The organism is Streptomyces carminius, from assembly GCF_002794255.1.
Lineage (GTDB): Bacteria > Actinomycetota > Actinomycetes > Streptomycetales > Streptomycetaceae > Streptomyces > Streptomyces carminius.
The window spans coordinates 1-56,879 of the sequence record NZ_PGGW01000005.1 but is presented as its reverse complement, the minus strand read 5'-3'; the positions used below and the strand labels follow the sequence as shown (position 1 = coordinate 56,879).

Sequence of the window (56,879 nt, the reverse complement as noted above, 5' to 3'; positions counted from 1 at the left end):
TTCGGGGGCAGGCTCCGGGCGGGCATCCCCGCCGGAGAGGAGACGTGGGCCGAAACCGCCGGGCAGCTCGCCGACTGCCTGCGCGGAAGCGCCGCCGCACGCGGCGGTACTCCCGACGGGGTTCTCCTCTTCCTGTGCCAGGACCCGGCCGACGGGGGCGACGGACGGAGCGTGATGGAGCGGCTCAGGCCGCTCGCCCAGCGGCTGAGGACCGCCTGCGGGGCGCTGGACATGCCCGTGTACGAGGCGTTGTGCGTATCCGGCGGCCGGTACTGGTCCTACTGCTGTCCCGACTCCCGGTGCTGCCCGGCCGAGGGCACCCCGATGGACTCCCGTGGGACCCCGGTCATCGCTGCGGCCGCCGCCTACGCCGGGGTGCGGGTGGCGGGCTCCCTGAAGGGGCTGACGGCCAGACTGGCGCCGCTCGGCCCGCCCGTCGCGGAGCCGCAGGAGCAGGCCCTCGACCTCGCGGGCACCGCTCTGGTGCCCCGGCTGCTCGGTGACGCGGACCGGCGGACCGTGCGCACCGAGACCATCGTGCTCGCCCGGCGACTGCTGGACCGCTACCGGTCGGCGGCGGACCGGGGGACGGGGGAAGCCCGTGCCGACGCCCGGGACGACGGCCTCCTCTCCCACGAGGAGGCCGCCGCCCTGATCCTCGGACTCCAGGACAAGGTCACCCGGGACTGGGCGGCGGAGTGGATGGAGGGTGAGGACGCGGCTCCCGCGCTCAGGCTGTGGCGGGCGCTGGCCCGGCGGTGTGTCGGCGCCTACGCGGAGCACGCCGCGGCCCCGCTCACCCTGGCGGGGTGGGTCGCCTGGTCCGGTGGCGACGAGCCGGGAGCGCGTGTGGCACTGGGCCGGGCGCTGGAGGCCGATCCGGAGTACCTCTTCGCGCGGTTGCTGCACAGTGCCTGCGGCAGCGGGATCGACCCCGAGCCGTTGCGCGAGTGCCTGCGGCGGCAGCGGGCCGAACGCGGCTTCGGCGCTCCGGTGGCCCGCGGTGGAGGAAGGAGCCGCGCATGACCCTGTTTATCGTCAGGCAGACGACTATGATCACGCCATGCCCTACGACCCGTCGGCCTTCCCGCCCTTCGCCGTCACCGTCGATCTGGTCGTGCTCACCGTGCGCAGACACGCGTTGTGCGCGCTGGTGGTCCGCCGGGGCGAGCCGCCGCACCAGGGCAGATGGGCGCTGCCCGGGGGATTCGTGCGGGTCGACGAGGGGCTTGAGGCCGCCGCCGCCCGGGAGCTCGACGAGGAGACCGGGCTGCACGTCCAGGGCCCGGACAGTCCGCACGCGGGTGCCCACCTCGAACAACTCGCGACCTACGGGGCCCCGGACCGGGACCCGCGGATGCGAGTGGTCAGTGTCGCCCACCTGGTGCTCGCTCCCGACCTGCCCACCCCCACGGCCGGCGGTGACGCGCACAGCGTCCGCTGGGCACCGGTGGACACCCTGCTGGCCCCGGGCGGTGAACGCTCCGATCCGCTCGCCTTCGACCACACCCGGATCCTCGCGGACGGGGTGGAGCGGGCCCGGTCGAAGATCGAGTACTCCTCGCTCGCCACCGCCTTCTGCCCGCCGGAGTTCACGGTGGGCGAGCTGCGGCGGGTCTACGAGGCGGTGTGGGGCGTCGTGCTCGACCCGCGGAACTTCCACCGCAAGGTCACCGGTACCCCGGGCTTCCTGGTGCCGACCGGCGGTACGACGACACGTCAGGGTGGGCGGCCCGCACAACTGTTCCGCGCGGGCGGGGCGACGCTGCTCAACCCTCCCATGCTGCGCCCGGAGATCTGAGCGGGAGCACCGGAGAGGCGGGAACACCGGAGAGGCGGGAACACCGGAGAGGGAGGAAGGCGCGGGCGGACGACCGGGCGCGGGAGTCCCCCGTGCCCGCCGTGGCGCCGCCGTCGCACCGTCGCAGGGCTGTCGGGGCACCGCCGCATGTGGGACACGGCACATATTCGAGCGATAGATCCTTTCCTTCCGATAAGGCGTCAATTATGCAGAGGTCGCTGATCACCCTTTCGTGTGCTTTTCAGCAAAGCCCTCAAGGCCGTCCGGAGCACCGCCGACAAAGGATGCGTGACTACCCTTGCGCACACCACGATGACCTCGGCCCGCTCCGCCGAATCCGGCCCGGCCGGTCCGGGCGAGCCGGACCGCCGCGCCCACGCCGAGTCGACCGGCGCGCCCCGCGCCACCAGTGTTCCCGCCTGGGACAGCGGGGAGGCGGACATGGCCAGGGCGGCCGGCCGCCGCGCCGCCGGGAACCGGGGGCGCGGTCTGCACGGGCAGCTCGTGCAGCAACTGGGTCAGATGATCGTCTCCGGCGACATCGGGGCCGACCGCCCACTCGTCCCCGAGGAGATCGGCCAGCGCTTCGAGGTCTCCCGCACCGTCGTCCGCGAGTCCCTCCGGGTCCTTGAGGCCAAGGGGCTGGTCAGCGCCCGCCCCAATGTCGGTACGCGGGTTCGTCCGGTCAGCGACTGGAACCTCCTGGACCCCGACATCATCGAGTGGCGTGCCTTCGGCCCACAGCGCGAGAACCAGCGCCGTGAACTGTGCGAGCTGCGCTGGGCCATCGAGCCGCTCGCCGCCCGGCTCGCGGCCGACCGCGGCGATGACGAGACCCTGCAGCGCCTTGCCGACATGGTCGGGATCATGGGACACACTCTCGCCCAGGGAGACGCCCTGACCTTCTCGCGGGCGGACGCCGAGTTCCACGCCCTGCTTCTGCAGGCGGCGGGCAACCGGATGCTGGAACACCTCTCCGGCATCGTCGGGGCCGCTCTCCGGGTCTCCGGGGCTCAGGCGGCGGGCTGTGAGCGTCCCACCGAGGCATCGGTGGCCCATCACCGGAGGATCGCCGAAGCCGTCGCGTCCGGCGAGGCCGCCGTCGCCGAGGGTGCGGTGCGCCAGTTGCTCGCGGTCTCCTCCGACCTGTCCGTCCCCGCCGCCCCGGGGACTTCGGGAGCCCCCGCCTCCGCCGGGCCGTCCGACACCCCGGCGGCTCCGCAGCCGGGCGGCTCCTCCGATCATGTGGTGCCCGCCCCGCGCGAGCACTGACCCCGCCGCCGGCCGCACCGCGGAGCGTCGCCGGGGCCCGCTCCGGGCGGGCCCCGGCGACGCCTGCCCTCGCCTCGTGATCGGTGCCCCTCCCCGTCGGCGCCCGGGGCGCATGTTCGGAGGCATGTCGGGAAATGTGGGGATCCGGCCGGATATGCCCTGTGACTCGGGACACTCGAATCAGGCGTAACGCTTCGGGTGGCAGCGCGATGACTCTAGAGGTGGCAGCCACCGGGGGAGTAAAGACGCCGTGTCCGGCGTTGTAGTTTCTCCATCGCTCCACCCGAGCCACCGGTCATCCCCACCGGGGTTTGCAGGTTCCGGATCCTTCGTGAGCGGGGCCGAAGCCGTTTCCATCGTTCCGAGAGGTTGTTCGTGTCGGCCAGCACTTCCCGTACGCTCCCCGCGGAGATCGCCGAGTCCGCATCCGTGATGGCGCTCATTGAGCGGGGAAAGGCCGAGGGGCAGATCGCCGGCGACGATGTGCGTCGGGCCTTCGAGGCTGACCAGATTCCGCCGACCCAGTGGAAGAACGTCCTGCGCAGCCTCAACCAGATCCTCGACGAGGAGGGGGTGACGCTGATGGTGAGCGCCGCCGAGGCGCCCAAGCGCACCCGTAAGAGCGTCGCGGCGAAGTCCCCCGTCAAGCGCACTACCGCCACCAAGACGGTCGCCGCGAAGAAGACCACTGTCAGTAGGGTCGCCGCCACCGCGGAGAGCCCGGCGGGGGATGCGGAGGAGCCCGTGGAAGAGGCTTCGGCGAAACCCGCCAGGAAGACCGCGGCCAAGAAGACGGCGGCGAAGAAGACCACCGCCAAGAAGACCGCGGCCAAGAAGACGGCGGCGAAGAAGACCACCGCCAAGAAGACCGCCGCGGACGAGCCGGCCGAGGGCGGCGAGGAGATCCTCGAGGAGCCCCCGACCAAGGGCGGCAAGGCGGTCGACGACCCCGTGGTCGAACCCAAGGGCGAGAACGAGGGCTTCGTCCTGTCCGACGAGGACGAGGACGACGCCCCGGCCCAGCAGGTCGCCGCCGCGGGTGCCACCGCCGACCCGGTCAAGGACTACCTCAAGCAGATCGGCAAGGTCCCCCTGCTCAACGCCGAGCAGGAGGTCGAACTGGCCAAGCGCATCGAGGCCGGGCTCTTCGCCGAGGACAAACTCGCCAACAGCGACAAGCTCGCTCCCAAACTCAAGCGCGAGCTGGAGATCATCGCCGAGGACGGCCGCCGCGCCAAGAACCACCTGCTGGAGGCCAACCTCCGTCTGGTGGTCTCCCTGGCCAAGCGCTACACCGGTCGCGGCATGCTCTTCCTGGACCTGATCCAGGAGGGCAACCTGGGCCTGATCCGTGCCGTCGAGAAGTTCGACTACACCAAGGGCTACAAGTTCTCGACCTACGCGACCTGGTGGATCCGCCAGGCCATCACCCGGGCCATGGCCGATCAGGCCCGCACCATCCGTATCCCGGTGCACATGGTCGAGGTGATCAACAAGCTCGCGCGTGTCCAGCGCCAGATGCTCCAGGACCTGGGCCGCGAGCCCACCCCGGAGGAGCTGGCCAAGGAACTCGACATGACTCCGGAGAAGGTCGTCGAGGTGCAGAAGTACGGCCGCGAGCCGATCTCCCTGCACACTCCGCTCGGCGAGGACGGCGACAGCGAGTTCGGTGACCTCATCGAGGACTCCGAGGCGGTCGTCCCGGCCGACGCGGTCAGCTTCACCCTGCTGCAGGAGCAGCTCCACTCCGTGCTCGACACGCTCAGTGAGCGTGAGGCGGGTGTGGTCTCCATGCGCTTCGGTCTCACCGACGGCCAGCCCAAGACCCTGGACGAGATCGGCAAGGTCTACGGCGTGACCAGGGAGCGGATCCGCCAGATCGAGTCCAAGACGATGTCGAAGCTGCGCCACCCGTCCCGCTCGCAGGTGCTGCGGGACTACCTGGACTGAGCCGGGGCCGGACCGGGCCGTGTGGCGGCGGGCGGGGTGGTACGGGGAAGTTCCCCGTACCACCCCGCCCGCCGTCGTGTGTGCGCCGCGGGGCTGTGTTTCCCGCAGGGGCCCCGGACAGGGCAGGGGACATCTCCGGATGCGGAAACCGCCCGTGTGATCCACGCTGGACGGGGCGGGCGGCCGGGCGGTCCTTCCCCGAAGACGGGAGCGGGCGGCCACTCCGTCTGGAGTGGCCGCCCGTCACGTCCGGCCCTGGACCGGCTGAGGCTCGTCGGATGGATGAAGACGCGGTTGCCGCCGGATCGGCGGATGAGCCGTCAGCGCCCGCTTTCGTCCGCGGTCGCAGGAGTGGCGTTGAGCCGCTCCGTCTCATCCTGTATCTCCGCGGCGATCTTCTTCAGTTCCGGCTCGAACTTGCGGCCGTGGTGGGCGCAGAACAGCAGCTCTCCACCGCTGAGGAGCACTACGCGCAGGTATGCCTGGGCGCCGCAGCGGTCACAGCGGTCAGCGGCCGTCAGCGGGCTCGCGGGGGTCAGAACAGTAGTCACGTCGCCTCTTCTCTAGCTCGACGAGCTGTCGTACCAGGGTCAACATCCAACCAGGCCGAAAACGTTCCCGCTCGTGGCTTTTCCTCGAAAAATCTCTCTGTGAGGTGGCTGACTGTTGCCGGGATGGCGGCGAATGAGCCGTTTACAGAGATTTGTTGATCTTTGCCGTCATGTTGTCTGTTCGGTTGTCTCCTCCGGCGCCGGTCTCCCGGTCTGTTCCTGAGGACGTGCCCGGAGCCTAGAGGGTTCATGCCCGGAAGGGAACGTGATGTACACGTCACCAGGGCCATCCATCGAACACCTGGTCGATACTGGGTTAGCATAACGTCTCTCCCGGGGGTCTCCTGGGCGTCTCCTGGGTGGTGTCACCTCGGCTCTCCTGGGCCTCGGTACCCTCTGACCGGCAAGACAGAGCCATCCCCAGCGAAATTCAGCGAGGAGCGAACCGCGTGACCGCCGAGACTCCCCTGGCCTCCGGCAGGGGAACACCCATGCCGTCCACCGCCCTGCTGACGGGAGCGGACCGTGACGGTTCCAACTACACCGCGCGGCACCTGCTCGTCCTCGAGGGGCTGGAGGCGGTGCGCAAGCGGCCCGGCATGTACATCGGATCCACCGACAGCCGCGGCCTGATGCACTGCCTCTGGGAGATCATCGACAACTCCGTCGACGAGGCACTCGGGGGCCACTGCGACCACATCGAGGTGATCCTCCACGAGGACGGCTCGGTCGAGGTGCGGGACAACGGCCGCGGCATCCCCGTCGACATCGAGCCCAAGACGGGGCTGTCGGGCGTCGAGGTCGTGATGACCAAGCTGCACGCCGGCGGCAAGTTCGGGGGCGGCTCGTACGCCGCCTCGGGCGGTCTGCACGGTGTCGGAGCCTCCGTCGTCAACGCCCTGTCCGCCCGCCTCGACGTCGAGGTCGACCGTGACGGGCGCACCCACGCCATCAGCTTCCGGCGCGGTGTTCCGGGCATCTTCACCGAGTCCGGCCCCGACGCCCCCTTCGATCCGGCGAGCGGCCTGCGCAAGGGGAAGAAGCTTCCCAGGGCCCGGACCGGCACCCGGGTGCGGTACTGGGCCGACCGGCAGATCTTCCTCAAGGACGCCCGGCTCTCCCTGGAGAACCTGTACGCCCGCGCCCGCCAGACAGCCTTCCTGGTGCCCGGCCTGACTATCGTCGTCCGCGACGAGCGCGGCACCGACGGTGCGCCGCCCGTGGAGGAGGTCTTCCACTACGACGGGGGCATCAGCGAGTTCTGCGAGTTCCTCGCCCAGGACCGGCCGATCTGCGACGTGCTGCGGCTGACCGGCCAGGGCACCTTCAAGGAGACCGTCCCGGTCCTGGACGACCGCGGCCACATGATCCCCACCGAGGTCAGCCGTGAGCTGGGCGTCGACATCGCGCTGCGGTGGGGGACGGGTTACGACACCACGGTCAGGTCGTTCGTCAACATCATCGCCACGCCCAAGGGCGGCACCCATGTCTCCGGCTTCGAACGGGCGGTCACCCGCACCGTGAACGAGGTGCTGCGCGCCGCCAAGCTGCTGCGCGTCGCCGAGGACGACGTCGTCAAGGACGACGCCCTGGAAGGCATGACGGCGGTGGTGACCGTACGGCTGGCCGAGCCCCAGTTCGAGGGGCAGACCAAGGAGGTGCTGGGCACCTCGGCGGCCTCCCGGATCGTCGCCCAGGTGGTCTCCAGGGAACTCAAGGCGTTCCTGACCTCCACCAGGCGCGATGCCAAGCAGCAGGCCCGCGCGGTGCTGGAGAAGACCGTCGCCGCGGCCCGCACCCGTATCGCCGCCCGCCAGCACAAGGAGGCGCAGCGCCGCAAGACCGCGCTGGAGTCCTCCGCGCTCCCGGCCAAGCTCGCCGACTGCCGCAGCGACGACGTGGAGCGCAGCGAGCTGTTCATCGTCGAGGGCGACTCGGCCCTGGGCACCGCCAAACTCGCCCGCAACTCGGAGTTCCAGGCGCTGCTGCCGATCCGCGGCAAGATCCTCAACGTCCAGAAGTCCTCCGTCTCGGACATGCTGAAGAACACCGAGTGCAGCGCGATCATCCAGGTCATAGGGGCCGGGTCCGGCCGGACCTTCGACATCGACCAGGCGCGCTACGGCAAGGTGATCTTCCTGGCCGACGCCGACGTCGACGGCGCGCACATCCGCTGCCTGCTGCTGACGCTCTTCCAGCGCTACATGCGGCCGATGGTCGAACAGGGCCGGGTCTTCTCGGCGGTGCCGCCGCTGCACCGGATCGAGCTGGTCAACCCCAGGCGGGGGCAGGAGAAGTACATCTACACGTACTCCGACAGCGAACTGCGCCAGACCCTGCTGGACCTGCAGGGCAGGGGAGTCCGCTTCAAGGACTCCATCCAGCGCTACAAGGGACTGGGCGAGATGGACGCCGACCAGCTCGCGGAGACGACGATGGACCCGCGCCACCGGACCCTGCGGCGTATCAACATCAGTGACCTGGAGACCGCCGAGCGGACCTTCGACCTGCTGATGGGCAACGAGGTCGCACCGCGCAAGGAGTTCATCTCCACCTCGGCGGCGACGATGGACCGCTCCCGGATCGACATCTGAGCCGACGGCGCACACCTCCGCGGCACGCGCCCGGCACGCGTCCCGCCTTGTGGACTCCGCCCCGCCCCCGGGGGGCGGAGTCCACAAGGCTCCCGGGCCGGACCCCTGAAAGGGTGAAGAGTTCCGGATCGGCCCCCGCGGGCCCCCGCCGCCCGGCCCATCCTGGGGCATGCGGATCGACGACCCCTGGTACGACGCCCTCGCCTCCGGCTGGGGTGAGCGGCACGAGCCCGCGCCCCCCGCCGTCCCGTCCACCGGGGAGCGGCCCGGTACCGGGCCGGACACGCACACCGCCACCTGGCTCGCCGTCCACCGCGGCGCCCCCTTCCGGGAGCTGCGCCGCCGCCACCGCCGCTCCGTCCTGGCCACGGCCGCGGCCTTCCTCCCCCTGCACCTGGCCTACGCGCTCACCGCCGCCACCGCACCCGGCCTGCTGGCCCGTCCGCTGGGCGGCGGGCCGCTCACGGTGGGGGCGCTCGCCTGGTTCGTCCAGTTCGCCGCCGTCCTGGTGCCGACCGGGGCGTACGCCCGGCACGCGAGGCTGTACCGGGACGGGACGGCGCTGGAGCTGCGCTGGCAGACCGAGGAACTGCTCCGTGCGGCGGAACGGGCCCCGGAACCGGCCCGCGCGGCGGCCGGTGGGCGCGAGGGCCGCGGGAGGCCGCTCCGGTGACCGCCGGCCCTCTGACCCCGGTGCTGCCGTACTCACTCGCCGTCCCCGCCGTCCCCGCCGTCCCCGCCGTCCCCGCCGTCCTCGCGGTTCTCGCGGCTCTCGCCGTCCCCGTCGTCCTGGTCCTGTCGGCCCGGCGCCGGGCGGGCCGCTCCCGCCGGCGCCCGCCGGAGGAGTCCCGGCGGAGCGGCCGGCCGCTCCCGGCGGGGCGGAACGGCCTCGCCCTCGCCGGTGCCCAGCTGCCCGCCGCCGTCCTCCTCGGCGCGGCCGGACCGGTCGCCCTCCGCGGCCATGACGGGATGCTCTACTGCGCGGCCCTCCTCGCCGCCTGGCCGGTCGTCCTGCTGGTCGCCGAGCTCGTCCGCAACCGCGGTCGCCGCACCCTCGCCGACGTGCTCGCCGTCCGTACGCGGCGGCGGTCGGTCCGGATCGCCGCGGGGATCTCCTCCGTCACCGTCTCGGTCCTCTACCTGGCCGCCCTGCTGGCCGCCGCGGGCGCTCTGGTGGCACTCCTGCCGGGCGGCGACGGCGGAGCCGCCGTCCGCGGCTGCGCCGCCGCCGCGACCGGCGTGCTCGCGGTGCTCTGCGTCCTGCTGGGCGGCATGCGCGCGGTCACCCGGCTCCAAATGGCCGCGGCCGTCCTGCTGACGGCGGGGGCCGTCGCGCTCGCCTCGCCGGTGCTGCTGCGGCACGGAGCCGACCCGGCCGCCCTGCTGGCCGCCGCGGCCGGGCCCGGCGGCCCCGGTCCGGCCACCGGCCCTCCGGCGCCCGGCGCGGGACAGGGCCGGTGGCCGGACCGGCTGGACCTGTTCGGCCTCACCCTGGCGCTCGTCCTGGGCACCGCCGGGCTGCCGCACGTCCTGGCCCGCCTCCGTACCGTTCCCACGGCCCGCGCGGCGCGGCACTCCGTGGTGTGGGCGGCCGGACTGACCGGCGTTCTGGTACTGACGGCGGTCGTGCTCGGGCTGGGGGCCGCGACCCCGCCCCCGGGCCCGGTTCCGGTCCCGGGGGCGGGTGCCGTGCCGTCCGGGCCGGTGGCGGTGGCGGTCGCGGTGGCCGTCCTCGTCACCGCCTCGGCGGCGGCAGCGGGGGCGGTGCTGGCCGCCTCGGTGTCGGTCGTCCACGACCTGTGCGGTTTCGCCGGCCGGCGCCGGGACCGGGGCCGGACGCCCCGGAGCGAGTCCGTGGCAGTCCGGAGAACGGCGGTGGCCGTGGCGGCGGCGGCCGTCGCGCTGGTGTTCCCCGCCGGCGCCCCGGACGCCCTCCTCCTGGCCGGAGCGGCCTTCGCGGCCGCCGCCTCCGCCCATCTGCCGGTGCTGCTGTACAGCCTCTTCTGGCGCCGCTTCACTCCCCGCGGCGCCCTGTGGGCGGTCTACGGCGGTCTGGCGTCGGTCGCCGTCCTGACGCTGTTCTCCCCGGCCGTCTCCGGCGGCCCGCAGGCCCTGCTCCCGGAACGGGACTTCGTCCTCTTCCCGCTCAGCAACCCGGCGCCGGTCTCGGTCCCGCTCGGTTTCCTGGCGGGCTGGCTGGGCAGCTGGCTCTCCCCGGGACAGGTGGACGGTCCCGGGTACGCCCGGGCGGAGATCCGGGCGCTGACGGGCGCGGGAGTCCGGTGAGCCGGTGAACTCGGTGAGCCCGGCGCCGGGAGCGGCCCGGGCACGGCTCACCGCGGGACGACCGCGGTGACCGCCATCCTGGGCAGCGGCTCGGACACGCCTCCGCAACTGGCGGGCAGCGGGGGTACGGCGGTGTCCGCGACGACGGTGGCGCACCAGCTCAGGCCCCCGGGCCCGTGCACCGTGACGCGCCACTCGGGAGCGGTGCCCTCGGCGCCGGTGACCGTCAGCGCGTCGGCGCCCCTCTCGCCCGTCAGCGCCCGCACCGCCAGCTCGGCGGCCTGCCCCGGGCGGTCCCAGGCCGAGCGGCCGCGACAGCCGTCGGTGACGACCCGGCCGCGGCGCAGCTCGTCCAGGAGGCCCTTGACGGCATGACCCGCCAGCCGGCCGTACGCGTAGCCGTGGGGCAGCACCAGCAGGGTGGGGGAGAAGCGGTGGCCGCCGAGGTGGGTGGTCTCCCACACCTCCCCGGTGCCGCCGGCGGCCAGTTCGGTGGCCAGGGGGCGGCCCAGCAGGGCGCAGCAGCGGTCGCGCCTGCCGTTGGTGCACACCAGGGCCAGGGGGTCGCCGCCGTACGGCTCCCACCGGCCGCCGTGTTCCCCCGCACCGAGGGCGGTCATGGCGCTCGCGTCGAGTTCCCGCAGCGGCTCCGGGCCGTCCAGCACGGCGGTGCGCACCCAGGAGCGGCCGGGAAGGGTGTGGGCGAGGTAGACCCGCCGGCGGGCGGGGCGGTGACGGTCCGGATGACGGCCCGGGCGCCGGATCAGGGCGACGCGCACCCCGGTGCCGGCGGCGGCCCGCTCCAGGGCGCGGCCGAGTGCCGGGTCGAGGTGGCTCTGGGTGACGGCCTTGGGCCCCCACGGACCGGGCTGCTCGACGAACAGCCAGGTGCGCGCCGTCGCGGCGGTGGCCGCGAGCGGTTCGGACAGTGCCCGTGAGGAGGCCGAGCAGGTACTCACACGGCCGAGCCTAGCCCTCCGGTCCCGGGCCCGCCCGGGCCTCGGGCGGGCCCGGGACGTCGGCTACGATCGGCAGCCGTCCCGGTACGGATGCCACCCGCACACCCGGCACGATGGAGGCGTGAGCTTGGTCAGGAAGCGGATCCCGGTCGTGGTGCTGGCCGGTTTCCTGGGATCGGGGAAGACCACGCTGCTCAACCACCTCCTCGCGCACAGCGGAGACAGCCGGATCGGTGTGATCGTCAACGACTTCGGCAGCATCGAGATCGACGCCATGGCGGTGGCCGGGCAGGTCGACTCGATGGTCTCCCTGGGCAACGGCTGTCTGTGCTGTGCCGTCGACACCGCTGACCTGGACGAGATGCTGGAGCGGCTGGCCCGCCCCGCGGCGCGCATCGACGTGATCGTGGTGGAGGCCAGCGGGCTGGCCGAGCCGGAGACGCTGATCCGGATGATCCTGTCGAGCGCGAACGAGGACATCGTCTACGGCGGGCTGGTCGAGGTCGTCGACGCCGCCGAGTTCGGGACCGTCCGGGCCCGGCACCCCGAGATCGGACGGCATGTGGCCATGGCCGACCTGGTGGTGCTCAACAAGGCCGACCGCGTCGGCGAGGCCGGGCTGTCCCGGCTGGAGACGGAGCTGCGGCGGCTGGGCCGGGGCGCCCCGGTGGTCCGCACCTCGCACGGCCGGATCGACCCGGAGCTGCTCTTCGACCGGAGCCCGGAACCGGCAGAGACGGCGGCCGTACGGCAGTTGTCCTTCGAGGACCTGCGGGCCGAGCTCCGCGCGGCGGAGGACGGCGGGCACGCCGGGCACCCGCACACCGCCTACCAGAGCGTGGAGTTCACCGCCGGGGAGCCGGTGGACCCGCGCCGGTTCATGGAGTTCCTCGACGGCAGGCCGGACGGTCTGTACCGGATCAAGGGCTTCGTGTACTTCGGGGTGCCGGGCCACCGGCAGAAGTTCGAGGTGCACACCGTCGGCCGCTTCCTGCGCTTCAGCCCCCGGCCGTGGGAGGACGGCGAGCCGCGTACGACCCGGCTGGTGCTGATCGGCTCCGGCATCGACGCCGGAACCGTGCGCGGGGAGCTGGCGGCCTGCGCGGCGGCCGGCTCCGCCGGGGAGGCGGGCCCGGACAGCATGTGGGGCGTCCTGCGCTACGTACGGCCCTGAGCCGGGCCGCCCGGGGCGGGCCGGCTCAGGGGTTCACGTCCCCGGCACGGGCCGGGGACGGGTCCGCGTCCGTGTCCGTCACACCGGCCCGGCGACCACCGTGACCGGCTTGGCCAGCGGGGTGCCCGAGCCGTCGCGGCGCGGGTCGGGCTCCGGCAGCTCGGCCGGCGCGCCCTTGGCGTCCGCCGCACGGGCCGGGGCGGCACCGGCCCAGGCGAACACCAGATGGTCCTCGCCCTTGAGGAAGCGCTGGCAGCGCACCCCGCCCGTCGCCCGGCCCTTGCGCGGATACTGGTCGAACGGCGTGAGCTTGGCGGTCGGCGTATCGACCAGCGCGCCGCGCGAACTCGCCACCGTGAACACCACCGCGTCGGCGGCCGGGTCGACGGCGGTGAAGGAGATCACCTTCGCGCCCTGGCCCAGTTTGACGCCCGTCACCCCGCCCGCCGGGCGGCCCTGCGGCCGCACCTGTCCGGCCGGGAAGCGCAGCAGCTGCGCCTCGTCGGTGACGAAGACCAGATCCTCGTCACCGGTGCGCAACTCCACCGCGCCGACGACACGGTCGCCCTCCCGCAGACCGATGACCTCCAGCTCGTCCTTGTTGGCGGGGTAGTCCGGCACCACCCGTTTGACCACGCCCTGCTCGGTGCCGAGCGCCAGACCGGGGGAGGACTCGTCCAGAGTGGTCAGGCACAGCAGTTCCTCGCCCTCCCGCAGGGACAGGAACTCCGTGAACCGCGCGCCGCCCGCCAGGTTCGGCGGGGAGTTCTCCGGCAGCTGGGGCAGGTCGATCACCGACAGCCGCAGCAGCCGCCCGGCCGAGGTCACCGCCCCCACCTCGCCCCGGGCCGTGGCGGGGACGGCCGAGATGATCACGTCGTGCCTGCGGCGCCGACCGCCGGTGTCGAGGGCCGCGTCGCCGTTGGCGGTACGGGCCAGCAGGCCGGTGGAGGACAGCAGCACCCGGCACGGGTCGTCGGCGACCTGGAGCGGGACGGCCGCCGGAGCCTCCGCGGAGGCCAGCAGCCGGGTGCGGCGCGGGGTGCCGTACTTCTTGGCGACCGTGGCCAGTTCCGAGGAGACCAGCTTCCGCAGGGCGGCGTCGGACTCCAGGATGTGGGTGAGCTCCTCGATCTCGGTCTTCAGCCGGTCGCGCTCGGCCTCCAGCTCCAGCCGGTCGAACCTGGTCAGCCGGCGCAGCGGGGTGTCGAGGATGTACTGGGTCTGGATCTCGGACAGGTCGAACCGGGCGATCAGCGCCTCCTTGGCCTGCGCGGCGTTCTCGCTGGACCGGATGAGCCTGATGACCTCGTCGATGTCGAGCAGCGCGACCAGCAGGCCCTCGACCAGGTGCAGCCGGTCCCGCCGCTTGCGGCGCCGGAACTCGCTGCGCCGCCGCACCACCTCGAAGCGGTGGTCGACGTAGACCTCCAGCAGCTCCTTCAGGCCCAGCGTCAGCGGCTGGCCGTCGACCAGGGCGACGTTGTTGATGCCGAAGGACTCCTCCATCGGGGTGAGCTTGTAGAGCTGCTCCAGCACCGCCTCGGGGTTGAAGCCGTTCTTGATCTCGACGACCAGCCGCAGTCCGTGCTCGCGGTCGGTGAGGTCCTTGACATCGGCGATGCCCTGGATCTTCTTGCCGTTGACCAGGTCCTTGATCTTGGCGATGACCTTCTCCGGGCCCACGGTGAAGGGCAGTTCGGTGACGACCAGGCCCTTGCGCCGCGCGGTCACGTTCTCCACGGAGACCGTGGCGCGGATCTTGAAGGTGCCGCGGCCCCTGGCGTACGCGTCCCGGATGCCGCCCAGCCCGACGATCTGGCCGCCCGTGGGCAGATCCGGGCCCGGCACGAAGCGCATCAGCGTCTCCAGGTCCGCGCCGGGGTGCCTGATCAGATGCCGGGCGGCGGCGACCACCTCGCCCAGGTTGTGCGGCGGCATGTTGGTGGCCATGCCGACCGCGATTCCCGAGGCGCCGTTGACCAGCAGGTTCGGGTAGGCGGACGGCAGTACGACGGGCTCGTTCTCGCTGCCGTCGTAGTTGGGGGCGAAGTCGACGGTGTCCTCGTCGATCGACTCGGCCATCAGCCCGGCGGCCGGGGCGGACCGGCACTCGGTGTACCGCATCGCCGCGGGCGGGTCGTCGTTGCCCAGCGAGCCGAAGTTGCCGTGTCCGTCCACCAGCGGCAGCCGCATCGAGAACGGCTGCGCCATGCGGACCAGCGCGTCGTAGATGGCGCTGTCGCCGTGCGGGTGCAGTTTGCCCATCACCTCGCCGACGACCCGCGCGCACTTGACGTAGCCGCGCTCGGGGCGCAGGCCCATCTCGTGCATCTGGTAGAGGATCCGCCGGTGCACCGGCTTCAGGCCGTCCCGCGCGTCGGGCAGGGCGCGCGAGTAGATGACCGAGTAGGCGTACTCCAGGAAGGAGCCCTGCATCTCGTCGACGACGTCGATGTCGAGGATGCGCTCCTCGAAGTCTCCCCCGGGCGGCGGGGTCTTCGTACTGCGGCGGGCCATCGCGGCTGCGACTCCTTCTCGGTACTTCTCGGTGCCTGTCGGTGCTTGCTGGTGCTCGTGCTTGCTCGTGCTCGTGGGTACTTGCCGGTGTTCGCGGGTCTCCGCGGGCGCTCTCCCTCGGGCGCCGCGGACCTGTCGGCGCCCCGGCGGGCGGGGAGCGGACGCTGACCATTGTGGACCTCGGCTGTGACAGCCGGATCCCCGCCCCGAACCGTACGGGAACTTCGCGCTTTGTCGGGCCGCTTGCATACAGTGACCACACACGCGTTGTGAGAACGCTGTCCGCGATCGAAGGGACTCCCTGCCCATGGGTCACACGGCCACGCCCCCGCCCACCGCCGGCGGTCTGACGGCGACCGAGCACCGGCTGACCAACGGCCTGCGTGTGGTGCTCTCCGAGGACCACCAGACGCCGGTCGCCGCGGTGTGCCTCTGGTACGACGTCGGTTCCCGCCACGAGGTGCCCGGGCGCACCGGTCTGGCGCACCTCTTCGAGCACCTGATGTTCCAGGGTTCGGCCCAGGTGACGGGGAACGGCCACTTCGAGCTGGTGCAGGGCGCGGGCGGTTCGCTCAACGGCACCACCAGCTTCGAGCGCACCAACTACTTCGAGACGATGCCCGCCCACCAGCTGGAGCTGGCCCTGTGGCTGGAGGCCGACCGCATGGGCTCGCTGCTGGCCGCCCTGGACGAGGAGTCCATGGAGAACCAGCGCGACGTGGTGAAGAACGAGCGCCGCCAGCGGTACGACAACGTGCCCTACGGCACCGCCTTCGAGAAGCTGACCGCGATGGTCTACCCCGAGGGCCACCCGTACCACCACACCCCGATCGGCTCCATGGCCGATCTGGACGCCGCCTCCCTGGCGGACGCCCGGGACTTCTTCCGCACCTACTACGCGCCGAACAACGCCGTCCTGGCGGTCGTCGGCGACATCGACCCGGAGCGCACCCTCGCCTGGATCGAGAAGTACTTCGGCTCCATCCCCTCCCACGACGCCAAGCGGCCGCCGCGCGACGGCACCCTGCCGGACGTCGTCGGCGCCGAGCTCCGGCAGGTCGTGCGCGAGGAGGTGCCCGCCCCGGCGCTGATGGCCGCCTACCGGCTGCCGCACGACGGCACCCGTGAGGCGGACGCCGCCGACCTGGCGCTGACCGTGCTCGGCGGAGGCGAGTCCTCCCGTCTCCACAACCGGCTGGTCCGCCGGGACCGCACCGCCGTCACCGCGGGCTTCGGCATGCTGCGGCTGTCGGGCGCCCCCTCGATGGGCTGGCTGGACGTCAAGTTCTCCGGCGGCGCGGAGGCCGCCGACATCGAACGGGCCGTGGACGAGGAGCTGGCCCGGTTCGCCGCCGAGGGCCCCACCCCGGAGGAGATGGAGCGGGCCCAGGCGCTGCTGGAGCGCGAGTGGCTGGACCGGCTGGCCACGGTCGGCGGCCGCGCCGACGAGCTGTGCCGGTACGCCGTGCTGTTCGGCGACCCCCAGCTCGCCCTGACCGCGGTGGAGCGGGTGCTGCGGGTCACCGCCGAGGAGGTGCGCCAGGTGGCCGCCGCCCGGCTGCGTCCCGACAACCGCGCGGTGCTGGTCTACGAACCCACCGGGGCGACCGCGCCCGACACCGCGGCGGAGGTCGCCGACGGCGCCACCGTCTCCGGTACCGCCGCCGACGCGTCCGCCGCCGGTACCGCCTCCGCCGACCCCGCCACCGACGAGGAGACCGCTCAGTGAGCGACGCCACCGCCCAGCCCGCCCGGTCCGCCGACGCCTCCCCGGAGCAGTCCGGGAACGGCGTGTCGATGGACTTCCACCCGCAGCCCGGCGGCGGTCGGCCCAGGCCCTGGGCCTTCCCCGCCCCCGAGCGCGGTGAGCTGCCCAACGGCCTGACCGTGCTGCGCTGCCACCGTCCCGGCCAGAAGGTCGTCGCGGTCGAGGTCAGCCTGCCGGCCCCGCTGGACGCCGAGCCCCGGGACCGGGAGGGGATCGCCGCGATCATGGCCCGGGCGCTGAGCGAGGGCACCGACAAGCACAGCGCCGAGGAGTTCGCCGCCGAGCTGGAGCGCTGCGGGGCCACTTGGGACGCGCACGCCGACCACCCCGGGGTGCGGGTCTCGCTGGAGGTCCCGGCCTCCCGGCTGACCAGGGCACTCGGCCTGCTCGCCGACGCGCTGCGCGCCCCCGCCTTCCCCGCCGGCGAGGTCGAGCGGCTGGTGCGCAACCGGCTGGACGAGATCCCGCACGAGCTGGCCAACCCCGCCCGCCGGGCGGCCATCGCCCTGTCGAAGGAGCTGTTCCCGGAGGGGTCCCGGCTCTCCCGGCCCCGCCAGGGCTCCCAGGAGACCATCGAGGGCATCGACGCCGCGGCGGTGCGCGCCTTCTACGAGGCGCACGTACGGCCCTCGACCGCCACCGCCGTGGTGGTCGGCGACTTCACCGGGGTGGATCTGGACGCCGCCCTCGCCGACACCGTCGGCGCCTGGACCGGCACCGCCGCCGAGCCCCGGCCGATGCCGCCGGTCACCGCGGACGACACCGGCCGGGTGGTGATCGTGGACCGTCCCGGCGCGGTGCAGACCCAGCTGCTCATCGGCCGGACCGGCCCCGACCGGCACGACAGCGTCTGGCCCGCCCAGGTGCTCGGCACGTACTGCCTGGGCGGCACCCTGACCTCCCGCCTGGACCGGGTGCTGCGTGAGGAGAAGGGCTACACCTACGGGGTGCGGGCCTTCGCCCAGGTGCTGTGCTCGGCCCCCGGCGGTACGGGCGCCTCCCTGCTGGCCGTCAGCGGCTCGGTGGCCACCGATGTGACCGGGCCCGCGCTGGCCGACCTCTGGCAGGTGCTGCGCACCCTGGCGGAGGAGGGGCTCACCGACGAGGAGCGGGACACCGCCGTGCAGAACCTGGTGGGGGTGGCCCCGCTGCGGTACGAGACGGCGGCGGCCGTCGCCGGGACCCTCGCCGACCAGGTGGAACAGCACCTTCCCGACGACTACCAGGCGCGGCTGTACGCCCGGCTCGCCGAGACGGGCACCGTGGAGGCCACGGCGGCGGTGGTCGCCGCCTTCCCCGCGGACCGTCTGGTGACCGTGCTGGTGGGAGACGCCGCGCAGATCGCCGGGCCGGTGCGCGAGCTGGGGATCGGGGAGGTGACCGTCGTCACGGACCAGTGACCGGCGGCACCGCGCCCGGCGGCACCGTGACGGCCGGGACATCTGCCGAGGGCCCCTTGTGTGGTTGCCACACAAGGGGCCCTCGATGTGTCTGGTTTGACCTCTTATGGCGTAGGCGGGGTGTGTCATGCGTGACAAAGCGACCGATTTGCTTGTTCGCTCAAACTTGTCCGTTTAGCGTCGTTTCCGCTGCCCGTCAGAAGCGTCCGCGACCGCGGCCGACGGCCAGCACTCGCCGAGTCCCCCGCCAGGGGGAGCCGGGGACCCACCCTCCGCGCCGACCGTGTGGAGGTGTCCCACCGGGGTGAATCGGGCCACGCGCCCGTAGGAGACCTTCCTGCTCCGAACCCGTCAGCTAACCCGGTAGGCGACAAGGAAGGAAAGGAGCACGCCGTCCATGGCGTTCACCCGTGCCACCGGGCAGTTCACCGACAGGCTCACCGAGCGGATCACCACTCTGACCGGCAGGCTCGCCGGCGGATCCCCGCTCTCCACCCGTGCCGTGCGCACCGGCGCCGGCCTCGCCGGGGCCGCCGCCCTCGCCACCACCGGCGTGGTCGGCACCCTCGCCACCCCGGCCGCCGCCGCGTCCGACGGGACGCCCAGGACCTACGCCCTCGGCTTCGTGCAGGCGGTGGCCGTCGGCGACACGATCGCCGACGACGTCAGGGCCCAGGCCGAGGCCCAGCGGCGCGCGGCCGACGCCTCCCGCGAGCGGGCCGGGACCGCCGAGAACACCGGGGCCGCCCGGACCGCGGCCGCCGAGGAGCGCGCCGCCGAGAAGGCCGCGAAGGAGCGCGCCGCGAAGGAGCGGGCGGCCCACAGCCGCGCCGACCGCACCGTCCAGCGGCGCGTGGCGAGCGGCTACACGGCCCCGTACGAGGGCGCGCGCACCACCACCCCGTACAAGGCGTCCGGCTCCGCCTGGTCCTCCGGCAGCCACAGCGGCATCGACTTCCCCGTCCCCACCGGCACTCCCATCCGCTCCGTCGGCCCGGGCACCGTGGTGACGGCCGGCTGGGGCGGCGCGTACGGCAACCAGGTCGTCGTCCGCCACAAGGACGGCCGCTACACCCAGTACGCGCACCTGTCCTCGCTGGGCGTCGCGCCTGGGCAGTCGGTCGGCGCCGGGGACCGGATCGGCCTGTCCGGCAGCACCGGCAACTCCACCGGTCCGCACCTGCACTTCGAGGCGCGCACCGGCGCCGACTACGGCTCGGACATCGACCCGATCGCCTACCTGCGTTCCAAGGGCATCGGCGTCTGATCCGCTCCGGCCGCTCCGCCGCTTCTTTCACGCCTGTTTTCCACCGGGCATCGGAAATTCCGTTCCGGTGGAATACAGTTCGACTCTGCGGAACATCGCCAACGCGGAGAAGACGGCGGAGGTCGGCCCATGCGCATTTCGGCGCACATGGTGTGCACTGCGGTCCGCGACGACATCGTCTCCGGTGCTTTTCCGCCCGGGGCGCGGCTCACCGAGGAACTGCTCGCCAGACGCTACGGCGTCTCGCGGGTCCCGGTGCGCGAGGCACTGCGCACTCTGGAGTCCGAGGGCTTCGTGACCACCCGGCGGCACGCGGGCGCCTGCGTCGCCGAGCCCACCGAGCAGGAGGCCGCCGATCTGCTGGACCTCCGTGCCCTGCTGGAGCCGCTGGGCACCGCCCGGGCCGCCCAGCGGCGCACCGAGGCGCAGTTGAGGGTGCTGCGCGGGCTGGTCCGGCTGGGGCAGCAGCGGGCCGAGCGCGGGCAGTTGTCCGACCTGCGGGCGCTGGGGGACTGGTACCACGAGACGCTGGCCCAGGCCTGCGGCAGCCCCACCCTGGCCACCCTGCTCACCCAGCTCCGCCGCAAGATCGCCTGGGTGTACGCCGCGGAGCCCCCGCTGCGGGCGACCGCCGTCTGGCGGGAGCACGGCGCCGTCGTCGACGCGGTGGCCCGCGGCGACGCGGAACGGGCGCGGGCGCTGGCGGCCGCGCATGTGGAGCGCTCGGTCGCCCTCCGCCGCGAGCAGCGGCCGGTCGCCGCGCGCCGGTCCCGCCAGAAAGGTGCCGTGAGAAAGACGAAACACACCGTAAACACGGCCGGCGATAATCCGTAACAGGTTTCGTATACACCGGGAAAACAGGCCGGGGAATTTTCTGCCCGATTCTCCCGGGTGTACCGAAAAGGCGGTGGAGCGGGTAACTCCACCGCCTTCGCGTGTCGATGCCCCCGGACCGGAATCAGACGGTTTCGGGAAGTTCCCCGAGCCCTTCGGAAACCAGTTTCGCCAGCCGGTCCAGGGCCGCCTCGGTGTCCCCGCCTCCTTCTCCGTTCCCGTCCCCGGAACCGGAGGCCAGCACGATCTCGTCACCGCCCCGTGCGCCCAGCCCCAGCACGGCGAGCATCGACGCGGCGCTGACCGGCTCACCGCCGGGCCTGGCCACGGTGACGGGGACGCCGGCGGAGGCGGCGGCGCGTACGAAGATCGCGGCGGGGCGGGCATGCAGGCCCTCGGCCCAGCCGACGGTGACACGGCGCTCGGCCATGGTGATCGCCCTTCGGTGGGGAGCAGCTGTCCGGATCAGCTTCGCACAGCCGGCCGCCCCCGCAACGCGGCCGCGGACCCGGTGCCGCACACCCGTACCGCGGACCCGGTACCGCACACCCGTACCGCCGCCGCGGACCGGAACGCCCGGGGCGCGAGTGATTAGGCTGGGCCCATGCGGACGCCGACCGAGGAGCCTGCCTACCCCGCCCACTGGGAGGCCGACGTGGTGCTGCGCGACGGCGGCACGGCCCGGATCCGGCCCATCACCCCCGAGGACGCCGACCGTCTGGTCGGGTTCTACGAGCAGGTCTCCGACCAGTCGAAGTACTACCGCTTCTTCGCCCCCTACCCGCATCTGTCCGACCGCGACGTACGCCGCTTCACCCACCACGACCACGTCGACCGGGTCGGGCTGGCCGCCGTCGTCGGCGGCGAGTTCATCGCCACCGTCCGCTACGACCGCATCGACCACCTGGGCCGTCCCGCCGCACTGCCCGCCGACGAGGCCGAGGTCGCCTTCCTGGTCCGCGACGACCACCAGGGCCGCGGCGTGGGCTCCGCCCTCCTGGAGCACATCGCCGCCTGCGCCCGGGAGCGCGGGGTGCGCCGCTTCGTCGCCGAGGTGCTGCCCGCCAACATCCGGATGGTCAAGGTCTTCACGGACGCGGGCTACGCCCAGAAGCGCACCTTCGAGGACGGCACGGTCCACCTCACCTTCGGCATCACACCGACCGAGCAGTCCCTGGCGGTCATGCGGGCCCGTGAGCAGCGTGCCGAGGCCCGCTCCGTGCAGCGGCTGCTGTCCCCCGACTCGGTCGCCGTCATCGGTGTCAGCCGTATCTCCCGCGGCGCCGGGCGCACCGTCCTGGCGAGCCTGCGGGCGGCGGGCTTCACCGGACGCGTCTACGCCGTCAACCGCGCCTTCCTGCCCCAGACCGCCGAGATCGGCTCGGTGCCCGCGCACCGCTTCGTGCACGAGATCCCCGAGCCCGTCGACCTGGCCGTCGTCGCCGTGCCCGCCGAGGAGGTGCCCGGGGTCGTCGCCGAGTGCGGTGCGCGGGGGGTGCGGGGACTGGTCGTCCTCTCCGCCGACTTCGGCCGCGAGGAGCAGCGCGAGCTGGTCCGGCAGGCCCGCTCGTACGGCATGCGCATCATCGGGCCCAACGCCTTCGGGGTGATCAACACCGCCCCCGGTACCTGGCTCAACACCACCCTGTCGCCGTGGACCCCCGAGCCCGGGCGCATCGGGCTGTTCACCCAGTCCGGGGCCATCGGCATCGCCGTGCTGGACGCCCTGCACCGCCGCGGCCGGGGGCTGGTGGGCGTCTCCACCTTCGTCTCCGCCGGGAACCGCGCCGACGTCTCCGGCAACGACGTGCTCCAGTACTGGGACGACGACCCGGACACCGACGTCGTCCTGATGTACCTGGAGTCCTTCGGCAACCCCCGGAAGTTCAACAGGCTGGCCCGGCGCACCGCCGCCCGCAAGCCGATCGTCGTGGTCAAGGGCGCCCGGCACAGCGCCAGCGTCCCGCCGCCCGGCCACGCCGTGCCCGCCGGGCGCACCCCCGACGCCACGGTCTCCTCGCTGCTGCGGCAGGCCGGGGTGATCCGCGTCGACACCGTCACCGAACTCATCGACACCGGCGTGCTGCTGGCCGCCCAGCCGCTGCCCGCGGGCCCGCGGGTGGGCATCCTCGGCAACGCCGAGTCGCTGTGCCTGCTCACCTACGACGCCTGCCTGGCCCGGGGACTGCGTCCACGGCTCACCACCGGTCTGACCCCCGAGGCCGCCCCCGGGGACTTCCGCACCGCCCTGCGCGCCGCGCTCGCCGATCCGGCCAACGACGCCGTCGTGGTCGCCGCGATCCCCCGGGTGGAGGGGGCCGAGGAGGACTGGGGGGCGGCCGAGCTGGCCGCGGCGCTGCGCGAGGCCGGCCCCCAGCCCTCCTCGGCCCCCGCCGACACCGACGCCCCCGCCGGGACCTCCGACGCTCCCGCCGACACCGACGCCCCCGGGACCCCCGCCGCTGCCGCCAAGCCGGTGGCCGTGGTCCATCTGGCCATCGAGGGGCTGGACGCCGCCCTGGCCGAGCACGGCCTGCCCGCCTACCCCGCGCCCGAACGCGCCGTGGGCGCCCTGGCGGAGGCCGTCCGCTACGCCCGGTGGCGGCGCGAGGCCGCCGCGCCGGGCCGGGTCCCCGAGTACGAGGACATCGACGCGGCGGCCGCCTCCGCCGTACTGGACCGCGCCCTGGACCGCCGCCCGGAGCGGGACCGCGAGACGCACCGCAGCACACCGCTGACCCGCGAGGAGGCGGCCGAACTGCTGCGGCACTACGGCATCGCGGTACGGCCCGCCCTGCCCGCCCCCGACGCGGACGCCGCCGCGGCGGCCGCGCGGCGGCTCGGCTACCCCGTGGCGCTGAAGACCACCGCCCCGCATCTGCGCCACCGCGCCGACCTGGGCGGCGTACGGCTGGACATCGCCGACGAGACCGGCCTGCGGCACGCCTGGGCCGAGCTGACCGGGCAGCTCGGCAGCCCCGCCGAACTGCGGCCCGTGGTCCAGGCCATGGCCCGGCGCGGGGTGGACACCGTCGTCCAGGCCACCGTGGACCCGGCCATCGGCGCGGTGCTCTCCTTCGGGCTCGCCGGGCCACCCTCCGAGCTGCTGGGCGACACCGCCCACCGGCTCGTCCCCGTCACCGACCGGGACGCCGCGGAACTGGTGCGCGCCATCCGCTCCGCGCCGGTGCTGTTCGGCTGGCGCGGAGCCCAGCCGGTGGACACCGCCGCCCTGGAGGAGTTGCTGCTGCGGGTGTCCCGGCTGGTGGAGGAGCATCCCGGGATCGTCTCCGTCGACCTGGAACCGGTGGTCGTCGCCGCTTCGGGCCTGGCCGTCCTGGACGCGGCCGTCCGGGTCGCCGACGCGCCCGCCGCCCTCGGTACGGGCTATCCCGCCTGGTCCGACCAGGGTCCCCGCCGCCTGCCCGCGTACTGACCGTCCGATCCCCGTAGGATGGTCCGCATGGCGAAGACCGGTACGACGACCAAGGGGCTGCGCGCGGCGATCGAGCGCAGCGGCTACTACCCGGCTCTGGTGGCCGAGGCGGTCGAGTCCGCCGTGGGCGGTGAGCCGGTGTCCTCGTACGTGGTCCACCAGGAGACCACGTTCGACTCCAACGAGGTCCGCCGCCATGTCACGGTGCTGGTGCTCACCGGCAACCGCTTCATCGTCAGCCACACCGACGAGCAGCCCGCCGACGGCACCTCCCCGTCGCCGTACGCCACGACCTCCACCGAGTCGGTGAAGCTGGAGCGGATCTCCTCGGTCGTCCTCAGCCGGGTGGTGGCCAACCCCGAGTCCTACACGCCCGGCACGCTGCCCCGCGAGGTCGTCCTGACCATCGGCTGGGGGGCCGTCTCCCGGGTGGACATGGAGCCCGCCAACTGCGGGGACCCCAACTGCGAGGCGGACCACGGCTACACGGGCTCGCTCACCGCCGACGACCTGTCGCTGCGGGTCAGCGAGACCGGCGACGGACCGGACACCGTCCGCCAGACGCTCGCCTTCGCCCAGGCCCTCTCCGAAGCCACCGCGGCCACCGCGACGACGACCGCCGCGGCGGCGAGCGGCACACGCTGATGGCCCGGTCCGCCCCGCACGGTCCGGCTCCGCAGGAACCGGCCGTACCCGGAGTCCCGGGTGAAGTCCCGGACGAGGCGGCTCCGCTGGATCCGCGCGGCGCGCCCGTGCCGCGCTACGGCGAGGGCTCGCTGGCCGACCTGCTGCCCGCCGTCGCCGCCGGACTGGACGTGCCCGGGATGACCTCCGGGCTCGGCCTGAAGCCCGCCGACCGGGCCTGCGTGTTCCTGGTGGACGGTCTGGGCTGGGACCTGCTGGCCGACCACCCCGGCGAGGCGCCCTTCCTGCACTCGCTGCTGTCCACCTCCCGGGGCGGCACCGGCGAGCCGATCACCGCGGGCTTCCCGTCCACCACCGCCACCTCGCTGGCCTCGGTGGGCACCGGACAGGTCCCCGGCGTCCACGGGCTGCCCGGCTACACCGTGCTCGACCCGGCGACCGGCGGGCTGATGAACCAGCTCCGCTGGCAGCCGTGGACGGACCCGCACGCCTGGCAGCCGTACCCCACGGTCTTCCAGCTCGCCGACGCCGCCGGGATCGCCGTCTGCCAGGTCACCGCGCCGCACTTCGAGCACACCCCGCTCACCCGGGTCGCGCTCTCCGGCGGCACCTTCCACGGCAGGCTCCCGGCCGAGGAGCGGATGGACTTCGCCGCCGACCGGCTGGGCGCGGCCGACCGCACCCTGGTCTACACGTACTACGCCGAACTCGACGGCAACGGCCACCGCCACGGGGTGGACTCCGAGGCCTGGCGCGGCCAGCTGAGGTACGTGGACCGGCTCGCCCGGCGGCTGGCCGAGCAACTGCCGCCGCGCTCGGTCCTCTACGTCACCGCCGACCACGGCATGGTGGACATCCCCCGGGAGCCGGAGTCCCGCTACGACTTCGACGAGGACTGGGAGCTGCGCGCGGGCGTGGCGCGGCTCGGCGGCGAGGGCCGGGCCCGCCATCTGTACGCCGTGCCGGGCGCGGCCGGCGACGTCCTGGCCGTGTGGCGCGAGGTCCTGGGGGAGCGGGCCTGGGTGGCCGCCCGGGACGAGGCGGTCGAACTGGGCTGGTTCGGCCCGCGGGTGGACGACCGGGTGCTCGCCCGGATCGGCGACGTGGTGGTCGCGATGAGCGACCCGGTCGCGGTCGTCGCCACCGAGACCGAGCCGAAGGAGTCCGAACTGATCGGCATGCACGGTTCCATGACGCCTGCCGAGCAGTTCGTCCCCCTGCTGGAGGTCCGCACCTGATCCGGTGCCGGCCGCCGTGCCCGCCCGGGTCCTCCTGCCCGCCCGCCCGCCCCCGTCCGTCCGTTCTGCCCGCCCGCCGAAAGGTCTTCGAACCGCCCATGCCCGAACTGGTCTTCTTCGCCGGAACGATGGACTGCGGGAAGTCCACCCTCGCCCTCCAGATCCAGCACAACCGCTCGGCGCGAGGTCTGTCGGGGATGATCTTCACCCGCGACGACCGGGCGGGGCGGGGACGGCTGTCCTCCCGGCTGGGCCTGGTCACCGAGGCCGTCGAGGCGGGCGAGGGCTTCGACTTCCACGCCCATCTGGTACGGCATCTGACGGCGGGCGGCCGCACCGACTACGTCATCGCGGACGAGGCGCAGTTCCTCGCGCCCGAGCAGGTGGACCAGCTCGCCCGGGTCGTCGACGACCTGGGCATCGACGTCTTCGCCTTCGGCATCATGACGGACTTCAGGACCCACCTCTTCCCCGGCTCCCGGCGGCTGATCGAGCTGGCCGACCGGATCGAGTCGCTCCAGGTCGAGGCGCTGTGCTGGTGCGGCGCGCGGGCCACGCACAACGCCCGTACGGTCGGCGGGAAGATGGTCGTCGAGGGCGCCCAGGTGGTCGTCGGGGACGTGGCGGGACCCGGGGGCGCACAGGGGGAGGACATCGGCTACGAGGTGCTGTGCCGGCGCCATCACCGGCGCCGGCTCACCGCGGCGACGGCCGGGGCGGGCGCGCTGTCCCCGGACGTGCTGCCCGTGGACGGCGGCGCGGACACTCCGGCGCCCGCCCGGCCGTAGGGCGCCCGGGCGGGCGTCGGCACGACGCGGGCGACGGGCCCCGCGGCCCGTCGCCGCCGCCCGTCACCGGTCCGTGATCACCGCGAAGGGCGCGCCCTCGCGGTCGGCGACCCGTGCCACCCGCCCGCGCGGCGTATCCTGCGGCGGCCGCAGCACCCGGCCGCCCAGCTCGGTCACCCGGCGCACCGCCGCGTCGGTGTCCGCCACCTCGACGTACATCAGCCAGTGCGAACCGCGGTCGCGGGGCAGCGCCGCCCCGACGCCGTGTATGCCCCCGACGATCCGGCCGCGCGCGGACACGGTGAGGTAGTCGGTCTCCTCCCCGGCCCCGGCGGCGCTCACGGGCTCCGCGGAGCCCGCCGGCTCCACGGAGGCCGGCGGCTCCCGCACCGCTTCGGCCTCCAGACCGAAGACCGTCTCGTAGAACTTCTCCACCAGCGAGGTGCGAGGGGTGATCAGCTCGTGCCACACCACGGTGCCCGGTCCACCGTTCATGTGCGCGGCGGAACGCTCCTCCGACTGCCAGATGCCGAACGTGGCCCCGCCCGGGTCCGAGGCGACCGCCACCCGGCCCATTCCCTCGGCGCCCAGCGGCCCCACCCCGACCGTACCGCCGCACATCCGGGCCAGCTCGGCCGCCCTGTCGGCGTCGTCGGCCCTCAGATACGGCAGCCAGCCGGCGAGCCGGTGCACCCCGGGCCGCATGCGGGTGAGGCACGCGACCTGGCGCCCGTCGAGCACGGCGCGGAAGTGCTGCCCGGCCTCCCCGGGCCCCGGCCGGTACTCCCAGCCGAACAACTCGTGGTAGAACTCCCGGCTCGCGTCCGAGTCGCGGACCAGCAGACTCACCCAGCTGGGAACCCCCGGCGCGTGCCGGGTCGCTGCCTGCGTCATCTCTTCACTTCTCTCCTCGGGACCGTCGTCGACGCGGCCACTTGTGACCGTTCCCGCACGGTCGGTGCTCATGCTCTCATCCGCTTCCTCGCCGCGCCGGGGCGGGAGAGGACATCCGGGCAGGACCGCGCGAGGATACGGCCATGGCAGTCATCGTCTCCCCTACCCAACTCGCGCGGGAACTCAACGGAACGTCTACCCCGCCCGTGCTGCTCGATGTCCGCTGGCAGCAGGGCGCCCGGCTCGGGCGCCCCGCGTACGAGGCGGGCCATCTGCCGGGTGCCGTGTACGTCGACCTCGACACCGAACTGGCCGGAGCGGTGAGGGAGGGGACGGGGCGTCACCCGCTCCCCGATCCGGCGGACTTCGGGGCGGCGATGCGCCGGGCCGGGGTCCGCCACGACCGCCCGGTGGTGGTCCACGACGGCGGCCACGGCTGGGCCGCGGCCCGCGCCTGGTGGCTGCTGCGCTGGGCGGGGCACGGCGACGTACGGGTGCTGGACGGCGGCCTGGCGGCCTGGGAGGGCCCGCTGACCCGGGAAGTCCCCGACCCGCCCGAGGGCGACTTCGTCCCCCGGCCCGGGGCGCTCCCGGTGCTCGACGCCGAGGATGCCGCGGCCCTGGCCCGCTCCGGGGTGCTGCTGGACGCCCGCGCGGCCGAGCGCTACCGGGGCGAGACCGAGCCGATCGACCCGGTGGCCGGCCACATCCCGGGCGCGGTCCCGGCGCCCACCACCGAGAACGCCCGCGCCGACGGCACCCTGCGTCCGCCCGCCGAACTGGCCGCCCGGTTCGCCGCCCTGGGCGTCACACCCGGCACCAGGACCGGGGTCTACTGCGGTTCGGGCGTCTCCGCGGCCCACGAGGTCCTCGCGCTGGCGGTCGCGGGCATCGACGCGGCGCTGTACGTGGGTTCCTGGTCGCACTGGTGCGCCGACCCCTCCCGTCCGGTGGCCACGGGCCCCGGGCCGGGCTGAGGCGCCACGAGGCACACGGGACACAGCTGCCGGAGGGCCGGCCGTGCGGACATGACACCACCCGCGCGGCCGGCCCCGGCGCGGCTCACGCCGCGGTGCTCACTCGCCCTGCTTCTTGCGGCGCGTACCGAAGACGATCTCGTCCCAGCTGGGGACCGCCGCCCGCCGCCCCGGGCGGACGCCGTCCGCCTCGGCCTGGCGGTCGGTGGTGCCCGTGAGACGGTCGCGGTGACCGGCGACCGACCGGGGCATCAGCACATCGGCGTAGGCGCTTCCCGCGCTCGCCGCGGGCGCGGGGGGCTCCACCGGCTCCGCCTCCTCGGCCGCCTCCTCGGGCTCGCCGTCCACCGCGGCGGGCTGGTCCGCCACGACGAGGTCGCCCCGGAAGCTGGGCACCGCCTCCAGCAGGCTGGTCAGGGAGTCCCGCTCGCCGTCCTGGCCGACGGTCTCCGGCAGCCCGGAGGCGGCGTCCTCCTCGGCCTCGCCCCGGTCCGCGCGGTCGAAGCGGTCGCGCGGCAGCCGGGCGATGCGCGGCACGAACGGGAAGCTCGGCTCGGGGGTGTCGTCGCTCTCCCCGATGAGTGTCCGCGCCTCGTCGTCCACGGCCTGCACCAGCCGCCGCGGCGGGTCGTACGTCCAGCTCGCGGAGTGCGGTTCGCCGGCCACCCGGTAGACGAGCAGCACCTCCCAGGTGCCGTCGTCCCGCCGCCAGGAGTCCCACCGGACCGTGTCCTTGTCGGCGCCGCGCAGCGTCAGCCGCTCGGAGACGATCTCGCCGAGCTGGGGACCGGCGCTCTCGCCGGGGCGGCGGACCGGTGTCTTGCGGGCCCGCTCGGCCATGAAGGCGCGCTCGGCCAGCACCGGCCCCTCGAACCGGCGTACGCGGTCCACGGGGATGCCCGCGAGCTGGGCGACCTCCTCGGCGGAGGCGCCGGCCCTTATCCGGGCCTGGATGTCCCGCGGCCGCAGATGGCTCTCGACCTCGATCTCGATCTGCCCCAGCCGGGCACGGTCGTTCCGGACGGCGGCGCGCAGCCGCTCGTCGATCGGAAGTGTGTACTCCGTGCTGTCGGCAGCCTTCAGCACCAGCCGTGTGCCGTCGTTGCTGACGGCCACGACACGCAGTTCGGGCATGGGAACCTCCCGGGTGGTGCCTGCCGACGTCACGTGCGTCGCTGCTCCCGCTAGACGAGTGTGGCGTGCCCGGGTGCAGCCTGCCACAACCTTGCCGACTTGCCCGGCGTGTCGGGCCCGCACCCCGATCCGCCGCTGTGGCACGGTTGACTGTTTCCCACTCAGGGCGACCACTGTGGTCACCCTGTGTGATACTGGCCGACCGGGACCAGGGCCAGGGCTCGTCACACTACTCCATTGGGGCCATGCCGGGGGATCGGCACGCCGCCCAAGTTCTCACAGCCGCGGTGAGTTGAAAACCACGCGGACCCCGGGGGCCGGGCGGTACGGGCCCGGATCCGCACGGAATCCACCGGAACGGAACCGCCGTCCGGCCTCCGGAGCACTCGGCGGGGGCGGCGCGGCGGGGCTGCCGGGAAGACGCCGGGAAGATATGTGCGACCGTCCCGGGAGGGGGATGGACGCGGACGCAGGGTGACGGCGGCCGGATCGGCGGCTCGGTCGGGCCCTGCGTGCCGGGCCGTCAGTCCCCCAGCACGCGCCGCAGGTAGTCGTTGCCGAACACCCGGGCGGGGTCCAGCCGGTCGCGCAGCGCGGTGAACTCCCCGAAGCGGGGGTAGACGCCCGCCAGGTACTCCGCGTCGCGGCTGTGCAGCTTCCCCCAGTGCGGGCGTCCCCCGTGGGCGGTCATGATCCGCTCGGCCGCCGTGAAGTACCGCTCGTGCGGGACGCCCCGGTACTGGTGCACCGCGACGTAGGCGGTCTCGCGGCCCGACGCCGTGGAGAGCGTGATGTCGTCGGCGGGCGTGACCCGTACCTCCACGGGGAAACCCACCCGCAGGTCCGAGCGCTCCACCAGGTCCGCGAGCTCGCGCAGTGCCGCCGGCGCGGCCGCGCGCGGCAGGGCGTACTCCATCTCCACGAAGCGCACCCGGCGCGGGGAGGTGAACACCTTGTAGGGGATGTCGGTGTACGTACGGGCCCCCAGCGCCCGGCCGGCGATCCGGGCGATGCCCGGAACGGCCGGCGGCACGGCCCGGCCCAGCGAGCAGGCGGCCTGGAAAACCCCGTTGGAGAGGAACTCGTCCGTCAGCCAGCCCCCGAACGGCGGCAGCGGGGCGGCCGGGCCGGGGCTGCGGTTGTTGCGCTTGGTGACGCAGCGGTCGGTGTGCGGGAACCAGTAGAACTCGAAGTGCTCGTTGTCGCGCACCAGGTGCTCGAAGTCCGCCAGCACCGCGCCGAGGTGCATGGGCTCCTCACGGGCGGTCAGCAGGAACAGCGGCTCCACGGCGAGGGTGACCTCGCTGATCACCCCCAGCGCCCCCAGCCCGGTCCGGGCCGCGGCGAACACGTCGGCGTTCTCCTCCGGCGAGCAGCGCAGCACCGAGCCGTCGGCGAGCACCAGTTCCAGGGCACGGAGCTGGGCGGCGAGCGAGCCGGAGCCGCGGCCGGTGCCGTGGGTGCCGGTGGAGACCGCGCCGGAGACGGTCTGCTCCATGATGTCGCCCATGTTGGTCAGCGACAGCCCCGCGGCGGCCAGCTCCCGGTTGAGGTGCCGCAGGGTGGTCCCGGCGGCGGCGGTCACCGTCCCCGCCGCGCGGTCGATCCGGCGTATGCCGGTGAGGCGGTCGGGCCGTATCAGCACCCCGTCGGTGACGGCCGCGGCCGTGAACGAGTGACCGGTCCCGGCGGCCTTGACCCGCAGCCCGTCCTCGGCGGCCCGGCGCACCACCTCGGCCAGCGCCCCGGTGGTGGCGGGAGCGACGGTCCGCAGCGGCCGGACCTCGGCGGTGCCCGCCCAGTTGCGCCAGGCCGGCGGCGCGAGGCCGCGGCCCCGGCGGGCCGTGCGCACGGTCATCCTCGACACCTGGCCTCCCGCGGTCCGCCCGCACCGGGCCGGAGACCCGCCGCCACCGGCCGGCCCGGCCGGTGGGGGGCGATCATACTCACGGCCGCCGCCGGACGGATACCGGTGCGCAGCGGGTCACGGGAGAGAACGCCGGAGCCGGATGGCAGGATCGGGAGCATGTCCGATGTCCTTGACGCCCGTCCCTACGACGCCCTGCTGCTGCTCTCCTTCGGAGGGCCGGAGGGCCCCGAGGACGTGGTCCCGTTCCTGGAGAACGTCACCCGCGGCCGGGGGATCCCGCGGGAGCGTCTGGCGGAGGTGGGGCAGCACTACCACCTCTTCGGCGGGGTCAGTCCGATCAACGCCCAGAACCGCGAGCTGCTCGCCGCCCTGCGCGAGGACTTCGCCGCGCACGGCCTGGACCTGCCCGTCTACTGGGGCAACCGCAACTGGGCGCCGTATCTGACCGACACCCTGCGCGAGATGGCGAAGGACGGCCGGCGCCGCGTCCTGACGCTGGCCACCAGCGCCTACGCCTCGTACTCCGGCTGCCGCCAGTACCGGGAGAACCTCGCCGACGCGCTCGCCGCCCTGGAGCGGGAGGGGCTGGCGCCGCCGCGGGTGGACAAGCTGCGGCACTACTTCAACCACCCCGGCTTCGTCCGGCCCGTGACCGACGGGGTGCTGGCCGCGCTCGCCGAACTGCCCGCCGCCGTCCGCGACGGGGCGCACCTGGTCTTCACCACCCACTCCATCCCCACCGCCCAGGCCGAGACCTCCGGCCCCGCCGGCGGCGCGTACGTCGCGCAGCACCTGGACGTGGCGCGGGTGATCGCCGACGCGGTGCGCGCGGAGACCGGCGTCGACCGCCCCTGGGAGCTGGTCTACCAGTCCCGCAGCGGTGCCCCGCACATCCCCTGGCTGGAGCCGGACGTCTGCGACCACCTGGCGGACCTGCACGGGCGGGGGGTGCCCGGGGCGGTGCTGGTCCCCGTCGGGTTCGTCTCGGACCACATGGAGGTCATCTACGACCTGGACACCGAGGCGAGGGCGAAGGCGGAGGAACTCGGCCTGCCGGTGGCGCGGTCCGCCACGGTCGGCGCGGACCCGCGGTTCGCCGCGGCCGTGCGGGAGCTGGTGCTGGAGCGCGCCGCCGCCGAGCGGGGCGGACACCCCGAGCGCCGCACGCTGGGCGCGCTGGGGCCCAGCCACGACGTGTGCCCGGCGGGCTGCTGCCCGGGCCGGACCGAACGGCCCGCCGCGGCGGGCGCCGACAGCCCGTACGCGTGACCGCGCGTACCCCACCCGCCGTCCGGCAGTACCCGGGAGAGACCCGGGAGAAGCGAGGAGAGACGTGACCGACAGGCTCAGGACCGAACTGCTCGACCTCGCCCTGGAGGCCGCCCGCCGGGCGGGGGCGCTGCTGCTGGAGGGCCGCCCCGCCGATCTGGGGGTGGCCGCCACCAAGAGCAGCCCCGTCGACGTCGTCACCGAGATGGACCTCGCCTCCGAGAAGCTGATCACCGGATATCTGGCCGAACACCGCCCCGACGACGGCTTCCTGGGCGAGGAGGGGGCGTCCAGCGAGGGCAGCAGCGGGGTGCGCTGGGTCATCGACCCGATCGACGGCACCGTGAACTACCTCTACGGGCTGCCGGGCTGGTCCGTCTCCATCGCCGCCGAGTGCGAGGGCGAGACCGTCGTCGGCGTGGTGGCGATCCCGCCGCGCGGCGAGACGTACCACGCGGTGCTGGGGGAGGGCGCCCGGCGGAACGGGGAGCCGGTGCGCTGCCGTCCCTCGCCGCCGCTGGACCAGGCGCTGATCGGCACCGGCTTCAACTACGTCACCGAGATCCGTACCGCCCAGGCGGAGGTGGCCCGCGCCCTGCTGCCGAAGGTCCGCGACATCCGCCGGTCCGGCTCGGCGGCCATCGACCTGTGCGACGTCGGGGCAGGCCGGCTGGACGGCTTCTTCGAGCGCGGACTGCACCCCTGGGACGCCGCCGCGGGCGCCCTGGTCGCCCGTGAGGGGGGCGCGCTCACCGGCGGCCGGCCCGGTCTCCCGCCGGACCACGACCTGACGGTGGCCGCCTCGCCCGGGGTCTTCGCCGTCCTGCAGCCGCTGCTGGAGGAACTGGGGGCCTGGCACGACTGAGCGCCCCACCCGGACGGTGCGCATGCCGGCGCCCGGTCCGGGCCGTGCGCACGACGGCGCCCCGGGAGAATCCCGGGGCGCCGTCGGGTGAACGACAGGTCAGGAGCAGACGCCGGCGGCGCCCGCCTCCACTTCCACTCCGTACTCGGCGGCCAGACGGCGCAGATCCTCGAGCTCCGCCTGCTCGACGTCCGCCAGGAAGTCGTCGCCCGACTCGCGAGCGCGGAGCAGATCGGACTCGGTGGTCCGTATGCGCTGCAGAATGCCTGCGGTGAACGCGTCCATGGTGCGCCCCCTCGTCATGGTCGTTGGCACGGGGGTGTGCCGAGGGTGGGACGATCACGGTGTGGTCCCCGGAACGGTCGACCGACCCCTTCGGTGCTTCGGGGAGGAGCCTCGGGAGGAGGCGGGGGAACCGAGAGAACCGAGGGACGGGGTCGTGACCTGCCGTCTACAGGACGTGATCGCGGGTGTGGTGTCGTCTTCCCCATCTGAAACCTCAGAGAAACCTCAGCGGAAACGGATTTTCCGCGGATCACCGCGGCGGGCCTGCCCCCGTCCCCGTCCCACCCTCTGTTTCACCCCCTGTTCACCTCCTGCCCCGCCGCCCGCTTTACCACCCGTTTACGGAGGCCGGGGGCAGGATGGAGACAGCCCGGCAGCACCCCGGCCCCCGGACGACCGCGGGCCCCGAAGGGAAGGACACCCCAGTGCGCGTACTCGTCGTCGAGGACGAGCAGCTGCTCGCCGACGCCGTGGCCACCGGCCTGCGCCGGGAGGCCCTGGCAGTGGACGTGGTGTACGACGGCGCCGCGGCCCTGGAGCGCGTCGGGGTCAACGACTACGACGTGGTGGTCCTCGACCGCGACCTGCCCCTGGTCCACGGCGACGACGTCTGCCGCCGGATCATCGAGCTGGGGCTGCCCACCCGGGTGCTGATGCTCACCGCGTCCGGCGACGTCAGCGACCGGGTGGAGGGGCTGGAACTGGGCGCGGACGACTACCTGCCCAAGCCGTTCGCCTTCCGCGAGCTGATCGCCCGGGTGCGGGCGCTCGGCCGCCGCAGCACCGCCGCCCTGCCACCGGTGCTGGAGCGGGCCGGGATCAGGCTGGACCCGGGCCGCCGGGAGGTGTTCCGGGACGGCCGGCAGGTCCAGCTGGCACCCAAGGAGTTCGCGGTGCTGGAGGTGCTGATGCGCAGCGAGGGACGGGTGGTCTCGGCCGAGCAGCTACTGGAGAAGGCCTGGGACGAGAACGCCGATCCCTTCACCAACGTGGTGCGGGTCACCGTGATGACCCTGCGCCGCAAGCTCGGCGAGCCGCCGGTGATCGTCACCGTGCCCGGCTCGGGATACCGCGTCTGAGCCGCCGGCCGCCCCGGCCGCCCGTGATCCCCCGGCCGCCCGTGCCCACCTGCGCCCACCTGTGCCCATCCGTGCCCACCCGTGCCGCCCGAGCCGTCTGCGAGCCCTCATGACCTCCTCCGCGTCCGCCGGCCCACCGCCCCCCGTACCGCCCCCCAAGCCCACCTGGGACCCCTTCCAGCCCGGCCGCTCCCCCTGGCTGCGGCCCACCATCCGCATCCGGCTGACCCTGCTGTACGGCGGGATGTTCCTGATCGCGGGGATGGTGCTGCTGGCGATCATCTATCTGCTGGCGGCCCAGGCGCTGCGGGACGGCAGCCGGCTGCCGTTCCAGATCCTGAGCGTGCGGATCCAGACCTCCGACACCGTCTGCAGCCTCCCCGCCACCCAGGACGGCCGGAGCCTCACGCCCGAGGAGCTGACCGCCGCCGTCCAGCGGTGCGTCGAGCTGCAGCGGGAGCTCGCCCTGGACGAGCTGCTGAACCGCTCCCTGCTGGCGCTGCTGGGCCTGGCGGTGGCCGCCTTCGCCTTCGGCTACGTCATGGCGGGCCGGGTGCTGTCGCCGCTGGAGCGCATCACGCGCACCGCCCAGCGGGTCGCGGGCTCCGATCTGCACCGCCGGATCGAGCTGGACGGGCCGGACGACGAGCTGAAGGAGCTGTCCGACACCTTCGACCAGATGCTGGACCGGCTGGACCGGGCGTTCACCGCTCAGCAGCGGTTCGTCGCCAACGCCTCGCACGAGCTGCGCACCCCGCTGGCGATCAACCGCACCCTGCTGGAGGTGCAGCTCTCCGACCCCGAGGCGTCGCCGGAGGTGGTCCAGCTGGGCAGGACCCTGCTCGCCACGAACGAGCGCAGCGAGCAGCTGGTGGAGGGACTGCTGCTGCTCGCCCGCAGCGAGAACGAGATCGTCGACCGCCGGCCCGTGGACCTGGCCGAGGTCGCGGACCGGGCACTGGACCAGACGCGCGGCGAGGCCCGGGCCAAGGGGGTGGAGCTGCGCGGCGCCCGGCTGCCGGTGTACGTGAACGGCAACGGAGTGCTGCTGGAGAGGGTCGCGCTGAACCTGGTGCAGAACGCCGTGCGCCACAACGTCCCGGCGGACGGCTGGGTCTCGGTCGGCACCCGGGCGCAGCCGGGGCAGGCGGTGCTGGAGGTGGAGAACACCGGTCCGGTGGTGCCCGCGTACGAGGTCGACAACCTCTTCGAGCCCTTCCGGCGGCTGCGCACCGAGCGCACCGGCAGCGACAAGGGCGTCGGCCTGGGGCTGTCGATCGTGCGGTCGGTGGTGCGCGCACACGGTGGTACGGTCACCGCCGCCCCCCGGGAGCAGGGCGGTCTGACGGTACGGGTCACCCTGCCCGCCTGACGGTGCCGCGCATCCCGCTCCGGAGCTGGTGAACGGCGGGATACGGGGTATCCGGCAGGGGCGGCGGAGCTCTCCGGGCGAGAGGGAAATGAGGTTTTCGGACGGTTCTGGCAGCACGTCCGGCCGGTTGTGATCGATCACACACGCGATTTTTTCCGCCGTCCGCGACCGCCGATCAAGAAGCCGCCGAAAAATGCCGGAAAATCCATGTTTTCGCAGGTCTCCATTGTGGAAAAGAGGGGAGACGGTGCACGCAAAGTGCGACATTCGGGCCGCCCCCGGCCCTGATCGGCGGCCGGCCCGGTCACCCCATCAGGGGTGCGGTTGGGTGTCGATTGAGTAACAGGGCTTGATGTGAGGCAAAATCTCCGCCTCGGGTCGGGCACAAGTCCGGCCTCTCGCGCGTTACGTGCGCTGGAGAAACCACAGACACCCAGAGGGGGAGAGCGACATGGCAACCGACTACGACACTCCACGCAAGACCGATGACGATGTCAATGAGGACAGCATCGAGGAGCTGAAGGCCCGGCGGAACGACAAGGCCGCCTCGACCGTCGACGTCGACGAGTTCGAGCAGGCCGAGGGCCTCGAGCTGCCCGGTGCGGACCTCTCCAACGAGGAGCTGTCCGTGCGGGTGCTGCCTCGTCAGGCCGACGAGTTCACCTGTATGAGCTGCTTCCTGGTCCACCACCGCTCGCAGCTGGCGGCGGAGAAGAACGGCCACCCCATCTGCCGCGACTGCGCGGCCTGAGCGGGAGCGCCGGCTGATGGCGGTCGATGGCGAGTACAACGGCGAACACAGCGGCGCGCACGACGGCGGGCGAGGCCCTGACCAGGAGGCCTCGCTCGCACCAGCACCCCTGGCGGGAACCGAGGAAGCGGGGATCCCGCCGGAAGGCGGCCGCGGGCCGCGGCTGCTGCGCGGACGGCGGTCGCCCGGGCCGCGCGGCGGGGCCGGGCGGGAGCCGCACGAGCGCGGCAGGGTCAAGGCGTTCCTCGGCGTGGTCGCCGACCGGATCATCGAGACCGCTCCCCGCATCCCCGTCCGCGACCTGGACACCCTCCGCCGCCAGTTCCCCGGGCTGGGGCCCGAGGAGCTCGCCGACCGGCTGATATCCGGTGCGGTGAAGGGCAGCGCGGCCGTCGGCGCCGGGGTGGGCGCCTCGGCGATGCTGCCGGTGCCCCCGGCCATGCCCGCCGAGCTGACGGCCGAGGTCGTCGGAGTGGCCGCGGTGGAGCTCAAACTCATCGCCGAGCTGTACGAGGTCTACGGCCTGCGGCCGCCCGGCAACGCCCGTGAGCGGGCCGCCGCGTACCTCACGGCCTGGACGGAGGAGCGCGGCGTGGAGCTGACCAGCGCCGCCTCGCTCAACGCGGCGTTCGGCAGCCAGCTGCGGCGCCAGTTGCGCCAGCGGCTCCTCAGACGCACCGTGCGCAACTTCCCCAACCTCGCGCCGTTCATGATCGGCGCGGTGGCGGGCGCGCTGATGAACCGGCGCGAGACCAGGAAACTCGCCGAGCGGATCCGCGAGGACCTGCGGAAGCGGCAGACATTCTGGGAGGCCCTCCCGGCCCCGGAGGCCGACGGCACCGGCGGCCACCGCGCGCTGGAGGCCGGCGACTGACCGGCGCCCGAGGCGGCTCCGCCCTCCCTCCGCGTCCGTCCTCCCGCGCTTTCCCGTGCTTTCCCGTGCCTCTCCCGCCGCCCGGACCGCGCCGGCGGCCGGCTGTTCACGCGCGGGCCGCCTCCAGCGCCTCGGCGAGGGCGCGCGGCCGCCGGGTGGACAGATACAGATACGGGGTCGGGTCCCCGGGATCGGTGACCTCGACCCGGACCGCCGTGGGCACATAGCCGCGCAGCAGCATGTAGGCGCGCGGATCGGCGCGGTGGGTGCGCCAGGCCCGCGCCTGCTCGGCGTCCAGGACGTGTGCCTCGCCCAGGGCCCGCACCGGCACCCGGGCGTCCCCCGCGACCAGGGAACCGGCCACCACCCGGATGCGGGCCGACCCGTAGGCGCTGACGCCGACCGCGACCAGCGCCGTACCGGCCACCAGACCGCCCAGCAGCGGCAGGGTGCCCAGCGGGAGCAGGATCAGCCCGCAGGAGACCCCGGCCAGCGCGGCGATCAGCCACCAGGAGCGCGGCGCGGTCAGCCGCTCGTCGTACAGCACGCGGGGCGGGACGCCGGAAGCCTCGGGGGAGGGACCAGGAGGTTGCATGCCACCAGCTTGGCACGCCCCCGGCGCCCTTCCCGATCCGGCGGTGACTCGGCGGTGCCCCGGCGGTGACCCGGCGGTAGGGAGCGGCGGTAGGGTCAGCACCCGTGAGTACCACCAGGACATCGCTGACGCCGCCCCGGGACGCCGTCCCGCCGGTGCGTCATCCCGACGCCCCCGCGCCCGGCGAACCGCTGGGCGCCCACTACGACCGGTGCTTCGGCTGCGGCGCCGGGCAGCCGCACGGGCTGCGCCTGGTGGTGCGGGCGGGCGAGGACGTCAGCGTGACGGCCGAGTTCACCGTCCGGCCCGAACACCAGGGGGCGCCCGGTCTCGCCCACGGCGGACTGCTGGCCACCGCCCTGGACGACACCCTCGGGGCCCTGAACCTGCTGACGCACACCATCTCGGTCACCGGGCGGCTGGAGACCGACTACCTCCGGCCCGTGCCCGTGGGCACCGTGCTGCATCTGCGGGCACGGGTCCTGGCACGCCACGGACGCAAGATCTACTGCACCGCCACGGGACGCCTCGGCGCCCCGGACGGACCGGTCGCGGTGCGCGCCGACGCCCTGTTCGTCGAGGTACGGGTGGAGCACTTCACCGGCCACGGCCGCCGGGAGGAGATCGAGGAGGCGATGGCCGACCCCGACATGGTGCGGCGCGCCCGTGCCTTCGAGGTGAACCCGTGAGCCGGCCCGCCGGCCCGGCCGGTCCCGGCGGCCGCTCTCCCGTCGAGGTACTGCTCCGCCGTCTCGACCCCCAGGTGCCCGTCCCCTCCTACGCCCGTCCCGGCGACGCGGGATGCGATCTGGTCACCACCGAGGCCGCCGAACTGGAGCCGGGGGAGCGGACCGTACTGCCCACGGGGGTTTCCCTCGCCCTGCCCGACGGGTACGCCGCCTTCGTGCACCCCCGCTCGGGCCTGGCCGCCCGCTGCGGGGTCTGTCTGGTGAACGCCCCCGGAACCATCGATGCCGGGTACCGTGGGGAGATCAGGGTGATCGTGGCCAACCTGGACCCGCGCGAGAGCGTCCGGTTCGAACGGTTCGACCGCATCGCCCAGCTCGTCGTCCAGCGAGTCGAGACGGTGCGCTTCCACGAGGTGGCCGAGCTGCCCGGGTCGGAGCGCGCGGCGGGGGGCTTCGGATCGACGGGCGGCCACGCCGCACAGCACAATCAGTACGCTCATTACGCTGCGGACGCGGTCGACGAGACCGCGGACCTGAAGGGACAGTGACGTGTTCGGACGTCGTCGCAAGAAGGAAGCAGGGCCCGAGGGCGCCTCGGACGAGTTCGAGACGGAACGATCCGACGAGAGCACCGGCGCGTCGGACGAGTCCGCCGACGGCGCCCGGGACCGGGTGAAGCTGCCCCCGGCCCCCCGGCCGGACGGCCCCTGGGACGTGAGCGAACTGCACGCGCCGGGCGAGGGACGGGTCGACCTGGGCGGCATGTTCGTACCCGGGGTGCCGGGAATGGAGCTGCGGGTCGAGGTCGCGGGCGAGTCGATCGTCGCCGCGACCGTCGTGCTGAAGGACAGCGCCATCCAGCTCCAGGCGTTCGCCGCACCCAAGCGCGAGGGCATCTGGGACGAGGTGCGCGAGGAGATCGCCGGCGGCATCACCAAGCAGGGCGGGATCATCGACGAGACCGAGGGTTCGCTGGGCTGGGAGCTGCGCGCCCAGGTGCCGGTCCAGCTCCCGGACGGCAAGAGCGGCATGCAGGTCGTCCGCTTCGTCGGGGTGGACGGTCCCCGCTGGTTCCTGCGCGGGGTCATCTCCGGCCAGGGCGCGGTGCAGCCGCGGGCGGCCGGGCTGCTGGAGCAGATCTTCCGCGACACCGTCGTGGTGCGCGGCGACGGCCCGATGGCCCCGCGCGACCCGATCACCCTGAAGCTGCCCGACGACGCCCAGATGGTGCCCGACGTGCAGCAGGACCAGCAGGACGAGCAGGGTTCCCGTTTCGCCGGGGGCATCGACAAGCTCCAGCGCGGTCCGGAGATCACCGAGGTCCGCTGACCGGATCCGGCGCGAGAGCCCTGCCGCTGTGGGGAGCGGCAGGGCCTCGGCCTTCTCCGGGATTCCCCGGTGTTCTCCCGGCCTTCTCCGGTCGGCCGTCGTCCCTCGTCCCCTCTCCGGTCCCCCGCGCCCTTGTGCTCACGGTCCGGAGCCGTCCGCGCGCTGTTCGTGCGCTGTCCGCGCGCCGCCCGGGCCTTTGCCCACGAGGGCACTCGCACTTGTGACAACGAGCGGTCGTTCGGCGGCGGCGGTGGTCCGCGGGGGGTTAGTCTCGAACCGTCCGGGGGGTCCGGAAGGGGGAGGCCGCATGGACGTCGGGGTCGAGACCGTCGAGACCGTTGTCGAGGTCGAGGATCTGCACCATTCCTACGGCCACGAGCCCGCCGGCCGGGTCCTGCACGGCCTGTCGCTCACCGTCCGGCGAGGGGAGCTCGTGGCGGTCACCGGTCGCCCCGGGTCCGGCCGGACCACGCTCCTCGCACTCGTCGGCGGGCTCGACACCCCCGCCGCCGGCCGGATCACCGTCGACGGCATACGGCTGGACGAACTGGGCGAGCAGGAACGCCTGAGGCTGCGCCGCGACCGCATCGGCACCGTCTTCCCCTCCTCCGGGCTGCTGCCGGTCCTCACCGCCGCCGAGAACGTCGGCGTGCCGCTGCGGTTGTGCAACGTGCCGCCGGACGAACGCGACGCGCGGGTGGCCCGGCTGCTGTCCGACGTCGGTCTGGCCGAGCACGCCGGGCGGCGGCCCGCCGAACTGAGCGGGGAGCAGCGGCAGCGCGTCGCCATCGCCCGGGCCCTGGCCAACCGCCCCGTGCTGCTCGTCGCCGACGAGCCCACCGCGCAGCTCGACGCGGCCTCCGGCACCGCCCTGCTGGAACTGCTGCACGCCCTGGTGCGCGACCGGGGGGTCACCACCGTGGTGGCCACGAGGGACGACTGGCTGCTCTCCCGGGCCGACCGGGTCCTGGAACTGCGGGACGGGCGGCTGCCGGAAACCGGCCCGGAGAGCCGGCCGGCCCTCCCCACCCCGCCCTGAACCGGGTGGCCGTACCGGCCCGGCGCGGCCCGTACCGGCCTTCAGGGCGCCGGGGAGTTACCGGTGCCGGGGGGCACGAGTACGCTGGCCGCATGAGTGGCGATACCCGGGGGGACAAGCGGGGCGGCCGGCTGCGGCGCATGCTGGGACGACTGTCGTCCTCGCAGGAGGAACTGCTCTCCGCCGAGCTGCGGCAGGACACCGAGAACAGCGGGTGCACACGCATCTGCGACTGCGGTGACCGGCAGATCGTCAAGGTGGCCGGTACGCTGCGTACGGTGACGCAGCGCCCGCGGGCCGGAGTGCCCGCCCTGGAGGCGGAGCTGTTCGACGGGTCCGCGCCCCTGGACGTGGTGTGGCTGGGCCGCCGGTCCATCGCGGGGATAGAGCCCGGCCGCCGGCTGATCGCCTCCGGACGGATCGCCATGAACCACGGCCGTCCGGTGCTGTTCAACCCGAAGTACGAGCTGCGACCCATCGGACAGGAGTAGCGGGTGACCTCTCTCGACAAGCCCGGCGGTCCCGGCCGGCCGGACGGGACCGCCGGTGCCGGGACCGCGCCGGCCCCGGTACCGCCGACGGTCTCGGACAAGGCGGTGCTGGAGGCCTTCGGCGGGGTGCGCGGCATGGTGGACACCACCGTGCCCGGTCTGGTCTTCGTCCTGGTCTACACGGTCAAGCGGGACGTCCACCTCTCGGCCGCCGCCGCCCTGGGCCTGACCCTGCTGCTCGCGGTGGTCCGCCTGGTGCGGCGCGAGACCCTCAAGCACGCCTTCAGCGGGGTCTTCGGGGTCGCCTTCGGCGCGGTCTTCGCGATGATGTCGGGCGACGCGAGGGACTTCTACCTGCCGGGCATGCTCTACACCCTGGGCCTGGCGGTGGTGTACTGCCTCTCGGCGATGCTGCGCTTCCCGCTGATCGGGGTGCTGCTCGGGCCGATCCTGCGCGAGAACCTCTCCTGGCGCACCCGCAACCCCGGCCGGCTGAAGGCGTACACCAAGGCGACCTGGGCCTGGGGGCTGATCCTGCTGGCCAAATCGGCGATCCTCTTCCCGATCTACCTGTGGGGCGACGCCACCCAGCTCGGCTGGGTGAAGGTGGCGCTGAGCATTCCGCCGCTGCTGCTGTGCGTCTACCTGACCTACGTCTTCCTGGCCAAGGCACCGCCGCCGATCGACGTGATCGCCGAGATGGAGGCGGAACTGGCGGCCGAGGAGGAGGCCGAGCGGGCGAAGGAGCGCGAACGCGCCGGGGTCCGCGGCCGGCCGGACGAGGCTCCGGCGGAGCCCTGACCCGGCGTACGGCGCCCCCTCGGTCCAACCGGTACGGGCATCGCTACGGACACCGGTACGGCCCGCCCCCGCGCCGAGCGCGGGGGCGGGCCGTACCGGTGTCCCGGTGTTCCCGGCCGGGAGCTTCAGCCCTCTTCCGGCTCCTCCTCGGCGTCCTGTCGCGGCTCCTCGGTCTCGCGCCGCACCGACAGCAGGTCCTCCAGCTGCCGCTCGCGGGCCTGCGCCGCGACGAACAGCAGCTCGTCGCCCGCCTCCAGGGCCTCCTGGGGGCCCGGGGTGAGCACCCGGCTGCCGCGGATCACCGTCACCAGCGCGGTGTCCTCGGGCCACTCCACCTCGCCCACCCTGGTCCCGGCCAGCGCCGACTCCGGGGGCAGAGTGAGCTCGACCAGGTTGGCGTCGCCCTGGCTGAACCGCAGCAGCCGCACCAGGTCGCCGACACTGACGGCCTCCTCGACCAGCGCGGACATCAGCCGCGGGGTCGAGACGGCCACGTCCACGCCCCAGGACTCGTTGAACAGCCACTCGTTGCGCGGGTTGTTCACCCGGGCCACCACCCTGGGCACGGCGTACTCGGTCTTGCCGAGCAGGGAGACCACGAGGTTGACCTTGTCGTCGCCCGTCGCGGCGATCACCACGTGGCAGCGCTGCAGCGCCGCCTCGTCCAGCGAGGTGATCTCGCAGGCGTCGGCCAGCAGCCACTCGGCCTGCGGCACCTGCTCCACCGCGATGGCCCCGGGCGCCTTGTCGATGAGCAGCACCTCGTGGCCGTTCTCCAGCAGTTCACCGGCGATGGAGCGGCCCACCGCGCCCGCTCCGGCGATCGCGACCCTCATCGCACGCCTCCCGTCGTCCCCGCGCCCGTCCGGAGTGCCGGGCGGCCGGACGCGGCCCTTCCCGGCGCGCCTGCCGTCGTGCTCATCGCAGGTCCCCTTCCGGTCCCCTGGAGAAGGCCGCCTCCACGTCGCCGACCCGGTCGCAGCGCATCACCACGTGCACCAGGTCGCCCTCCTGGATCACGGTGTCGGAGGTCGGCAGCATGGCCTCGCCCAGCCGGGTGATGAAGGCGACCCGGGTGCCCGTCTCCTCCTGGAGCCGACTCACCCGGTGCCCGACCCAGGCGGCGGCGGCGTGCACCTCGGCGAGCTGGACGCCGCCGGTCGGGTCCAGCCACAGCGGCTCCGCCCCGGAGGGCAGGAGCCGCCGCAGCATCTGGTCGGCCGTCCAGCGGACCGTGGCGACGGTCGGGATGCCCAGCCGCTGGTAGACCTCGGCGCGGCGGGGGTCGTAGATACGGGCCGCCACGTTCTCCACCCCGAACGTCTCGCGGGCCACCCGGGCGGCGATGATGTTGGAGTTGTCGCCGCTGCTGACCGCGGCGAACGCCCCGGCCTCCGTTATCCCCGCCTCCTCCAGGGTGTCGCGGTCGAAACCGACGCCCTCCACGCGGCGTCCGCCGAAGGCCGGGCCCAGCCGGCGGAAGGCGGTGGGGTCCCGGTCGATGATCGCGACCGTGTGGCCCCGCTGCTCCAGCGTCTGCGCGAGCGCGGCACCGACCCGCCCGCACCCCATGATGACGACGTGCATAAGGCCGCTACCCCGTACTCTCTCCTGCTGTCACGACCCTGGCCGGCATCGCGCATCACCCTTCCCGCCCCGACGGGGCAGCTGCCCGGAGGTGTTCCGGGGCGTAACGCTACCCGGCATCCGGCGTACCGATCTCCTCCCGGCCCTTCCCGGCCTGTCCGGACCGCTCCCCGTCCCGGTGGCGCAGCGCACTCGGCCACCACACGGCGGGACCGATGTCCCGGGCGAGGGCGGGCACCAGCAGGGACCGCACGACGATGGTGTCCATCAGGACGCCGAACGCGACGATGAACGCGATCTGGGCCAGGAAGGACAGCGGGATCACCACCAGGGCGGCGAAGGTCGCGGCCAGCACCACACCGGCCGAGGTGATCACCCCGCCGGTGGTGGTCAGCCCCTTGAGCACGCCCAGGCGGGTGCCGTGCCGCAGCGTCTCCTCGCGGACCCGGGTCATCAGGAAGATGTTGTAGTCCACCCCCAGGGCGACCAGGAACACGAAGCCGTACAGCGGGATGGAGGGGTCGGTGCCGCTGTAGCCCAGGAGGTACTCGAAGACCAGCGCGGCGATCCCCAGGGTGGCCAGGAAGTTCAGAGCCACGGTCGCCACCAGCAGCACGGGCATCACCACCGCGCGCAGCAGCCCCATGATGATGATCAGGATGATCACCAGGACGACGGGGATGATCAGGGCGCGGTCGTGCCGTGCGGTGTTCAGGGTGTCCAGCTGCTGGGCGGTGTAGCCGCCGACCAGGGCGTCCGCGCCGTCCACCGCGTGCACCGACTCCCGCAGCCGCTCCACGGTCTGCCGGGCGGCGTCGGAGTCGCTCTCGGCCTCCAGGGTCGCCTGGACGCTCACCCGCCCGTCGACCACCAGCGGCTCGCCCCCGCCGGGCCGGCCCGACTCGGTGACCGGCGCGGCCGAGGACACCCCCTCGGTCTCCTGCGCGGCGGCGGTGACCTGCCGCAGGCGGTCGGCGTCGGCGATGATCACCGCCGGGTTGCCGGTGCCGCCGGGGAAGTGCTCGTTCAGCGCCCGCTGGGCGGTGACGGACTGCGTCTCGCCCACGAAGAGCTCCTCCAGCGGCGTCCCCTTGGAGGTCAGCATCGGGGAGAACGCCGCGGCGACCGCCAGGGAGGCCAGCGAGATCGCCCACACCCGGCGCGGGGAGCGGTCCACGACGGCGGCGACCCGTCCCCACACCCCGCGGGCGCCCCCCGGGTCGTCCGGGTCCTGCGGCGGTTTGGGCCGGGCGGGCCAGTACGCGGTCCGGCCGAGCACCACGAGGACGGCCGGCAGGAAGGTCAGGGCGCTGAGCATCGCGCAGGCGATGCCGATGGCGCCGACCGGCCCGAGGGCCTGGTTGTTGCGCAGATCGCTCAGCAGCAGTACCAGCAGCGCCAGGGCGACGGTGGAGCCGCTCGCGAGGATCGCGCCCAGGGAGCGGCGCAGCGCGGTCCGCCCGGCCTGCAGCCGGTCGCCGTGCAGGGCCAGTTCCTCGCGGAACCGGGCCGACAGCAGCAGGCCGTAGTCGGTGGCGGCGCCGATGACCAGGATGAACAGGATGCCCTGCACCTGGCCGTCCACCCGCACCAGGTCCCGGTCGGCGAGGAAGTAGACGATCGCGGTGGCCAGGGCGAGGGCGAAGACGGAGCCGAGGATGATGGCCAGCGGGAGCAGCGCGCTGCGGTAGACCAGCAGCAGGATCAGCAGCACCACGCTGAGCGCGACGCCCAGCAGCAGCCCGTCGATCCCGGCGAACGCCTCGGAGAGGTCGGCCTGGGTGGCGGCCGGTCCGGCGACGTGGACCTCGGTCCCCGGCACCTGCCCGGCGGTCTCCAGGATCGAGTCGATCACCCCGGGCAGCTCGTCGTCCAGACCGGCGGAGAGCTGCACCACCCCCTGCAGGGCCCGGCCGTCCTCGGACGGCACCGCGGGGGAGGGGCGGCCCGCGGCCCACTCCGCGCCGGACAGCTCCCGCAGGACGGCGGTGGCCCGCTGCCGCTGCTCCGCGCCGATCCCGCCCTCCCCCGCCGTCTCCCAGACGACGATGGCGGGCACGGTCTCGGTCCGCTGGAAGGCCTGCTGCTCCTCGGTCACCTTCGTCGACTCGGCGCTCTCGGGCAGGAAGGAGGACTGGTCGTTGGTGGCGACTTCGCCGATCTTCCCGGCGTACGGCCCGAAGAGGCCGCCGACCGCCAGCCAGACGACGATCAGTGCGGCGGGTACCAGCCACCGCAGGACGCGAGGTGTGGGTTTCATGAACTCCCCTGAGCTGAAGGACGCGGACTCCGCACCGACGGGTACCCCGGTGGACGGGAATCTTTCCCGTTGAGATAGTCGATGATCAAGAATGTATATTCTGGAGGAGTGCACGGCTCAGAGGACCCCACCGGTCTGCAAGCGTTCGCCGTACTGCTCCGCCGCATGAACGGCGAGTTCAGCCGGACGGCGCACGACTTCGCCCGCTCCCAGGGCCTCCACCCCACCGATGTGCAGGCCCTGGTGGAGATCCTGGACGCGGACGACGGGCCCGTGACGCCGGGCATGCTGCGGGAGCGGCTCCAACTCACCTCCGGAGCGGTCACCGCCTGCCTGGACCGGCTGGAGCGCGCGGGCCACATCCGGCGCACCCGGGACTCGGCCGACCGCAGAACCGTCCACCTCCACTACGCCTCCCGGGGCCGGGAGGTGGCCCGCGAGTACTTCCGCCCGCTGGCGCAGGCCACCGACGCCGTCCGGCGGCGCTTCAGCGACGCCGAACTGCGCGTCGTCGTACGCTTCCTGGCCGCCATGAACGACGAGCTGGCCGCCGCGCGCCGGCCGGACGGGGACCCGCCCCCTCCGCCGTGACCCCGGCGCTCCCGGCGGCTTCCGACGCCTCGGCGGCCTCGGCGATGTTGCGGGCCATCCCGCCGAATACCACCGCGTGGAAAGGCGAAACCCCCCACCAGTACGCCTGCCCGGCCAGCCCGTGCGGATGGAACAGCGCGCGCTGCCGGTAGACCGTCCCACCCTCCGGCCCGCGCTCCACCCACAGCTCCAGCCAGGCCAGCCCCGGCAGCCGCATCTCCGCCCGCAGCCGCAGCAGCCGCCCGGGCTCGATCTCCTCCACCCGCCAGAAGTCCAGCGCGTCGCCCGCCCGCAGCCGTGCCGCGTCCCGCCGCCCCCGGGCCAGCCCCACCCCGCCGGCCAGCCGGTCCAGCAGGCCCCGTACCGTCCAGGCCAGCGGCAGGGAGTACCAGCCGTTCTCCCCGCCGATGCCCTCCACCACCCGCCACAGCACCTCGGGCGAGGCGGCCACGGCACGCCGCCGCACATCGGTGTACAGGCTGCCGCCCGCCCAGTCCGGGTCGGTGGGCAGCGGGTCGCTGGGTGCGCCGGGCACCGACGCGGAGGACCAGCGGGTGGCCACGTCCGCCTCCCGCACCCGCTTCAGGGCCAGCCGCAGCGCCTCCGTCACCCCGGTCCGGCCGCCCGGCGGATCCGGCACGTACCGTGCGATGTCGTGCTCGGCGCAGACCACCTCGTGCCGCAGCGACTCCGCCAGCGGCCGGGCCAGCGCGGCGGGCACCGGGGTGACCCAGCCGACCCAGTGGCTGGACAGGGTGGGGGACAGGACCGGCACCGGCAGCACGATCCGCCGCCGCAGCCCGGCCACCTCGGCGTAGCGCCGCATCATCTCCTGGTACGTCAGCACCTCCGGGCCGCCGACGTCGAAGGTCCGGTTCACCCCGGTCGGCAGCGTGGCGCAGCCGACCAGGTAGCGCAGCACGTCGCGGACGGCGATCGGCTGCAGCCGGGTCCGCACCCAGCTCGGGGTGACCATCGCCGGAAGCCGCTCGGTCAGGTAGCGGAGCATCTCGAACGAGGCGGAACCCGAGCCGATCACCACCGCCGCCCGCAGGACCGCCGTCGGCACCCCCGAGTCCATCAGCAGCCGCCCCACCTCCGCCCGGGAGCGCAGGTGCGGGGAGAGCTCCTCCTCGGGCACCCCGCGCGGCGTCAGCCCGCCCAGGTAGACGATCCGGCGCACCCCCGCGGCCCGGGCCCGCTCCCCGAAGATCCGGGCCGCCGTCCGGTCGGTCTCCTCGAAACCGCTTCCGCCGCCCAGCGAGTGCACCAGGTAGTAGGCGACGTCCACGCCGCGCAGGGCCGCGCCCGTCGAGGCGGCGTCGGTCACGTCGCCGCGGACCACCTCCGCCCGCCCCGCCCAGGGGTGGTCGCGCAGCCGGGCCGGGTCGCGGGCCAGGCAGCGCACCGCGTACCCGGCCGCCAGCAACTCGGGCACCAGCCGCCCGCCCAGGTAACCGCTCGCCCCGGTGACCAGGCAGCGCACCGGCGGGCCGGCCGCCGTACCGTCCTCCGTGCCACCGGTACCGCCGTCCGTGCCACCGGTACCGCCGCCTGTGCCGTCGCCTGTGACACCGTCCGTACCGCCACCCGTTCCGCCGCCCATACGGTCATGCTCGGCACCGCCCGCCCGGCCCGCAACCCGGGCTCCTCCCCGGCACCCGCGCCGCCCGGTCCCCCCGCCGCACCCCGCTCGGGGACGGCGGTTGGTCCCCCTGGCGGACAGCGGCATACGATCCCTTGCGTGTCCAAGCTGACCGACGTGTCCAAGCGGCTCCTGATCGGCCGGGCGATGCGGAGCGACCGCCTCTCCGAGACGCTCCTCCCCAAGCGCATCGCCCTGCCGGTCTTCGCCTCCGACCCCCTGTCGTCGGTCGCCTACGCACCGGGCGAGGTCCTGATGGTGCTCTCCATCGCCGGGTTCTCCGCCTACCGCTACGGGCCGTGGATCACCCTCGCCGTCGTCGTGCTGATGTTCGCGGTGGTGGCGTCCTACCGGCAGAACGTCCGCGCCTACCCCTCCGGCGGCGGCGACTACGAGGTCGCCACCACCAATCTGGGCCCCCGCGCCGGCCGCGCGGTCGCCGGCGCCCTGCTGGTGGACTACGTGCTGACGGTGGCGGTCTCGGTCGCCGCCGGTGTGGAGAACCTCGGCTCGGCGGTCCCGTTCGTCTCCGACAACAAGACCACCGTGGCGATGGCCGTCATCGCACTGCTGACGCTGATGAACCTGCGCGGCGTACGGGAGTCCGGCACGGTCTTCGCCGTCCCCACCTACGTCTTCGTCGCCGGGGTGCTGCTCACCATCGGCTGGGGCGCCTTCCGCTGGTTCGTCCTGGGCGACGACATGACCGCGCCCAGCGCCGGATACGAGGTCCGCGCCGAGGCCGGCTCACTGGCCGGGATCGCGCTGGTCTTCCTGCTGCTGCGGTCCTTCTCCTCCGGCTGCGCCGCCCTCACCGGGGTCGGCGCCATCAGCAACGGCGTCCCGGCCTTCCGCCGCCCCAAGAGCCGCAACGCCGCCACCACCCTGGCGCTCATGGGCGGTCTGGCCGCCACCATGTTCTGCGGCGTCATCGCCCTGGCCCTGGCCACGGACGTGAAGATGTCCGAGAACCCGGCCACCGACATCCTCATCGACGGCCGCCCGGCCGGGCCCGACTACCACCAGGACCCGGTCATCGCCCAGGTCTCCGCCGCGGTCTTCGGTGACGGCTCGGTGCCCTTCCTGCTGCTGGCCGGGGCCACCGCGCTGATTCTCTTCCTGGCCGCCAACACCGCCTACAACGGCTTCCCGGTCCTCGGCTCGATCCTCGCGCAGGACCGCTACCTGCCGCGCCAGCTCCACACCCGCGGCGACCGGCTGGCCTTCTCCAACGGCATCGTGCTGCTCGCCGTGGCCGCTGCCGTCCTGGTCTACGTCTACGACGCGGACTCCACCCGGCTGATCCAGCTCTACATCGTCGGCGTCTTCGTCTCCTTCACCTTCAGCCAGACCGGCATGGTCCGGCACTGGAACCGCCTGCTGGCCGGGGAGCGGGACACCGCCGCCCGCCGCCGCATGATCCGCTCCCGCGCGATCAACGCCTTCGGCGCCTTCTTCACCGGGCTGGTCCTGATCGTGGTGCTGGTCACCAAGTTCGCCCACGGCGCCTATGTCGCCCTCATCGGCATGGGCCTGTTCTATCTGATGATGACCGCCATCCGCCGTCACTACGACCGGGTCTCCGACGAGCTCGCGACGCCCGCCGAGCCGGGCGGCGACCTGCTGGCCCGTCCCTCGAAGGTGCACTCCATCGTCCTCGTCTCCAAGATCCACAAGCCGACGCTGCGGGCCCTGGCGTACGCCCGGCTGGCGCGCTCCGACGTGCTGGAGGCGCTCAGCGTCAACGTGGACCCGGAGGAGACCCGCGCCCTGCGCCAGGAGTGGAGCCGGCACGGCATGGACATCCCCCTCAAGACCCTCGACTCGCCCTACCGCGAGGTCACCCGGCCGGTCGTGGAGTACGTCAAGAGCCTGCGCCGCGCCGACCCGCGCGCCGTGGTCAGCGTCTACATCCCCGAGTACGTCGTCGGGCACTGGTACGAGCAGCTGCTGCACAACCAGAGCGCGCTGCGCCTGAAGGGGCGGCTGCTGTTCACCCCCGGGGTGATGGTCACCTCCGTGCCGTACCAGTTGGAGTCCTCCGAGCGGGCCCGGCTGCGGGCGCGCCGCCGCGCGGAGTGGAGCGCGCCCGGCGCGGTGCGGCGCGGCCCGGTCGGTCCGGGGGAGGAGAACGGGAACGGGCGCGAGCCGTAGCCCTCCCCGGGACCGGTAGGCTGGACGACTGCCGTCCCGGCCCCCGCCGTCCCCTGGAGCGCCCTTCCATGCCCCCCGCGACACCCCCCGCCGAGTCCTCCGCCGCGCCCGAGACCGCACCCGCCTCGCTGGCCGGGCAGGAGTACGAGGTCGAGATCGGCCCCGTCGCCCACGGCGGCCACTGCGTCGCCCGCACCGGGGAGGGGCGGGTGCTGTTCGTCCGCCACGCCCTGCCCGGCGAGCGGGTCGTCGCGCGGGTGACCGAGGGACACGAGGACTCCCGTTTCCTGCGCGCCGACGCGGTGGAGATCCTCGACTCCTCCAAGGACCGCGTCGAGGCCCCCTGCCCCTTCGTCGGCCCCGGCCGCTGCGGCGGCTGCGACTGGCAGCACGCCGCACCGGGCGCCCAGCGCCGGCTGAAGGCGGCCGTCCTGGCCGAGCAGCTCCAGCGGCTGGCCGGACTGACCGCCGAGGAGGCCGGCTGGGACGGCACCGTCGAGCCCGCGCCCGGCGACAAGGTCCCCCGGGGCGAGGTCCCCGCCTGGCGCACCCGGGTGCAGTACGCCGTCGACGCCTCCGGCCGCGCCGGACTGCGCCGCCACCGCTCCCACGAGATCGAGGTCGTCGACCGCTGCCTGATCGCCGCGCCGGGCGTGAGCGAGCTGGGCATCGAGAAGCGCGCCTGGCCGCAGACGGCCTCCGTGGAGGCCGTCGCCGCCACCGGCTCCGGCGACCGCCAGGTGCTGATCACGCCCCGCCCCGACGGCCGGCTGCCCCTGGTGGAACTGGACCGCCCGGTCTCGGTCCTGCGGGTGGAGGAGCCCCGCGGCCAGGGCGGGGAGCGGACGGTGCACCGTGTCCACGGCCGCCCCTACGTCCGCGAACGCGCCGCCGAGCGCACCTGGCGGATCGGCGCGGGCGGTTTCTGGCAGGTCCACCACCAGGCCGCCGACCTGCTGGTGCGGACGGTGATGACCGGGCTGACCCCGCACAAGGGCGACATGGCCCTCGACCTGTACTGCGGCGCCGGGCTGTTCGCCGGCGCGCTGGCCGACCGGGTCGGGGAGAAGGGCGCGGTGCTCGGCGTGGAGGCGTCGAAGCGCGCGGTGGAGGACGCCCGCCACAACCTCGCCGACTGCGACCGGGTCCGTATCGAGCACGGCACGGTCGAGAAGGTCCTGCCGCGCACCGGCATCACCGAGGCCGACATCGTCGTCCTGGACCCGCCCCGCTCCGGCGCGGGGAAGAAGACGGTGCGGCAGATCGCCGCACTCGGTCCGCGCCGTATCGCCTACGTCGCCTGCGACCCGGCGGCCCTGGCCCGCGACCTGGCGTACTTCCGTGCCGAGGGCTACGTCCCGCACTTCACGAAGGCCTTCGACCTGTTCCCGATGACCCACCACATGGAGTGCGTCGCGGTCCTCAAGCCCGCGCCGAAGGGCTCCTGACCTGCGGTTTATCGATGTGCATTATGTGCGGTGTGGGCGCTACGGGCGATATCTTGACGCTGAAATGACGCTCGTGACGCTCGTTTGACGCTCGTTGATCTTGCTCTATGACGGCGAGTCAGGTCGCTGGATGGGCAGGTCGCAGCTCTGCTGAGACGTGACCGGAGCGGGACTCCGTAGAGCTTGTCGGCTGCGCTGGCAGAGCTGTGGTGCCGGGTCTTGCCATTTGTCGGCCTGAGCCTGGAGGGCTTCGTCGTGAAGTTGTTCACCCAACGGAGTCGACGTGCGGAGATGCGACCACGCCCATGGCTGGCTTGCACCGATAAGTCTTTCAGCGTCTCTCCAGGGGCGTGCCGTGTTACGCGGCCGACCCTCCCCCAGGCATTCCCCAGCAGCCCGGATACTCCCCAGATTCTCCCCAAAGAGGCCGTTGCTGCGGGCAGCCGGCGGGACGAGGACCGCCGCTGCCATAGGCGTGCTGAGTGACTGCCGCGGGCGGGGCGTTTCGCCAACCGGCTCTGTAGTGATCAGTTGTCGAAGAAGAGACCAGCAAACGCGGTGACCTGCCGCGACAGGCGAGGGGTAGCCGCTGACCTGCGCGAATGATCTTTCGGTTGTGTCACGTTCGTACCGGTTGACGGGGCCGGAAGTCCCAGAGAAGTCCCAGAGGACTCCCACGGTCGGCGGATGCCCTATCGGCTTTGCTCAGGGTGTGGCAGCGCGGCGTGGGCTGGAGCCCGTGCACTGGTGGTCCGCCTTGGCCGAACGGCAGCACGGCACCCGGGGGGCGGCCAGGGCCGCGCCGGCGGAGGGGGCGAGGGCGGATGCCGTGGTGGTGGGCGGCGGCAACTCCGCCGTCCAGATCGCGGCCGAACTCGGTGCCGTCACCGAGGTCGCCCTCGCCACCCGCCGCCCCCTCGGGTGGCTGCCCCGGCGCCGGCTCGGCAGGGATCTGCACTGGTGGCTGAAGCGCACCGGAGGGGACATCGCGCCGCTGGGCCGGTGGCTTCACCGGCTGCCGGTCTCGGTGCTCGACGACGGCCACTGGCGTGCCGCCCTGGCCGAACACGGAGTGGACCGGCGGGAGATGTTCACCCGGTCGAACCGTCAGGCGGGCCGGCAGGGTCCACTCTGTCCGCCTCGCCCGGGCTGCTCGAACACCAGGCTCTGGGCGGTGGGCGGCTTCGGCGGGCCGACCCGTGGGTGGGTACCGCTGTCCTGGCTGCCTGACGGGTGCGGCGTCACCGGTGGAGCCGCCGGGTGGGGTTGCCCGTCGGTCGCTTTACTTGCATACTTGCGCAAGTGAGCAATGATTATGTCGTCGGTGATCTCGGCGCGGTTCTCTCCCACCAGATGTTCCGTGCCCTGGGTGATCCCACCCGCGTCCGGCTTGTCGATCTGCTTGCCGGGCGGTGCCGGGCCTGTTCGGTCTCCGAGCTGGCCGAATGCCTGGATGTCGACCTGTCCGTGGTCTCCCGGCATCTGGCGCTGCTGCGGGCGGCCGGTGTGCTGCGGGCGGCGAAGACCGGACGCACGGTGCTGTACGAGATCCAGTACGACGCTGTTGCCGAGGCCCTGCGCGGGATCGCCGACACCCTCGACCGAGCCCGGGAGGACTTCGCCGCCTCGGCCTCCTGCCCGGCACCCACCGGAAACGGCAAGGAGCAGCCCCAGTGACCGCCACCGATGCCTCCCCCGCCCCCGGCAGCCCGCCGTCACCCGAGCCCGGCGCACGGCTCGCCGTCGACTACTGGACCGTGGCCATGGAAGGCCAGGACTCCTGCGGCGCCTGTGACGAGACGTTCGCCACGCTCACCCGTGCGGCCGACACTGTGCGTCCCCTGGCCGCGCAGCTGGGCATCACCCTGGACATCACCCGGCGCACCGTCGCCACCTGGCAGGAGGCGGTCGAGCACGGCATCCGCGCATCCCCGGCCCTCCGGGCCGCGGGCACCGAACTGCGCCCCGCCCACCCGGACGACTCCGAGGCACGGGTGTGGTCCTGGCGCGGAGCGCACCATGCCTCCCTGCCTCTGGCCGCCGCGGTGGACTTCCTGCTCCGGGCGGTTGCCGCACGCAGTGCGCAGTTGGGCGACTTCCTCTCGCGTGGTGGCCCGTCCCCCTACCTGCGCCGCTTCCTGACCGCCTCCGCGGCCGAGGCCCCGGCCGCAGGGGCGGTCGCCTGCGGGCCGAGCGGTTCCTGCGGCTGACCGGTCCTGGCCGCCATGGATGACATACGGCGCCCGGGAGCGATCCCCGGCGCTGTGTGTCATCCGCGCGGGGAAGCGGGGCCGAGGAGGTCCGCGATCTGGGCGGCGGCCTCACGGGCGGGGCGGCCCACGCCGATGAGGGTGGCGGAGGCGGGGCCGGTCCAGTCGCCGTAGCCCAGCAGGTGCAGCCGCGGTTCCTCCAGGGCGCGGGTGCCCTCGGTGGGGATGCGGCCGCGGGCGGTGGTGCGCAGCCGCAGGGGGGCGAGGTGGGACAGGGTGGGGCGGAAGCCGGTGCACCAGATGACCGCGTCCGCCCCGGCCGTGGTGCCGTCGGCCCACACCGCGCCGGCGGGGGCCAGGCGGGTGAACATGGGCTGGGCCTTGAGCAGCCCGGCGTCCCGTGCGGTGCGCACCGGTGGCACGGCGACGATGTCGCCCAGGGAGGCGACCCCGCCGGTGTCGGGGCGGCCGGCCTCCAGTGCGCGGCGGCGGGCGGTGGCGGTGTCGAACAGGGCGCGGCCGTCGATGTCGTCGGCCAGGAAGCGGGGCGGACGGCGGGTCACCCAGGTCAGGTCGGCGCCGCGGTCCAGGGCGAGGTCGGCGGCGATCTGGGCGCCGGAGTTGCCGCCGCCGACCACGATCACTTTCTGTCCGGCGAAGTCACCGGGCCTGCGGTAGCCGGTGGTGTGCAGCTGCCGCCCGGTGAACGTCTCCCGGCCGGGGACGGCCGGGAGGAAGGGGCGCCACCAGGTGCCGGTCGCCGAGACCACGGTCCGTGCCGACCAGGTGCCGGAGTCGGTCTCTACCCGCAGCCGCTCCCCGTCGCGGTGTACGGCCGTCACGCGGACCGGGCGGGCCACGGGCAGGTCGTAGCGTTGTTCGTAGGCGGTGAGGTACTCCACCACGTGTGCGGCGTCGGGGTATTCCCGGCCGCTCTGGTGCGGCATGGGGTGGCCGGGCAGACGGGAGTGGGCGGCGGGGGAGAACAGGTGCAGGGAGTCCCACATGTGGCGCCAGGCGCCGCCGGGCGCGGGCTGCGCGTCGAGGATGGTGAAGTCCACTCCGAGGCGGCGCAGGTGGTAGCCGGCGGCGAGCCCGGCCTGGCCGCCGCCGATGACGAGCACATCGGTCCGTCCGGTCACGGGGAGACCGCCGCCGCGGAACGGGCCGCGCCCGGACGGCGGCTGCCGGTCCGGGCGCGGTGGGCGCACCCCGCTCCGCGGGTGCGGGGAGCCAGGTGGGGCATCAGCTGTCCCGGGCCGGTGTGGTGGCGGCGGGCCGTGCGGGGGCGGTGAACTTCTTGCGCCAGGCGAGGGCGACGTAGACCAGGGCGATGAGGACGGGGACCTCGATGAGGGGGCCGACGACGCCGGACAGGGCCTGGCCGGAGGTGACGCCGAAGGTGGCGATGGCGACGGCGATGGCCAGTTCGAAGTTGTTGCCGGCGGCGGTGAAGGCCAGGGTGGTGGTGCGTTCGTAGGCCAGGCCGAGGGCCTTGCCCAGGGCGAAGGTGCCGAAGAACATCAGCGCGAAGTAGACCAGCAGGGGCAGGGCGATGCGGGCGACGTCGAGGGGCTGGGAGGTGATCGTCTTCCCCTGGAGGGCGAAGAGGATGACGATGGTGAACAGCAGGCCGTACAGCGCCCAGGGGCCGATCTTCGGCAGGAAGCGCCGCTCGTAGTTCTCCCGGCCCATCTTCTTCTCGCCGAGGTGGCGGGTGAGGAAGCCGGCCAGCAGCGGGATGCCGAGGAAGATGACGACGTTGAGGGCGATCTCCCACATGGAGATGTCCAGGGCCTCGCCGTTGCCCAGGCCGAGCCAGCCGGGGAGCAGGTCGAGGTAGAACCAGCCCAGCAGGCCGAAGGCGAGGACCTGGAAGACGGAGTTGAGGGCGACCAGGACGGCGGCGGCCTCGCGGTCGCCGCAGGCCAGGTCGTTCCAGATGATGACCATGGCGATGCAGCGGGCGAGTCCGACGATGATCAGGCCGGTGCGGTACTCGGGCAGGTCGGGCAGGAAGATCCAGGCGAGGGCGAACATCACGGCCGGGCCGATGAGCCAGTTGACGACCAGTGAGGTGACGACCAGTCTCCTGTCGCCGGTGACGGCGTCGAGGCGGTCGTAGCGGACCTTGGCCAGCACCGGGTACATCATGATCAGCAGGCCGAGCGCGATGGGCAGGGAGAT

The 56,879-nt window shown here is 73.6% G+C and carries 50 protein-coding genes and 1 riboswitch (1 of these 51 running past the window's edge); of the genes, 35 read left to right on the top strand and 15 right to left on the bottom strand.

Going from position 1 to position 56,879, the window contains the following annotated elements; all coding sequences use genetic code 11:
- From CUT44_RS00260 to CUT44_RS00245, 4 genes are all read left to right on the top strand, one after another.
- Positions 1 to 1,026: the 3' portion of a DUF4192 domain-containing protein gene (locus CUT44_RS00260; RefSeq protein WP_146252144.1), read on the top strand. It extends 156 nt beyond the left edge of the window; the window shows 1,026 of its 1,182 coding nt (coding positions 157–1,182); its start codon lies beyond the left edge, outside the window; it ends in the stop codon at positions 1,024 to 1,026.
- Between the two features lie 37 nt (positions 1,027 to 1,063).
- Positions 1,064 to 1,801 carry an NUDIX hydrolase gene (locus CUT44_RS00255; protein ID WP_199185520.1) on the top strand — a complete coding sequence of 246 codons (738 nt, stop codon included), beginning with the start codon at positions 1,064 to 1,066 and terminating at the stop codon, positions 1,799 to 1,801.
- 234 nt (positions 1,802 to 2,035) lie between these two features.
- Complete coding sequence (locus CUT44_RS00250) at positions 2,036 to 3,073, top strand: FadR/GntR family transcriptional regulator (RefSeq protein ID WP_269846145.1); 1,038 nt, start codon at positions 2,036 to 2,038, stop codon at positions 3,071 to 3,073.
- Between the two features lie 375 nt (positions 3,074 to 3,448).
- Positions 3,449 to 5,023, top strand: coding sequence for an RNA polymerase sigma factor (locus tag CUT44_RS00245; RefSeq protein ID WP_269846144.1), 1,575 nt, complete (start codon positions 3,449 to 3,451; stop codon positions 5,021 to 5,023).
- Positions 5,024 to 5,343: 320 nt separating this feature from the next.
- Here the strand turns inward: CUT44_RS00245 and CUT44_RS00240 are convergent, their stop codons facing one another.
- Positions 5,344 to 5,574, bottom strand: a complete 231-nt coding sequence (locus CUT44_RS00240; RefSeq protein ID WP_100200032.1) for a DUF7455 domain-containing protein — start codon at positions 5,572 to 5,574, stop codon at positions 5,344 to 5,346.
- 491 nt (positions 5,575 to 6,065) lie between these two features.
- Here CUT44_RS00240 and CUT44_RS00235 point away from each other — a divergent pair, with 491 nt between their 5' ends.
- The 3 genes from CUT44_RS00235 (at position 6,066) to CUT44_RS00225 (ending at position 10,454) form a co-directional block, all read left to right on the top strand.
- Positions 6,066 to 8,168 carry a DNA gyrase/topoisomerase IV subunit B gene (locus CUT44_RS00235; protein WP_100200090.1) on the top strand — a complete coding sequence of 701 codons (2,103 nt, stop codon included), beginning with the start codon at positions 6,066 to 6,068 and terminating at the stop codon, positions 8,166 to 8,168.
- A 169-nt stretch (positions 8,169 to 8,337) separates the two neighbouring features.
- Positions 8,338 to 8,841, top strand: coding sequence for a DUF485 domain-containing protein (locus CUT44_RS00230; RefSeq protein ID WP_100200031.1), 504 nt, complete (start codon positions 8,338 to 8,340; stop codon positions 8,839 to 8,841).
- 116 nt (positions 8,842 to 8,957) lie between these two features.
- Positions 8,958 to 10,454: a solute symporter family protein gene (locus tag CUT44_RS00225; protein ID WP_408646688.1), complete on the top strand. Its 1,497-nt coding sequence runs from the start codon at positions 8,958 to 8,960 to the stop codon at positions 10,452 to 10,454.
- Positions 10,455 to 10,501: 47 nt separating this feature from the next.
- Here CUT44_RS00225 and CUT44_RS00220 read toward each other — a convergent pair whose 3' ends face one another.
- Positions 10,502 to 11,413 carry a sucrase ferredoxin gene (locus tag CUT44_RS00220; protein WP_100200030.1) on the bottom strand — a complete coding sequence of 304 codons (912 nt, stop codon included), beginning with the start codon at positions 11,411 to 11,413 and terminating at the stop codon, positions 10,502 to 10,504.
- 127 nt (positions 11,414 to 11,540) lie between these two features.
- On the opposite strand from CUT44_RS00220, the gene CUT44_RS00215 reads away from it, so the two are divergent.
- A complete protein-coding gene (locus CUT44_RS00215) occupies positions 11,541 to 12,587 on the top strand; it encodes a CobW family GTP-binding protein (protein ID WP_100200029.1) in 1,047 nt (348 codons plus the stop codon).
- A 78-nt stretch (positions 12,588 to 12,665) separates the two neighbouring features.
- Here CUT44_RS00215 and CUT44_RS00210 read toward each other — a convergent pair whose 3' ends face one another.
- Positions 12,666 to 15,107 (bottom strand): DNA gyrase/topoisomerase IV subunit A, encoded by a 2,442-nt coding sequence (locus CUT44_RS00210; RefSeq protein ID WP_100200028.1) that lies wholly within the window; start codon positions 15,105 to 15,107, stop codon positions 12,666 to 12,668.
- 307 nt (positions 15,108 to 15,414) lie between these two features.
- Here CUT44_RS00210 and CUT44_RS00205 point away from each other — a divergent pair, with 307 nt between their 5' ends.
- From CUT44_RS00205 to CUT44_RS00190, 4 genes are all read left to right on the top strand, one after another.
- Complete coding sequence (locus CUT44_RS00205; RefSeq protein WP_233221031.1) at positions 15,415 to 16,836, top strand: M16 family metallopeptidase; 1,422 nt, start codon at positions 15,415 to 15,417, stop codon at positions 16,834 to 16,836.
- Positions 16,837 to 16,904: 68 nt separating this feature from the next.
- On the top strand, positions 16,905 to 18,275 hold the full coding sequence (locus CUT44_RS00200) for a M16 family metallopeptidase (RefSeq protein WP_100200088.1): 1,371 nt from the start codon (positions 16,905 to 16,907) through the stop codon (positions 18,273 to 18,275).
- Positions 18,276 to 18,498: 223 nt separating this feature from the next.
- Positions 18,499 to 18,660: riboswitch (cyclic di-AMP (ydaO/yuaA leader) on the top strand.
- Positions 18,661 to 18,672: 12 nt separating this feature from the next.
- Complete coding sequence (locus CUT44_RS00195; RefSeq protein ID WP_100200026.1) at positions 18,673 to 19,542, top strand: M23 family metallopeptidase; 870 nt, start codon at positions 18,673 to 18,675, stop codon at positions 19,540 to 19,542.
- A 129-nt stretch (positions 19,543 to 19,671) separates the two neighbouring features.
- Positions 19,672 to 20,376 (top strand): GntR family transcriptional regulator, encoded by a 705-nt coding sequence (locus CUT44_RS00190; RefSeq protein WP_100200025.1) that lies wholly within the window; start codon positions 19,672 to 19,674, stop codon positions 20,374 to 20,376.
- A gap of 124 nt (positions 20,377 to 20,500) precedes the next feature.
- On the opposite strand, the gene CUT44_RS00185 is transcribed toward CUT44_RS00190, so the two are convergent.
- Complete coding sequence (locus CUT44_RS00185; RefSeq protein ID WP_100200024.1) at positions 20,501 to 20,806, bottom strand: HPr family phosphocarrier protein; 306 nt, start codon at positions 20,804 to 20,806, stop codon at positions 20,501 to 20,503.
- A gap of 174 nt (positions 20,807 to 20,980) precedes the next feature.
- On the opposite strand from CUT44_RS00185, the gene CUT44_RS00180 reads away from it, so the two are divergent.
- The 4 genes from CUT44_RS00180 (at position 20,981) to CUT44_RS00165 (ending at position 26,483) form a co-directional block, all read left to right on the top strand.
- Positions 20,981 to 23,812, top strand: a complete 2,832-nt coding sequence (locus CUT44_RS00180; protein WP_100200023.1) for a bifunctional acetate--CoA ligase family protein/GNAT family N-acetyltransferase — start codon at positions 20,981 to 20,983, stop codon at positions 23,810 to 23,812.
- Positions 23,813 to 23,839: 27 nt separating this feature from the next.
- Positions 23,840 to 24,457 carry a DUF5998 family protein gene (locus CUT44_RS00175; protein WP_100200022.1) on the top strand — a complete coding sequence of 206 codons (618 nt, stop codon included), beginning with the start codon at positions 23,840 to 23,842 and terminating at the stop codon, positions 24,455 to 24,457.
- Positions 24,457 to 25,695, top strand: coding sequence for an alkaline phosphatase family protein (locus CUT44_RS00170; RefSeq protein WP_100200021.1), 1,239 nt, complete (start codon positions 24,457 to 24,459; stop codon positions 25,693 to 25,695). Before CUT44_RS00175 ends, CUT44_RS00170 begins: the two co-directional genes overlap by 1 nt.
- Positions 25,696 to 25,793: 98 nt before the next feature.
- Positions 25,794 to 26,483, top strand: a complete 690-nt coding sequence (locus CUT44_RS00165; RefSeq protein ID WP_100200020.1) for a thymidine kinase — start codon at positions 25,794 to 25,796, stop codon at positions 26,481 to 26,483.
- 63 nt (positions 26,484 to 26,546) lie between these two features.
- Here the strand turns inward: CUT44_RS00165 and CUT44_RS00160 are convergent, their stop codons facing one another.
- A complete protein-coding gene (locus CUT44_RS00160; protein ID WP_100200019.1) occupies positions 26,547 to 27,377 on the bottom strand; it encodes a VOC family protein in 831 nt (276 codons plus the stop codon).
- A 143-nt stretch (positions 27,378 to 27,520) separates the two neighbouring features.
- On the opposite strand from CUT44_RS00160, the gene CUT44_RS00155 reads away from it, so the two are divergent.
- Positions 27,521 to 28,354, top strand: coding sequence for a sulfurtransferase (locus tag CUT44_RS00155; protein WP_100200018.1), 834 nt, complete (start codon positions 27,521 to 27,523; stop codon positions 28,352 to 28,354).
- 99 nt (positions 28,355 to 28,453) lie between these two features.
- On the opposite strand, the gene sepH is transcribed toward CUT44_RS00155, so the two are convergent.
- Positions 28,454 to 29,521, bottom strand: coding sequence for a septation protein SepH (sepH, locus tag CUT44_RS00150; RefSeq protein WP_100200017.1), 1,068 nt, complete (start codon positions 29,519 to 29,521; stop codon positions 28,454 to 28,456).
- A gap of 490 nt (positions 29,522 to 30,011) precedes the next feature.
- A complete protein-coding gene (locus CUT44_RS00145) occupies positions 30,012 to 31,346 on the bottom strand; it encodes a D-arabinono-1,4-lactone oxidase (protein ID WP_100200016.1) in 1,335 nt (444 codons plus the stop codon).
- Positions 31,347 to 31,514: 168 nt separating this feature from the next.
- Here CUT44_RS00145 and CUT44_RS00140 point away from each other — a divergent pair, with 168 nt between their 5' ends.
- Entirely contained in the window at positions 31,515 to 32,627 is a 1,113-nt protein-coding gene (locus CUT44_RS00140; protein WP_100200015.1) for a ferrochelatase, read from the top strand.
- 64 nt (positions 32,628 to 32,691) lie between these two features.
- Positions 32,692 to 33,492 (top strand): inositol monophosphatase family protein, encoded by an 801-nt coding sequence (locus CUT44_RS00135; RefSeq protein ID WP_100200014.1) that lies wholly within the window; start codon positions 32,692 to 32,694, stop codon positions 33,490 to 33,492.
- Positions 33,493 to 33,591: 99 nt separating this feature from the next.
- Here the strand turns inward: CUT44_RS00135 and CUT44_RS00130 are convergent, their stop codons facing one another.
- Positions 33,592 to 33,777 (bottom strand): hypothetical protein, encoded by a 186-nt coding sequence (locus CUT44_RS00130; protein WP_100200013.1) that lies wholly within the window; start codon positions 33,775 to 33,777, stop codon positions 33,592 to 33,594.
- Between the two features lie 425 nt (positions 33,778 to 34,202).
- Here CUT44_RS00130 and CUT44_RS00125 point away from each other — a divergent pair, with 425 nt between their 5' ends.
- The 4 genes from CUT44_RS00125 to CUT44_RS00110 all read left to right on the top strand — a co-directional run bounded on the left by CUT44_RS00125 (position 34,203) and on the right by CUT44_RS00110 (position 37,853).
- The gene (locus CUT44_RS00125; protein WP_100200012.1) at positions 34,203 to 34,856 is read left to right on the top strand and encodes a response regulator transcription factor; all 654 of its coding nucleotides are present in this window, start codon (positions 34,203 to 34,205) and stop codon (positions 34,854 to 34,856) included.
- A gap of 109 nt (positions 34,857 to 34,965) precedes the next feature.
- Positions 34,966 to 36,228, top strand: coding sequence for a sensor histidine kinase (locus CUT44_RS00120; RefSeq protein WP_100200011.1), 1,263 nt, complete (start codon positions 34,966 to 34,968; stop codon positions 36,226 to 36,228).
- Positions 36,229 to 36,679: 451 nt separating this feature from the next.
- The gene (locus CUT44_RS00115) at positions 36,680 to 36,979 is read left to right on the top strand and encodes a DUF4193 domain-containing protein (RefSeq protein WP_031508810.1); all 300 of its coding nucleotides are present in this window, start codon (positions 36,680 to 36,682) and stop codon (positions 36,977 to 36,979) included.
- 16 nt (positions 36,980 to 36,995) lie between these two features.
- A complete protein-coding gene (locus CUT44_RS00110) occupies positions 36,996 to 37,853 on the top strand; it encodes a hypothetical protein (protein ID WP_199185516.1) in 858 nt (285 codons plus the stop codon).
- Between the two features lie 106 nt (positions 37,854 to 37,959).
- On the opposite strand, the gene CUT44_RS00105 is transcribed toward CUT44_RS00110, so the two are convergent.
- On the bottom strand, positions 37,960 to 38,448 hold the full coding sequence (locus tag CUT44_RS00105; protein ID WP_100200010.1) for a DUF3093 domain-containing protein: 489 nt from the start codon (positions 38,446 to 38,448) through the stop codon (positions 37,960 to 37,962).
- Between the two features lie 104 nt (positions 38,449 to 38,552).
- Between CUT44_RS00105 and CUT44_RS00100 the strand changes: the two genes are divergently transcribed.
- The 6 genes from CUT44_RS00100 (at position 38,553) to CUT44_RS00075 (ending at position 42,797) form a co-directional block, all read left to right on the top strand.
- A complete protein-coding gene (locus CUT44_RS00100; protein WP_100200009.1) occupies positions 38,553 to 39,137 on the top strand; it encodes a PaaI family thioesterase in 585 nt (194 codons plus the stop codon).
- A complete protein-coding gene (gene dut / locus CUT44_RS00095; RefSeq protein WP_100200008.1) occupies positions 39,134 to 39,685 on the top strand; it encodes a dUTP diphosphatase in 552 nt (183 codons plus the stop codon). The genes CUT44_RS00100 and dut overlap by 4 nt, the downstream gene beginning before the upstream one ends.
- A 1-nt stretch (position 39,686) precedes the next feature.
- Complete coding sequence (locus CUT44_RS00090; protein WP_100200007.1) at positions 39,687 to 40,466, top strand: DUF3710 domain-containing protein; 780 nt, start codon at positions 39,687 to 39,689, stop codon at positions 40,464 to 40,466.
- Between the two features lie 307 nt (positions 40,467 to 40,773).
- Entirely contained in the window at positions 40,774 to 41,505 is a 732-nt protein-coding gene (locus tag CUT44_RS00085; protein ID WP_100200006.1) for an ABC transporter ATP-binding protein, read from the top strand.
- Between the two features lie 92 nt (positions 41,506 to 41,597).
- Positions 41,598 to 41,996 (top strand): OB-fold nucleic acid binding domain-containing protein, encoded by a 399-nt coding sequence (locus tag CUT44_RS00080; protein WP_100200005.1) that lies wholly within the window; start codon positions 41,598 to 41,600, stop codon positions 41,994 to 41,996.
- A 3-nt stretch (positions 41,997 to 41,999) separates the two neighbouring features.
- Positions 42,000 to 42,797 (top strand): DUF3159 domain-containing protein, encoded by a 798-nt coding sequence (locus CUT44_RS00075; RefSeq protein ID WP_408646687.1) that lies wholly within the window; start codon positions 42,000 to 42,002, stop codon positions 42,795 to 42,797.
- A gap of 125 nt (positions 42,798 to 42,922) precedes the next feature.
- Here CUT44_RS00075 and CUT44_RS00070 read toward each other — a convergent pair whose 3' ends face one another.
- From CUT44_RS00070 to CUT44_RS00060, 3 genes are all read right to left on the bottom strand, one after another.
- Positions 42,923 to 43,633: a potassium channel family protein gene (locus CUT44_RS00070; protein WP_100200004.1), complete on the bottom strand. Its 711-nt coding sequence runs from the start codon at positions 43,631 to 43,633 to the stop codon at positions 42,923 to 42,925.
- A gap of 82 nt (positions 43,634 to 43,715) precedes the next feature.
- Positions 43,716 to 44,384 carry a potassium channel family protein gene (locus CUT44_RS00065; protein ID WP_100200003.1) on the bottom strand — a complete coding sequence of 223 codons (669 nt, stop codon included), beginning with the start codon at positions 44,382 to 44,384 and terminating at the stop codon, positions 43,716 to 43,718.
- Between the two features lie 109 nt (positions 44,385 to 44,493).
- Complete coding sequence (locus tag CUT44_RS00060) at positions 44,494 to 46,644, bottom strand: MMPL family transporter (protein WP_100200002.1); 2,151 nt, start codon at positions 46,642 to 46,644, stop codon at positions 44,494 to 44,496.
- 165 nt (positions 46,645 to 46,809) lie between these two features.
- Between CUT44_RS00060 and CUT44_RS00055 the strand changes: the two genes are divergently transcribed.
- Positions 46,810 to 47,235 carry a MarR family winged helix-turn-helix transcriptional regulator gene (locus CUT44_RS00055; protein ID WP_233221040.1) on the top strand — a complete coding sequence of 142 codons (426 nt, stop codon included), beginning with the start codon at positions 46,810 to 46,812 and terminating at the stop codon, positions 47,233 to 47,235.
- Here the strand turns inward: CUT44_RS00055 and CUT44_RS00050 are convergent.
- The gene (locus tag CUT44_RS00050; RefSeq protein ID WP_100200000.1) at positions 47,132 to 48,841 is read right to left on the bottom strand and encodes an SDR family oxidoreductase; all 1,710 of its coding nucleotides are present in this window, start codon (positions 48,839 to 48,841) and stop codon (positions 47,132 to 47,134) included. The genes CUT44_RS00055 and CUT44_RS00050 overlap by 104 nt on opposite strands.
- Positions 48,842 to 48,979: 138 nt before the next feature.
- On the opposite strand from CUT44_RS00050, the gene CUT44_RS00045 reads away from it, so the two are divergent.
- The 5 genes from CUT44_RS00045 (at position 48,980) to CUT44_RS00025 (ending at position 54,692) form a co-directional block, all read left to right on the top strand.
- Positions 48,980 to 51,034, top strand: coding sequence for an APC family permease (locus CUT44_RS00045; protein ID WP_100199999.1), 2,055 nt, complete (start codon positions 48,980 to 48,982; stop codon positions 51,032 to 51,034).
- Between the two features lie 68 nt (positions 51,035 to 51,102).
- Positions 51,103 to 52,482: a class I SAM-dependent RNA methyltransferase gene (locus CUT44_RS00040; RefSeq protein WP_100199998.1), complete on the top strand. Its 1,380-nt coding sequence runs from the start codon at positions 51,103 to 51,105 to the stop codon at positions 52,480 to 52,482.
- A gap of 712 nt (positions 52,483 to 53,194) precedes the next feature.
- A complete protein-coding gene (locus tag CUT44_RS34660; RefSeq protein ID WP_332888241.1) occupies positions 53,195 to 53,788 on the top strand; it encodes a hypothetical protein in 594 nt (197 codons plus the stop codon).
- Complete coding sequence (locus CUT44_RS00030) at positions 53,785 to 54,159, top strand: ArsR/SmtB family transcription factor (RefSeq protein WP_146252143.1); 375 nt, start codon at positions 53,785 to 53,787, stop codon at positions 54,157 to 54,159. Before CUT44_RS34660 ends, CUT44_RS00030 begins: the two co-directional genes overlap by 4 nt.
- Positions 54,156 to 54,692 (top strand): DUF2703 domain-containing protein, encoded by a 537-nt coding sequence (locus CUT44_RS00025; RefSeq protein ID WP_100199996.1) that lies wholly within the window; start codon positions 54,156 to 54,158, stop codon positions 54,690 to 54,692. Before CUT44_RS00030 ends, CUT44_RS00025 begins: the two co-directional genes overlap by 4 nt.
- Before the next feature lie 59 nt (positions 54,693 to 54,751).
- Here the strand turns inward: CUT44_RS00025 and CUT44_RS00020 are convergent, their stop codons facing one another.
- Positions 54,752 to 55,834 carry an ArsO family NAD(P)H-dependent flavin-containing monooxygenase gene (locus tag CUT44_RS00020; RefSeq protein WP_100200086.1) on the bottom strand — a complete coding sequence of 361 codons (1,083 nt, stop codon included), beginning with the start codon at positions 55,832 to 55,834 and terminating at the stop codon, positions 54,752 to 54,754.
- Positions 55,835 to 55,937: 103 nt separating this feature from the next.
- Positions 55,938 to 56,879: ACR3 family arsenite efflux transporter (arsB, locus tag CUT44_RS00015; protein WP_100199995.1), on the bottom strand; the 942-nt coding region annotated here is incomplete at its 5' end.

What these genes read in the sequence shown, in the direction of transcription:
- CUT44_RS00255 (WP_199185520.1), top strand. Translation starts at nt 1,064, where the DNA reads ATGCCCTACGACCCGTCGGCCTTCCCGCCCTTCGCCGTCACCGTCGAT.
- CUT44_RS00235 (WP_100200090.1), top strand. Translation starts at nt 6,066, where the DNA reads ATGCCGTCCACCGCCCTGCTGACGGGAGCGGACCGTGACGGTTCCAAC.
- CUT44_RS00230 (WP_100200031.1), top strand. Translation starts at nt 8,338, where the DNA reads ATGCGGATCGACGACCCCTGGTACGACGCCCTCGCCTCCGGCTGGGGT.
- CUT44_RS00210 (WP_100200028.1), bottom strand. Translation starts at nt 15,107, where the DNA reads ATGGCCCGCCGCAGTACGAAGACCCCGCCGCCCGGGGGAGACTTCGAG.
- CUT44_RS00205 (WP_233221031.1), top strand. Translation starts at nt 15,415, where the DNA reads ATGGGTCACACGGCCACGCCCCCGCCCACCGCCGGCGGTCTGACGGCG.
- CUT44_RS00200 (WP_100200088.1), top strand. Translation starts at nt 16,905, where the DNA reads ATGGACTTCCACCCGCAGCCCGGCGGCGGTCGGCCCAGGCCCTGGGCC.
- CUT44_RS00195 (WP_100200026.1), top strand. Translation starts at nt 18,673, where the DNA reads ATGGCGTTCACCCGTGCCACCGGGCAGTTCACCGACAGGCTCACCGAG.
- CUT44_RS00190 (WP_100200025.1), top strand. Translation starts at nt 19,672, where the DNA reads ATGCGCATTTCGGCGCACATGGTGTGCACTGCGGTCCGCGACGACATC.
- CUT44_RS00185 (WP_100200024.1), bottom strand. Translation starts at nt 20,806, where the DNA reads ATGGCCGAGCGCCGTGTCACCGTCGGCTGGGCCGAGGGCCTGCATGCC.
- CUT44_RS00180 (WP_100200023.1), top strand. Translation starts at nt 20,981, where the DNA reads ATGCGGACGCCGACCGAGGAGCCTGCCTACCCCGCCCACTGGGAGGCC.
- CUT44_RS00175 (WP_100200022.1), top strand. Translation starts at nt 23,840, where the DNA reads ATGGCGAAGACCGGTACGACGACCAAGGGGCTGCGCGCGGCGATCGAG.
- CUT44_RS00170 (WP_100200021.1), top strand. Translation starts at nt 24,457, where the DNA reads ATGGCCCGGTCCGCCCCGCACGGTCCGGCTCCGCAGGAACCGGCCGTA.
- CUT44_RS00165 (WP_100200020.1), top strand. Translation starts at nt 25,794, where the DNA reads ATGCCCGAACTGGTCTTCTTCGCCGGAACGATGGACTGCGGGAAGTCC.
- CUT44_RS00160 (WP_100200019.1), bottom strand. Translation starts at nt 27,377, where the DNA reads ATGACGCAGGCAGCGACCCGGCACGCGCCGGGGGTTCCCAGCTGGGTG.
- CUT44_RS00155 (WP_100200018.1), top strand. Translation starts at nt 27,521, where the DNA reads ATGGCAGTCATCGTCTCCCCTACCCAACTCGCGCGGGAACTCAACGGA.
- CUT44_RS00145 (WP_100200016.1), bottom strand. Translation starts at nt 31,346, where the DNA reads ATGACCGTGCGCACGGCCCGCCGGGGCCGCGGCCTCGCGCCGCCGGCC.
- CUT44_RS00140 (WP_100200015.1), top strand. Translation starts at nt 31,515, where the DNA reads ATGTCCGATGTCCTTGACGCCCGTCCCTACGACGCCCTGCTGCTGCTC.
- CUT44_RS00130 (WP_100200013.1), bottom strand. Translation starts at nt 33,777, where the DNA reads ATGGACGCGTTCACCGCAGGCATTCTGCAGCGCATACGGACCACCGAG.
- CUT44_RS00120 (WP_100200011.1), top strand. Translation starts at nt 34,966, where the DNA reads ATGACCTCCTCCGCGTCCGCCGGCCCACCGCCCCCCGTACCGCCCCCC.
- CUT44_RS00115 (WP_031508810.1), top strand. Translation starts at nt 36,680, where the DNA reads ATGGCAACCGACTACGACACTCCACGCAAGACCGATGACGATGTCAAT.
- CUT44_RS00110 (WP_199185516.1), top strand. Translation starts at nt 36,996, where the DNA reads ATGGCGGTCGATGGCGAGTACAACGGCGAACACAGCGGCGCGCACGAC.
- CUT44_RS00105 (WP_100200010.1), bottom strand. Translation starts at nt 38,448, where the DNA reads ATGCAACCTCCTGGTCCCTCCCCCGAGGCTTCCGGCGTCCCGCCCCGC.
- CUT44_RS00085 (WP_100200006.1), top strand. Translation starts at nt 40,774, where the DNA reads ATGGACGTCGGGGTCGAGACCGTCGAGACCGTTGTCGAGGTCGAGGAT.
- CUT44_RS00080 (WP_100200005.1), top strand. Translation starts at nt 41,598, where the DNA reads ATGAGTGGCGATACCCGGGGGGACAAGCGGGGCGGCCGGCTGCGGCGC.
- CUT44_RS00070 (WP_100200004.1), bottom strand. Translation starts at nt 43,633, where the DNA reads ATGAGGGTCGCGATCGCCGGAGCGGGCGCGGTGGGCCGCTCCATCGCC.
- CUT44_RS00065 (WP_100200003.1), bottom strand. Translation starts at nt 44,384, where the DNA reads ATGCACGTCGTCATCATGGGGTGCGGGCGGGTCGGTGCCGCGCTCGCG.
- CUT44_RS00060 (WP_100200002.1), bottom strand. Translation starts at nt 46,644, where the DNA reads ATGAAACCCACACCTCGCGTCCTGCGGTGGCTGGTACCCGCCGCACTG.
- CUT44_RS00055 (WP_233221040.1), top strand. Translation starts at nt 46,810, where the DNA reads ATGAACGGCGAGTTCAGCCGGACGGCGCACGACTTCGCCCGCTCCCAG.
- CUT44_RS00050 (WP_100200000.1), bottom strand. Translation starts at nt 48,841, where the DNA reads ATGGGCGGCGGAACGGGTGGCGGTACGGACGGTGTCACAGGCGACGGC.
- CUT44_RS00040 (WP_100199998.1), top strand. Translation starts at nt 51,103, where the DNA reads ATGCCCCCCGCGACACCCCCCGCCGAGTCCTCCGCCGCGCCCGAGACC.